The 57,671-nt window shown below is 68.6% G+C and carries 42 protein-coding genes, 2 tRNA genes and 1 pseudogene (2 of these 45 running past the window's edge); 12 read left to right on the forward strand and 33 right to left on the reverse strand.

Translation table 11 applies throughout. The annotated features are described in order from the left end of the window. The 6 genes from PcP3B5_RS27605 to PcP3B5_RS27630 form a co-directional block, all read right to left on the reverse strand. On the reverse strand, nt 1-413 hold the start of the coding sequence (locus tag PcP3B5_RS27605) for a transglutaminase family protein (protein ID WP_145923957.1). Its footprint begins 517 nt before the window's first position; 413 of the gene's 930 nt are visible here — the first part of the coding sequence; it begins with the start codon at nt 411-413; the stop codon falls past the left edge of the window. Then, entirely contained in the window at nt 413-2,911 is a 2,499-nt protein-coding gene (locus tag PcP3B5_RS27610) for a circularly permuted type 2 ATP-grasp protein (RefSeq protein WP_061563345.1), read from the reverse strand. The genes PcP3B5_RS27605 and PcP3B5_RS27610 overlap by 1 nt, the downstream gene beginning before the upstream one ends. Nucleotides 2,912-2,961: 50 nt before the next feature. Beyond that, nucleotides 2,962-6,246 (reverse strand): transglutaminase family protein, encoded by a 3,285-nt coding sequence (locus tag PcP3B5_RS27615; RefSeq protein ID WP_061562945.1) that lies wholly within the window; start codon nt 6,244-6,246, stop codon nt 2,962-2,964. A 488-nt stretch (nt 6,247-6,734) separates the two neighbouring features. After that, a complete protein-coding gene (locus tag PcP3B5_RS27620) occupies nt 6,735-7,862 on the reverse strand; it encodes an SO2930 family diheme c-type cytochrome (RefSeq protein ID WP_061562946.1) in 1,128 nt (375 codons plus the stop codon). Further along, nucleotides 7,859-9,106, reverse strand: coding sequence for a parallel beta-helix domain-containing protein (locus tag PcP3B5_RS27625; protein WP_061562947.1), 1,248 nt, complete (start codon nt 9,104-9,106; stop codon nt 7,859-7,861). The genes PcP3B5_RS27620 and PcP3B5_RS27625 overlap by 4 nt, the downstream gene beginning before the upstream one ends. Nucleotides 9,107-9,534: 428 nt before the next feature. Further along, entirely contained in the window at nt 9,535-11,790 is a 2,256-nt protein-coding gene (locus tag PcP3B5_RS27630; protein WP_061562948.1) for a YgiQ family radical SAM protein, read from the reverse strand. 223 nt (nt 11,791-12,013) lie between these two features. On the opposite strand from PcP3B5_RS27630, the gene PcP3B5_RS27635 reads away from it, so the two are divergent. Further along, on the forward strand, nt 12,014-13,894 hold the full coding sequence (locus PcP3B5_RS27635; protein ID WP_061562949.1) for a diguanylate cyclase: 1,881 nt from the start codon (nt 12,014-12,016) through the stop codon (nt 13,892-13,894). On the opposite strand, the gene alr is transcribed toward PcP3B5_RS27635, so the two are convergent. From alr to rnr, 8 genes are all read right to left on the reverse strand, one after another. Continuing rightward, nucleotides 13,891-14,967, reverse strand: coding sequence for an alanine racemase (alr, locus tag PcP3B5_RS27640; RefSeq protein WP_061562950.1), 1,077 nt, complete (start codon nt 14,965-14,967; stop codon nt 13,891-13,893). The two genes, PcP3B5_RS27635 and alr, sit on opposite strands and share 4 nt — an antisense overlap. 232 nt (nt 14,968-15,199) lie before the next feature. Beyond that, nucleotides 15,200-16,594: a replicative DNA helicase gene (gene dnaB, locus PcP3B5_RS27645; protein ID WP_009613453.1), complete on the reverse strand. Its 1,395-nt coding sequence runs from the start codon at nt 16,592-16,594 to the stop codon at nt 15,200-15,202. Between the two features lie 130 nt (nt 16,595-16,724). Next, entirely contained in the window at nt 16,725-17,171 is a 447-nt protein-coding gene (rplI, locus tag PcP3B5_RS27650; protein ID WP_009613455.1) for a 50S ribosomal protein L9, read from the reverse strand. Nucleotides 17,172-17,192: 21 nt separating this feature from the next. Then, nucleotides 17,193-18,062, reverse strand: a complete 870-nt coding sequence (locus tag PcP3B5_RS27655; RefSeq protein ID WP_058072195.1) for a hypothetical protein — start codon at nt 18,060-18,062, stop codon at nt 17,193-17,195. A gap of 35 nt (nt 18,063-18,097) precedes the next feature. Continuing rightward, entirely contained in the window at nt 18,098-18,328 is a 231-nt protein-coding gene (rpsR, locus tag PcP3B5_RS27660) for a 30S ribosomal protein S18 (RefSeq protein ID WP_009613459.1), read from the reverse strand. Between the two features lie 28 nt (nt 18,329-18,356). Then, nucleotides 18,357-18,773: a 30S ribosomal protein S6 gene (rpsF, locus tag PcP3B5_RS27665; RefSeq protein WP_009613460.1), complete on the reverse strand. Its 417-nt coding sequence runs from the start codon at nt 18,771-18,773 to the stop codon at nt 18,357-18,359. Nucleotides 18,774-19,175: 402 nt separating this feature from the next. Further along, a complete protein-coding gene (gene rlmB, locus PcP3B5_RS27670) occupies nt 19,176-19,925 on the reverse strand; it encodes a 23S rRNA (guanosine(2251)-2'-O)-methyltransferase RlmB (RefSeq protein ID WP_061562951.1) in 750 nt (249 codons plus the stop codon). Beyond that, nucleotides 19,922-22,642 carry a ribonuclease R gene (rnr, locus tag PcP3B5_RS27675; RefSeq protein WP_061562952.1) on the reverse strand — a complete coding sequence of 907 codons (2,721 nt, stop codon included), beginning with the start codon at nt 22,640-22,642 and terminating at the stop codon, nt 19,922-19,924. The genes rlmB and rnr overlap by 4 nt, the downstream gene beginning before the upstream one ends. A 207-nt stretch (nt 22,643-22,849) precedes the next feature. Between rnr and PcP3B5_RS27680 the strand changes: the two genes are divergently transcribed. Then, nucleotides 22,850-22,936, forward strand: a tRNA-Leu gene (locus tag PcP3B5_RS27680). A gap of 138 nt (nt 22,937-23,074) precedes the next feature. Beyond that, nucleotides 23,075-23,161, forward strand: a tRNA-Leu gene (locus PcP3B5_RS27685). A gap of 90 nt (nt 23,162-23,251) precedes the next feature. On the opposite strand, the gene PcP3B5_RS27690 is transcribed toward PcP3B5_RS27685, so the two are convergent. From PcP3B5_RS27690 to PcP3B5_RS27750, 13 genes are all read right to left on the reverse strand, one after another. Next, nucleotides 23,252-25,186 carry a methyl-accepting chemotaxis protein gene (locus tag PcP3B5_RS27690; protein ID WP_061562953.1) on the reverse strand — a complete coding sequence of 645 codons (1,935 nt, stop codon included), beginning with the start codon at nt 25,184-25,186 and terminating at the stop codon, nt 23,252-23,254. Between the two features lie 493 nt (nt 25,187-25,679). After that, nucleotides 25,680-26,975, reverse strand: a complete 1,296-nt coding sequence (locus tag PcP3B5_RS27695) for an adenylosuccinate synthase (protein ID WP_009613464.1) — start codon at nt 26,973-26,975, stop codon at nt 25,680-25,682. 74 nt (nt 26,976-27,049) lie between these two features. Beyond that, a complete protein-coding gene (locus tag PcP3B5_RS27700; protein WP_061562954.1) occupies nt 27,050-28,228 on the reverse strand; it encodes an ATP phosphoribosyltransferase regulatory subunit in 1,179 nt (392 codons plus the stop codon). A 35-nt stretch (nt 28,229-28,263) separates the two neighbouring features. Next, nucleotides 28,264-28,449, reverse strand: a complete 186-nt coding sequence (locus PcP3B5_RS27705) for a DUF2065 domain-containing protein (RefSeq protein WP_009613466.1) — start codon at nt 28,447-28,449, stop codon at nt 28,264-28,266. A 107-nt stretch (nt 28,450-28,556) separates the two neighbouring features. Then, complete coding sequence (gene hflC, locus PcP3B5_RS27710; protein WP_009613467.1) at nt 28,557-29,426, reverse strand: protease modulator HflC; 870 nt, start codon at nt 29,424-29,426, stop codon at nt 28,557-28,559. Further along, nucleotides 29,426-30,595: an FtsH protease activity modulator HflK gene (gene hflK / locus PcP3B5_RS27715; protein ID WP_009613468.1), complete on the reverse strand. Its 1,170-nt coding sequence runs from the start codon at nt 30,593-30,595 to the stop codon at nt 29,426-29,428. The genes hflC and hflK overlap by 1 nt, the downstream gene beginning before the upstream one ends. 94 nt (nt 30,596-30,689) lie before the next feature. Then, nucleotides 30,690-31,991: a ribosome rescue GTPase HflX gene (gene hflX / locus PcP3B5_RS27720; RefSeq protein ID WP_043316877.1), complete on the reverse strand. Its 1,302-nt coding sequence runs from the start codon at nt 31,989-31,991 to the stop codon at nt 30,690-30,692. 12 nt (nt 31,992-32,003) lie between these two features. Continuing rightward, complete coding sequence (gene hfq / locus PcP3B5_RS27725) at nt 32,004-32,252, reverse strand: RNA chaperone Hfq (RefSeq protein WP_003095657.1); 249 nt, start codon at nt 32,250-32,252, stop codon at nt 32,004-32,006. Between the two features lie 100 nt (nt 32,253-32,352). After that, nucleotides 32,353-33,318 (reverse strand): tRNA (adenosine(37)-N6)-dimethylallyltransferase MiaA, encoded by a 966-nt coding sequence (miaA, locus tag PcP3B5_RS27730; protein ID WP_058488202.1) that lies wholly within the window; start codon nt 33,316-33,318, stop codon nt 32,353-32,355. Between the two features lie 92 nt (nt 33,319-33,410). Next, nucleotides 33,411-35,318, reverse strand: a complete 1,908-nt coding sequence (mutL, locus tag PcP3B5_RS27735) for a DNA mismatch repair endonuclease MutL (RefSeq protein ID WP_061562955.1) — start codon at nt 35,316-35,318, stop codon at nt 33,411-33,413. Continuing rightward, nucleotides 35,315-36,751 carry an N-acetylmuramoyl-L-alanine amidase AmiB gene (amiB, locus tag PcP3B5_RS27740; RefSeq protein WP_043316880.1) on the reverse strand — a complete coding sequence of 479 codons (1,437 nt, stop codon included), beginning with the start codon at nt 36,749-36,751 and terminating at the stop codon, nt 35,315-35,317. Before amiB ends, mutL begins: the two co-directional genes overlap by 4 nt. An 8-nt stretch (nt 36,752-36,759) precedes the next feature. After that, on the reverse strand, nt 36,760-37,227 hold the full coding sequence (gene tsaE, locus PcP3B5_RS27745) for a tRNA (adenosine(37)-N6)-threonylcarbamoyltransferase complex ATPase subunit type 1 TsaE (RefSeq protein ID WP_043268590.1): 468 nt from the start codon (nt 37,225-37,227) through the stop codon (nt 36,760-36,762). Continuing rightward, nucleotides 37,215-38,717, reverse strand: coding sequence for a bifunctional ADP-dependent NAD(P)H-hydrate dehydratase/NAD(P)H-hydrate epimerase (locus tag PcP3B5_RS27750; RefSeq protein ID WP_061562956.1), 1,503 nt, complete (start codon nt 38,715-38,717; stop codon nt 37,215-37,217). Before PcP3B5_RS27750 ends, tsaE begins: the two co-directional genes overlap by 13 nt. A gap of 82 nt (nt 38,718-38,799) precedes the next feature. On the opposite strand from PcP3B5_RS27750, the gene queG reads away from it, so the two are divergent. After that, on the forward strand, nt 38,800-39,888 hold the full coding sequence (gene queG, locus PcP3B5_RS27755) for a tRNA epoxyqueuosine(34) reductase QueG (protein ID WP_061562957.1): 1,089 nt from the start codon (nt 38,800-38,802) through the stop codon (nt 39,886-39,888). A gap of 81 nt (nt 39,889-39,969) precedes the next feature. Beyond that, nucleotides 39,970-40,086, forward strand: a pseudogene (locus PcP3B5_RS31755) (tRNA epoxyqueuosine(34) reductase QueG); the annotation flags it as partial. Nucleotides 40,087-40,363: 277 nt separating this feature from the next. Here PcP3B5_RS31755 and orn read toward each other — a convergent pair. Further along, on the reverse strand, nt 40,364-40,906 hold the full coding sequence (gene orn, locus PcP3B5_RS27760) for an oligoribonuclease (protein WP_061562958.1): 543 nt from the start codon (nt 40,904-40,906) through the stop codon (nt 40,364-40,366). Between the two features lie 89 nt (nt 40,907-40,995). Between orn and rsgA the strand changes: the two genes are divergently transcribed. Beyond that, the gene (gene rsgA, locus PcP3B5_RS27765) at nt 40,996-42,027 is read left to right on the forward strand and encodes a small ribosomal subunit biogenesis GTPase RsgA (RefSeq protein WP_043268582.1); all 1,032 of its coding nucleotides are present in this window, start codon (nt 40,996-40,998) and stop codon (nt 42,025-42,027) included. 46 nt (nt 42,028-42,073) lie between these two features. Here rsgA and motB read toward each other — a convergent pair whose 3' ends face one another. Continuing rightward, nucleotides 42,074-43,135: a flagellar motor protein MotB gene (gene motB, locus PcP3B5_RS27770; protein ID WP_061562959.1), complete on the reverse strand. Its 1,062-nt coding sequence runs from the start codon at nt 43,133-43,135 to the stop codon at nt 42,074-42,076. A gap of 3 nt (nt 43,136-43,138) precedes the next feature. Next, nucleotides 43,139-43,990, reverse strand: coding sequence for a flagellar motor stator protein MotA (motA, locus tag PcP3B5_RS27775; RefSeq protein ID WP_009613496.1), 852 nt, complete (start codon nt 43,988-43,990; stop codon nt 43,139-43,141). Between the two features lie 122 nt (nt 43,991-44,112). Between motA and PcP3B5_RS27780 the strand changes: the two genes are divergently transcribed. The 5 genes from PcP3B5_RS27780 to PcP3B5_RS27800 all read left to right on the forward strand — a co-directional run bounded on the left by PcP3B5_RS27780 (nt 44,113) and on the right by PcP3B5_RS27800 (nt 51,607). Next, nucleotides 44,113-45,663, forward strand: a complete 1,551-nt coding sequence (locus PcP3B5_RS27780; RefSeq protein ID WP_043268574.1) for an HDOD domain-containing protein — start codon at nt 44,113-44,115, stop codon at nt 45,661-45,663. Nucleotides 45,664-45,790: 127 nt separating this feature from the next. Further along, nucleotides 45,791-46,606 (forward strand): thiosulfate sulfurtransferase, encoded by an 816-nt coding sequence (rhdA, locus tag PcP3B5_RS27785; RefSeq protein WP_061562960.1) that lies wholly within the window; start codon nt 45,791-45,793, stop codon nt 46,604-46,606. A gap of 3 nt (nt 46,607-46,609) precedes the next feature. Beyond that, nucleotides 46,610-47,479, forward strand: a complete 870-nt coding sequence (gene asd, locus PcP3B5_RS27790; protein ID WP_061562961.1) for an archaetidylserine decarboxylase — start codon at nt 46,610-46,612, stop codon at nt 47,477-47,479. Nucleotides 47,480-47,663: 184 nt separating this feature from the next. Continuing rightward, the gene (locus tag PcP3B5_RS27795; RefSeq protein ID WP_043316891.1) at nt 47,664-49,472 is read left to right on the forward strand and encodes a hypothetical protein; all 1,809 of its coding nucleotides are present in this window, start codon (nt 47,664-47,666) and stop codon (nt 49,470-49,472) included. Between the two features lie 62 nt (nt 49,473-49,534). Further along, on the forward strand, nt 49,535-51,607 hold the full coding sequence (locus tag PcP3B5_RS27800) for an EAL domain-containing response regulator (protein WP_058070700.1): 2,073 nt from the start codon (nt 49,535-49,537) through the stop codon (nt 51,605-51,607). Between the two features lie 843 nt (nt 51,608-52,450). On the opposite strand, the gene serB is transcribed toward PcP3B5_RS27800, so the two are convergent. Continuing rightward, nucleotides 52,451-53,671: a phosphoserine phosphatase SerB gene (gene serB, locus PcP3B5_RS27805; protein ID WP_009613510.1), complete on the reverse strand. Its 1,221-nt coding sequence runs from the start codon at nt 53,669-53,671 to the stop codon at nt 52,451-52,453. 188 nt (nt 53,672-53,859) lie between these two features. Here serB and PcP3B5_RS27810 point away from each other — a divergent pair, with 188 nt between their 5' ends. After that, nucleotides 53,860-55,434, forward strand: coding sequence for an AhpA/YtjB family protein (locus PcP3B5_RS27810; RefSeq protein ID WP_043316896.1), 1,575 nt, complete (start codon nt 53,860-53,862; stop codon nt 55,432-55,434). Between the two features lie 61 nt (nt 55,435-55,495). Here PcP3B5_RS27810 and PcP3B5_RS27815 read toward each other — a convergent pair whose 3' ends face one another. Next, on the reverse strand, nt 55,496-57,130 hold the full coding sequence (locus PcP3B5_RS27815; RefSeq protein WP_082816428.1) for a glycosyltransferase family 39 protein: 1,635 nt from the start codon (nt 57,128-57,130) through the stop codon (nt 55,496-55,498). Nucleotides 57,131-57,271: 141 nt separating this feature from the next. Further along, nucleotides 57,272-57,671, reverse strand: partial view of a PqiC family protein gene (locus tag PcP3B5_RS27820; protein WP_009613516.1) — the 3' portion only. 314 nt of this gene lie beyond the right edge of the window; the window shows 400 of its 714 coding nt (coding positions 315-714); its start codon lies beyond the right edge, outside the window — the gene reads right to left on this strand; the stop codon is at nt 57,272-57,274.

The raw sequence follows: 57,671 nt of genomic DNA on the forward strand, positions 1-57,671 counted from the left end.
TAGGGCGATTCCATGCGGAAGCGGCAGGCTTCCAGTTCCTGCGCCGACAGGGCGCGGCCGCTGAAGGCCAAGCCGGCGGCCACTTGTTCCCAGGCCGGCGAGGCGTGCAGCGGCGGGCGCGGCAGCACTTCGATTTGCAGGCGGGCGTTCACCTGCAGTTCGTCGTGGGGCCGTTCGAAGGCCAGGCGCGTCAGCGGGTTGCCGAACACGTCGAAGCCGTCGCTGCGCTGGGTGGGCACGGGTTCGATTTGCAGTTCGCGGCCCAGGCAGCGCTGCCGGGGACAGTCGCGCGGCCACAGGTGCAGCAGTTGCTGCGACAGCGACACCGGCGCGGCATAGCGGTAGCGGGTGTCGTGGAACACCTGGTAGCGCGCCACCGGCGCGGACGTTGGGGAAAGCTGGGCTTCGGCCATCAGGTGGACACCGTGCGCTGGCTGACGTCGTCGACGTGGGCGAAGTAGCGCAGGCCGAGGCGGTCGGATGCCTGGCCGGCGCCCTGCGCCAGTTCGCGCAGCAGGCGCGCCAGGCCGGCGAGCACTTCGTCCTGCCCGGCGCTGCCGAACAGCGGGTTCTCCAGGGTAGCGAAGTCGAAGGCCAGCAGGCGCGCGGTGAGCAGCGCCAGTTCCTGCTCGCGGGGCATGCCGAATTCCTGGTGCAGGCGTTCCAGGGAACGCTCCAGGGCCTGCAGCTGGAAGTACAGGGCGTGGGGATTCTGCTCGTGCAGCAACAGCAGGTCGAGCACCGGGATCAGCTGCGGCCCGGCGAGGTAGCGCGAGCGGTAGGTGATGGTGCTGTTGCCCAGCTCCAGCAGCCATTCCAGGGCGCCCGGGTCCCAGGCTGCGCCGCCGTCGAGGAAGCCGGCGATGGCGTCGGCGAAGAACTGGATGCGCTCGATGCGCCGGCCGATCATCAGGAAGCGCCAGCCGTCGTCGCGGGTCATGTCGTCGAGGGCGAAGCCGGACAGCGCGGCCAGGGACATCAGCAGGCGGTTGAGGAAGTCCAGGGCGTCGCCCAGTTCGGTGTCGCGCGCGTCCAGCGCCTGTAGGTCGCGCTGCAGCTCCATCAGCGCCAGCCAGTTCTCCCGCGACAGCCGCCCGCGCACCTGGGCGGCGGCCCAGTGCAGGCGGCGCAGGTTGGCGCAGAGGCTGTTGCTCCAGTGCTCGTCCAGCAGGGCCGCCAGCAGGCGCTGCTCCAGTGGCGCCTCGCCCCGGGGGATCAGGCCCATGGCGCCGGCCAGGTCCAGCGCGCTGCGCAGGGCCTGCTCGTCGCCGTCGGCATCGACGTAGCGCGACAGCACCACGCGCAGCAGCCGGGCGTTGTCGTCGCAGCGCTCGGCGTAGCGGCCGAACCAGTAGAGGTTTTCCACCACCCGCGAGGGCAGGTACGGGTCCTGCCGGATCAGGTCGCGCGCGCCTATGTTGCGCGGCCGCAGCGGCTCGCCGTGGACCGGGCGGTCGGCCAGCACCCAGGTGTCCTTGCTGGCCCCGCCGCGCTGCATGGAGACCACTTCGGCGTCCGCCGCCGAGGCCACCCGCGTCAGGCCGCCGGGCATCACCCAGTAGCGGCCGTCGCTGGCGGCCACGGCGAACACGCGCATGCCGATGGCGCGCGATTGCAGTTCGCCGCGCGCGCCGGCCTGCTGCCACACCGGCGCCTGGGACAGCTGCGCCTGGCGCTGCGCCACGTAGGCGTGGGGCTGCGCGCGCAGGCGCTGGCACAGCTCGGTGCGGGCCGCCGGGCCCAGGGTGTGGCCGAACAGCGGCTCGAAGCTCTGCGAGGGGAAGGCCGGCTTGATGACCAGGCGCTCCAGCTCGCCCAGCACCATGTCCAGGGCGCCCGGTTCGCCGCACCAGTGGGTCTGCACCGCCGGCAGCAGCAGGTCTTCGCCGAACAGCCGGCGGCTGGCCGCCGGCAGGAAGCCCAGCAGCCCCGGCGATTCCAGCACGCCGCTGCCCAGGGCGTTGGCCACCAGCACGCGGCCGCGGCGCACGGCGTCGAGCAGGCCGGGCACGCCGAGGGCGGAGTCGGTGCGCAGTTCCAGCGGGTCGCAGAAGTCGTCGTCCAGGCGCCGCAGCACCGCGTGCACGCGCTTCAGGCCGCCGAGGGTCTTGAGGTAGAGGGTGGCGTCGCGCACCGTCAGGTCGTGGCCTTCCACCAGCGGGAAGCCCAGCTGGCGCGCCAGGTACAGGTGCTCGAAGTAGGTTTCGTTGAAGCGCCCCGGGGTCAGCAGCACCACCAGCGGCGTCTCGCCGTCGGCCGGGGCGCAGTGGGCGAGGGTTTCCTGCAGGGTGCGGAAGTAGCCGGCCAGGTACTGCACGCGCAGTTCGCGGTACAGCTCCGGCAGGGCGCGGGAGATGATCTGCCGGTTCTCCAGGGCGTAGCCGGCGCCGGAGGGCGCCTGGGTGCGGTCGGCGAGCACGTGCCAGCGGCCGTCGGCGTCGCGCGCCAGGTCCACGGCATAGCTGTGCAGGTAGATGCCGCCGGGCACCGGCAAACCGCCGCAGGGCCAGAGGAAGTTGGGGTGGCCGTAGACCAGTTCGGTCGGCAGCACGCCCTCGGCGAGCAGGCGCTGCTCGCCGTAGAGGTCGGCCAGCACCGCGTTGAGCAGCCGCCCGCGCTGCGCCACGCCGGCGGCGATGCCGGCCCATTCCTCGGCGGACAGCAGGTTGGGCAGCAGGTCCAGCTCCCAGGGGCGGTCGGCGCCCTTGGGGTCGGCGTAGACGTTGTAGGTCACGCCGTTTTCCTGGATCTGCCGCGCCAGCAGGGCCTGGCGCTGCTCCAACTGCGCGGCGCTGGCGCGTTCCAGGCGCTGGACCAGGCGTTGCCAGTGCGGGCGCACGCCGCCCGCGGCGTCCAGCAGTTCGTGGTACGCCGTGGCGGACAGCGGGTAGTGGGCGAGCAACTCGGACATCAGGGACTCGGCGTGCAAGGCGGCCTGTTCACTTTAGCGGGCGGCGGCGCTCATGTCCGCCGCAGGTCGAGGGTCATCGGCAGTTCGGCGTCGGCGCGCGGCGCCTCCACGTTCAGCTTGCCGGGCGTGTGGCCGTGGCGGAAGAAGCGCGCCAGGCGCCGGCTCTCGGCCTCGTAGGCGTTCACCGGGAAGCTGTCGTAGCTGCGCCCGCCGGGGTGGCTGACGTGGTACTGGCAGCCGCCGAGGGAGCGCTGCATCCAGGTGTCGACGATGTCGAAGACCAGCGGCGCCTGTACGCCGATGGTCGGCTGCAGGCAGGACGCCGGCTGCCAGGCGCGGTAGCGCACCGCGGCGACGTATTCGCCGACCTGGCCGGTGGGCCGCAGCGGCACCGGGCGGCCGTTGCAGGTGACCACGTAGCGGTCCGGGGCCATGCCGCCCAGCTTCAGCTGCACGCGCTCCAGGGACGAGTCCACGTAGCGCACGGCGCCGCCGGGGGCGCCCTCCTCGCCCAGCACGTGCCAGGGCTCCAGGGCCTGGCGCAGTTCCAGATCGATGCCCTTCACCGCGTAGTCGCCGTATTTCGGGAAGCGGAATTCGAAGTGCGGGGCGAACCAGTCGCTGCGCAGCGGGTAGCCGAAGGCGTTGAGTTCGTGGACCACGTCGGCGAAGTCCTGCTCGACGAAGTGCGGCAGCAGGAAGCGGTCGTGCAGTTCGGTGCCCCAGCGCACCAGCTTCGGCGGCGTGTAGGGCTCGGCCCAGAAGCGCGCCACCAGGGCCCGCAGCAGCAGTTGCTGGGCCAGGCTCATGCGCGCGTGGGGCGGCATTTCGAAGGCGCGCAGTTCCAGCAGGCCGAGGCGACCGCTGGCGCTGTCCGGCGAGTACAGCTTGTCGATGCAGAATTCGGCGCGGTGGGTGTTGCCGCTGACGTCCACCAGCAGGTTGCGCAGCAGGCGGTCGACCAGCCAGGGCGGGCAGTCGGCGCCCGGCTCGGGCATCTGCGCGAAGGCGATCTCCAGTTCGTAGAGCGCGTCGTTGCGCGCCTCGTCCACCCGCGGCGCCTGGGAGGTCGGGCCGATGAACAGGCCGGAGAACAGGTAGGACAGCGAGGGGTGGTTGTGCCAGTAGCTGACCAGGCTGCGCAGCAGGTCCGGGCGGCGCAGGAAGGGCGAGTCCGCCGGGGTGGCGCCGCCGAGGACGAAGTGGTTGCCGCCGCCGGTGCCGACGTGGCGGCCGTCGACCATGAACTTCTCGCTGGACAGCCGCGACTGGCGCGCCGCCTCGTAGAGGAATTCGGTGCGCTCGACCAGTTCGTCCCAGTTCGCCGAGGGGTGGATGTTCACTTCGATCACGCCCGGGTCGGGGGTGACGCGGAAGTTGCTCAGGCGCGGGTCGGCCGGCGGCTCGTAGCCTTCCAGCAGCACCGGGCAGCCCAGTTCGCCGGCGGTGGCCTCGATGGCGGCGACCAGCTCCAGGTAGGCCTCCAGCTCCGCCAGCGGCGGCATGAACAGGTACAGCCGGCCTTCGCGCGGCTCGGCGCACAGCGCGGTGCGGGTGATCCAGCCGGCGGACTGGTGCAGCAGCGGCTGGCGCGTGGCGTCCGGGCCGCCGGGCATGCGCTCGCGTACCTGTTGCAGTTGCGCGGCGCGGCGCAGCGGTGGGCGCGGCTGGCTGGGGTCGGCCGGGTTGACGTAGGGGTAGTCGGCCTCGCTGGCCCAGGGCTGCGAGTCCAGCGGCAGGCGGTAGCCCAGCGCCGAGTCGCCGGGGACCAGCCGGCAGTGCTCGCCACGGAGGAACCAGCGGCTGCTTTCCCAGGTGTCGCCGGCGGCGCTGCGCGCCAGCGGCAGCACATGGCCGACCTCCTCGCCCAGGCCGCGCTCGAACACCCGGCACAGGCGTTCGCGCTCCAGCGGGTCGGCCAGGCGCGGATCTTCCGGGGTGACGTTGCTGGGTAGCCGGCGCTCGCGCCAGAGGTAGTAGAACCAGTCTTCGTAGGCGGCGAACAGGGTGTCGCCGGCCAGGCCCAGGCGCCCGGCGAGGCGGCGCAGGAAGCGCGCGGCCAGGGCGGCGTCGGCGCCGTAGCTGCGGCCCTCCTCGGCGTAGAGCATGGGGTTGTTCCACAGCGGCTCGCCGTCGCGCCGCCAGTAGCAGTTGAGCGACCAGCGCGGCAGTTGCTCGCCGGGGTACCACTTGCCCTGGCCGAAGTGCACCAGGCCCTTGGGCGCGTAGTGGCGGCGCAGGCGGTGGAACAGCTCGGCGGCCAGGCGGCGCTTGTTCGGGCCCAGGGCGGCGGTGTTCCACTCGGGGTCGTCGGGGTAGTCGATGGCGATGAAGGTCGGCTCGCCGCCCATGGTCAGGCGCACGTCCCGTTCGGCGAGGTCGGCGTCGATGCGCGAACCCAGCTCGCGGATCGCCTGCCACTGTTCCTCGCTGTAGGGCTTGGTCACCCTCGGCGCTTCCCAGACGCGCTCCACGCGCATCTGGTGGCTGAACTGCACCTCGCATTCCTCCAGCGCGCCAGTGATCGGCGCCGCCGAGGACGGCTCGGGGCTGCAGGCCAGGGGGATGTGGCCCTCGCCGGCGAACAGCCCGGAGGTCGGGTCCAGCCCCACCCAGCCGGCGCCGGGCAGGTAGACCTCGGCCCAGGCGTGCAGGTCGGTGAAGTCCACTTCGGTGCCGCTGGGGCCGTCCAGGGATTTCTGGTCGGCGGTGAGCTGGATCAGGTAGCCGGAGACGAAGCGCGCCGCCAGGCCCAGGTGGCGCGCCAGCTGCACCAGCAGCCAGGCCGAGTCGCGGCAGGAGCCGGAGGCCAGCTCCAGGGTCTGCTCGGGCGTCTGCACGCCGGGTTCCATGCGGATGAGGTAGCGCACGTCGCCGGCCAGGCGCTGGTTCAGCGCGACCAGGAAGTCCACGGTGGGGCTGGCGTCGCGCGGCACCGCGGCGAGGTATTCGGCGAACCGCGGGCTGGCCGGCTGGCGCGCGAGGTAGGGCGCCAGCTCGCGCTGCTCGTCGGCGCCGTAGGCGAAGGGGAACTGCTCGGCGTAGGACTCGAGGAAGAAGTCGAAGGGGTTGAACACCGCCATCTCGGCGACCAGGTCCACCTCCACCCGCAGTTCCTCGATCTTCTCCGGGAACACCAGGCGCGCCAGGTAGTTGCCCTGCGGGTCCTGCTGCCAGTTGATGAAGTGCTTGCCCGGGACGACCTTCAGCGAATAGCCGAGGATGCGCGTGCGGCTGTGCGGCGCCGGGCGCAGGCGCACCAGTTGCGGGCCGAGGTTCACGGCGCGGTCGTAGCGGTAGTGGGTGACGTGCTGCAAGGCGACATGGATCGACACGGCGGGCCTCCTGCGGGCCTGGGCGACACAGCTTCCGCGCAAGTCCCGTGCCAGCCGCCAGGGGCCGTGGAACGGGCTGCGCACGGGCGCCGGGCACCATCGCGGGGCCTGGGGGCGCATGCCGGGCATGGGGGCGCACGGAAATAGGGCGCCGGTGGGGGATAGCCTAGACGGTGGGGTGTGACAGGGGGAGAGGGTTGGGTGGTCTTTCGTTGGGTGTTGGTTGCTCGCTAAGGGAGGGTGGCTGGGGTTTTGGTGTTGGGTTCTAGAGCGCCCTCTCCCCAGCCCTCGGCTGCGCGCCCCGCCCTGAAGGGAGAGGGGGCTTGTCCGTGCCGAGAAAGGATTTGGTGTTAGCCGGGTAATCGGTACAAGCCGGCTAACGCCGAAACATCAGCACGCTCCGAACGGTCCCCTCTCCCTTCAGGGAGAGGGTTAGGGAGAGGGAATGGAGTCCCCCCACGCACCGACATCGCATGGAAGCTCCAGCGTCAACTACATCCCCCCGACAACCCCGCAATCCACCGCTCCAATACCTCCAACCCCTCCTTGTGTACCAACGCCCGCCCCAGCTCCGGCATCATCTCCCCAGGCTTGTCGCTCCCCACTCGGTAGGTCAGCACCGACAGCTCCGGATGCCCCGGATGGATATCCTCGCGACGCCCGCCGGTACCATTGCCCGCCGCCACCGGCTGCTTGCAGAACCCGTAGTTCACGCCCAACTCGGCACTGGCATCGATATACAGTCCCGACGTGCGCGCAGCTCCCTTCGGGTTATGGCAATGACCGCAGTTGGCGTCCAGATAGCTGCGCGCCTGCTTCTCCAGGCTCTCGCCTGCCCGCGGGTGGCCCCACAGGGCGTTCTGCGGCACCTGCGCCATTTCCGGCAGGCCTTGCAGGAAGCCGCGCGCCTGCCAGTGGCGCAGCTGGTTGTCGCTGCCCTCGGCGTAGCCGAAGTCCTTGTTCAGGTGCCGGGCCTTGGGGCCCAGCGGGGCGATGCCGGCGCCCTTGGTCTCGGCATGGCACTCGGAGCACTGGTTGGCGTCCGGCACCATGTAGGTGAAGGCCACCTTCTGCCCGGCCGCGTCCTGCAGTTCCAGGGCCTGGCTGTCGCCGGCCAGTTCCAGGTGCGCTTCCTTCTGCTCGGCGTCCCACACGTAGGGCAGCGCCGTCCAGCCGTCCTTCTGCTTCACCAGCACTCGGGTCTCGACCAGGCGCACCCTGGCCAGGTCCAGGCCCTGCTGCGGGTCGCGGTCATCCTGCGAGTTCTCCAGCAGTTGGCCCTTGCCGTCAGTGGGGTAGTAGAAGGTCTTGGTCAGTACCGTGCCCAGCGGGTAGTCGAAGTGGTCCTCGGCGTACTTCGCCGCCTGCCCTTCAGGCATCCACACCGTGCGCAGCTTGTGCGCGTAGTCGGTGAACAGCGGGGTGTTGAGGTCGTAGGGCAGCACCTCGGGCGCAGGCGTGAGGTGGCCGTCGCCCAGGCGCAGCATGCCCCAGCCGCTCAAGGTCTGCGGGTAGTCGTCGCCCTCGGGCTGGTAGCGCGGCTTCGCCTGCTGCCCGCACCCGGCCAGCGCCACGGCCAGGGCGAGCGACAACCAGGCGCAGGCGGCTCGCGTCATGCCTTGCCTCCCTTCTCGCCCAGGCCGGCCTGTTCGATCTTCGGCAGCGGCTTGAGCTTGCAGCGGTGGCTGCTCATGTCGGTGCTGATGTTCTTGTAGCCGTTGGGGCCGTCGACGTTGACGATGCCGGCCTCGCCGTTGTCGATGCAGATGGCCAGCTCCTCCGGCAGCTTGCCGTCGACCAGTTTCTTCTGGTTCACGTAGCCGTCCCAGAGGATGTCCGGCAGGCGCCCGTTGAGGCCGAACTTGGCGATCTTCAGCGCCTTCAGCTCCAGGTGGTCGGGGCTGTCGCCGCCGGGGCCGAAGGTGTTGCCGTGGATGTAGATGCCCTCGGGGTAGGGGTCGAAGTTCGGCTGCGTCGCCTTGTCCGAGTAGTTGGTGCTGTAGTAGCTGCTGATGATGACGTTGGCGGTCTTGTGGTCGCCGATCCTGTTGTCGAAGATTTCCACGTCGTCGTTGGAGTTCACCACCACCCCGGAACCGGCCGGGACGCTGGCCACCGGCGTGCCCTTGTGGCCGAAGTTGTCGTGGTTGTTGCCCTGCACCTCGTTGTTGTAGACGCGGGTGCCGCGCCCCGGCTGCTGCAGGTTGGGCATATTGAAGACGAGGATGCCGCCAGTATTGCCGGTGGCCACGTTGTCGTACACGTCGGCGCCGATGGTGTTCTCGATCTCGATGCCGGCGACGTTGCGCTCGGCGCGGTTGTTGCGCACCACCACGTTGCGCGACTGGCCGACGTAGATGCCCGCGTCGGAGGCGCCGATGGCCACGTTGCCCTCCAGCAGCACGTTCTCGGTCTGCACCGGGTACAGGCCGTAGGCGCCGTTCTCGGTGGCCGGGCCGTTGGTCCATTCGGTGCGCACGTTGCGGATCACGATGTTCTTGCCGCCCAGCACCTTGAGCGCGTCGCCCTTGCTGTCCTCGATGGCCAGGTTCTCGATGGTGAAGTCCGAGGCGTCCACCAGCAGGCCTTCGGCGCCGGCCTTCTGGTTCTTGAAGCTGAGGATGGTCTTGTCCATGCCGTCGCCGCGGAGGGTCACGCCATCGACCTTGAGGCTGAGGCCGCGGTCGAGGTGGTAGGTGCCGGCGGGGATCGCGATGACGTCACCGGGCTTGGCCTTGATCAGCCGTGCCTGCAGGTCTTTCTGGAAGTCCGCGCTGACCGCGGCGGTGGGTTTGTCCTGCTCGCCGCAGGCGGCCAGGAGCACGGCGAGGCTGAGAAGGGACAGGGCGGCGCGACGCATGGCGGGGTCTCCGGTCTTGTTTTTATGATTTTGGAACTATAGTACCAAAATGTTTCGGTGAATAGACCGGACGCAGTCGCCTCCCTGTAGGAGCGAGCTTGCTCGCGAACCGTGCCTCCCGGGGGCTTTGGGGATTGGGCTGTAGAGCGCCCTCTCCCTAACCCTCTCCCTGAAGGGAGAGGGGACCGTTCGGTGCGCGTTGGTATTCCTGAGTCAGCTGGCTAGCGCAGAGATTGCCAGCTGAAACCAGGCCATTTCTCGGCACGGACAAGCCCCCTCTCCCTTCAGGGAGAGGGCTGGGGAGAGGGTGCGGAGGTCGGTCTGATGCCGGCGTATCCGGGAAACTCTGTTCGCGAGCAAGCTCGCTCCTACAAAAGCAGCCCCGGAAACGAAAACGGGGCCTCACGGCCCCGTCGTCGGACATGCGCTCAGCGCGGTATGTTCGGCTGGCGCTTGGTGGTGCGCTTCTTGCCCTTGGCGTAGGCCGCGGCCTTGCCCTCCTCGCCCTTGTTCCACGGGCGCGAGCCGTCGCTGGCGCGCGGCGGCAGGCCGGTGTGCTGGGTCAGCAGCGGCTTGCCGGCCTTCTTGCTGCCCACCGGGGTGGAGTTCTTGCGCCGGGCGCTCTGGTAGCTGCCGTCGGCGTCGGGCTGGTGGGTGGGGATCAGTTGGTGCTTGCCGTTGCCGATCAGGTCGGCGCGGCCCATGTCCTTGAGCGCCTCGCGCAGCATCGGCCAGTTGTTCGGATCGTGCCAGCGCAGGAAGGCCTTGTGCAGGCGGCGATGGCGCTCGCCCTTGACGATGGTCACCGCGTCGCTCTTGTAGGTGACCTTGCGCAGCGGGTTCTTGCCCGAGTGGTACATGGCCGTGGCGGTGGCCATCGGCGAGGGGTAGAAGGCCTGTACCTGGTCGGCGCGGAAGCCGTTGCGCTTGAGCCACAGGGCGAGGTTCATCATGTCCTCGTCGGTGGTGCCCGGGTGCGCGGCGATGAAGTACGGGATCAGGTACTGCTCCTTGCCCGCCTCCTTGGTGAACTTCTCGAACATCTGCTTGAAGCGATCGTAGCTGCCGATGCCCGGCTTCATCATCTTCGACAGCGGGCCCTGCTCGGTGTGCTCCGGGGCGATCTTCAGGTAGCCGCCGACGTGGTGCGTCACCAGCTCGCGCACGTACTCCGGCGACTCCACCGCCAGGTCGTAGCGCAGGCCCGAGGCGATGAGGATCTTCTTCACCCCCGGCAGGTCGCGGGCGCGGCGGTACAGCTGGATCAGCGAGGAGTGGTCGGTGTTGAGGTTCTCGCAGATGCCGGGGAACACGCACGACGGCTTGCGGCAGTGCTTCTCGATCTCCGGGTCCTTGCAGGCGATGCGGTACATGTTGGCGGTCGGCCCGCCGAGGTCGGAGATCACCCCGGTGAAGCCCGGCACCTTGTCGCGGATTTCCTCGATCTCGCGGATGATCGAGTCTTCCGAGCGGTTCTGGATGATCCGCCCCTCGTGCTCGGTGATCGAGCAGAAGGTGCAGCCGCCGAAGCAGCCACGCATGATGTTCACCGAGAAACGGATCATCTCGTAGGCCGGGATCTTCTCGCCGCCGTAGGCCGGGTGCGGCACGCGGGCGTAGGGCAGGCCGAAGACGTAGTCCATCTCCTCGGTGCTCAGCGGGATGGGCGGCGGGTTGAACCACACGTCGGTCTCGCCGTGGCGCTGGACCATGGCCCGGGCGTTGCCGGGGTTGGTCTCCAGGTGCAACACGCGGTTGGCGTGGGCGTACAGCACCGGGTCGTTCTTCACCTTCTCGAAGGACGGCAGGCGGATGACGGTGCGCTCGCGGGTCAGCTTCGGGTTGGGCAGCAGCTGCACCACCTTGGCTTCGTTGGGGTCTTCCTGCGGGCCCTTGTCCTGCTCGATGGCGCAGGCGGCGGTGTCCTGGGTGTTGACGTAGGGGTTGATGATCTTGTCGATCCTGCCCGGGCGGTCGATGCGCGTGGAGTCCAGCTCGAACCAGCCCTCGGGGGTGTCGCGGCGGACGAAGGCGGTGCCGCGCACGTCGGTGATCGACTCGATCGGTTCACCGGCGGACAGGCGCTGGGCCACCTCGACCACGGCGCGCTCGGCGTTGCCGAACAGCAGGAGGTCGGCCTTGGCGTCCATCAGGATCGAGTGGCGGACCTTGTCCTGCCAGTAGTCGTAGTGGGCGATGCGGCGCAGCGAGGCCTCGATGCCGCCGAGCACGATCGGCACGCCCTTGTACGCCTCGCGGCAGCGCTGGCTGTAGACCATGCTGGCGCGGTCCGGGCGCTTGCCGGCGTTACCGCCGGGGGTGTAGGCGTCGTCGGAGCGGATCTTCCGGTCGGCGGTGTAGCGGTTGATCATCGAGTCCATGTTGCCGGCGGCCACGCCGAAGAACAGGTTCGGCTTGCCCAGCTTCATGAAGTCGTCTTTCGACTGCCAGTCCGGCTGGGCGATGATGCCCACGCGGAAGCCCTGGGCTTCCAGCAGGCGGCCGATGATGGCCATGCCGAAGGACGGATGGTCGACGTAGGCATCGCCGGTGACGATGATGATGTCGCAGGAATCCCAGCCCAGTCGGTCCATCTCTTCCCGGCTCATCGGCAGGAACGGCGCCGGGCCGAAACACTCGGCCCAGAACTTGGGATAGTCGAACAGCGGCTTGGCGGCTTGCATCACGGGCACCGGGGGCATCTCTAGGAATAGGGTCGCGAAATCGCGGGCGCGGAATATAGCACAAAAAGTGAACAATTCCGACCGGGATGCTGGGGTTTTTCCCGGCGCCGGGCGACCGCCGGACGGGGACGATTGGCGGCGCCGCCACAGTGGCAACTGGCTATACTCGCTCCACCGTCTCAACAGGCTTGGCCACAGCGGCCGGGAACAGGGAGTGTCAACCGTGCGTCATCTGTGGTGTCTGTTGTTCCTCCTGCTCGGTTGCGCCAGCGCCGCGGCCCAGCCCCTGGTGCTCGACGAACGGGCCAGCGGGCGCTGGCTGAACGACGGCCTGATGCTGCTGGAAGACCCGGGCGCACGCCTGGACCTGCAACAGGCACGCGAGCAGGACGCCGCCTTCGTGCCCGCCAAGGGCCGCACCAGCGTCGGCCAGAGCCCCAACCCCTGGTGGCTGCGCCTGGACCTGGAACGCCAGGCCACGCCGCCCGGCGGATGGTGGCTGGAGGTGGACGCGGTGAACCTGCTCGACCTGCGCCTGTACCTGCCCGACGGCCAGGGCGGCTACCGCGAGCTGCGTTCGGGCGAAGCGGTGCCCTTCGCCGAGGGCCGCGACCGCAGCTACCGCCGCCCGGTGTTCCACCTGCCCGCCGGCGAGGGCCCGCTGCGCCTGTACCTGCGCAGCCTGGACCCGGCCGGCAACTCCTTCCCGCTGCGCATCTGGTCGCAGGACGACCTGCAGGACCACCGCGCCGAGACCAACCTGTTCCTCGGCGGCGTCTACGGGCTGATCGCCGCGCTGCTGCTGTACAACCTGTTCATCCTGGTCAGCCTGCGCGACCGCGCCTACTTCTGGTACGTGCTCACCACCGGCTTCGCCCTGCTGTTCAGCATGGGCATGACCGGCCATGCCTTCGAGCTGCTCTGGCCCGGCGACGCGGTGCCCTGGTGGCTGAACCGCATCACCCTGCCCTCGCTGTGGGGCCTGTGCGTCACCCGCTTCACCCAGACGCTGCTGCAGACCCGCCGCAACGTGCCCTGGGCGCACCACATGCTGACGCTGAACTGCCTGCTGTACGTCGCCTCGGTGCTGCTCAACGTCTTCGTCGGCCGCTCCGAGGCCGGCTGGGTGCTGGCCACCACCACCTTCGTCGGCATCCCGGCGGCGCTCGGCGCGGCCATCACCCGATCGTTGCAGGGCTCGCTGCCGGCACGCCTGTACCTGGTGGGCTTCGGCCTGGTGCTGTCCAGCGTGAGCATCTCGGTGATGCGCGCCCTGGGCGTGGTGCAGCCGTCGCCCACCACCGCCTACCTGTTCCCGGTGTCGGTGGCCATGGAGTCCATCCTGTTCTCCTTCGCCCTGACCTCGCGCATCCAGGAACTCAAGCGCGAGAAGGCCCAGGCCCTGGAGCAGGCCAACCGCGAGAAGAGCGCGCGCATGACCCTGCTGCAGAGCGCGCAGAACGACCTGGCGCAGGCCGTGGCGGCGCGCACCGCCGAGCTGACGCAGAGCAACCGCCTGCTGCTCGAACGCGAGGCCCAGCTGCGCCATGCCGCGCACAACGACCCGCTCACCGGGCTGCCCAACCGCCGCTACCTGGTGGAGCACGCCGAGCAGGCGCTGCAGCAGGCCCAGCAGAACGGCGAGAGCCTGGCGCTGATGCTGATCGACCTCGACCACTTCAAGCCGATCAACGACACCCACGGCCACGACGCCGGCGACTTCATGCTCCAGCACGTCGGCCACCGCCTGCGCCAGTGCGTGCGCTCCAGCGACTGCGTGGCGCGCCTGGGCGGCGACGAATTCGCCGCGCTGGTGTCCGGCCCCGACGCCGAAGGCCACGCCCGGGAGATAGCGGTGCGCCTGCTCAGCGAACTGTCGCGGCCGGTGCACTTCGACCGCCTGGAACTGAGCGTCACCCCGAGCATCGGCGTGGCCATCTACCCGCGCCACGCACTGCAGTTCGCCAAGCTGTACAAGGCCGCCGACCAGGCGCTGTACCAGGTCAAGGGCAGCGGCCGGGCCAGCTACGCGCTGGCCGGGGAGGACGCTGGCAATGGCGACTTCTGGCTGGAGACGCTGAAGACTTCGGACCGGTTGGTCTAGGCGCTGTACTTGCGCGGCACCCGCGCGGTGACCTTGGTCAGCAGCTCGTAGCCGATGGTGCCGGCGTGGGCGGCCACTTCGTCCACCGCCAGCTGCGTGCCCCAGAGTTCCACCGGGGCGCCAACGGTGGCTTCGGGCAGGTCGGTGAGGTCCACCGCCAGCATGTCCATGGACACCCGGCCGGCCAGCGGCGCGCGCTGGCCGGCGACCAACACTGGCGTGCCGCTGGGCGCGTGGCGTGGGTAGCCGTCGGCGTAGCCACAACTGACGGTGCCGATGCGCGACGGCCGTTCGGCCACCCAGGTGGCGCCGTAGCCGACGCTCTCGCCCACCGCCACTTCGCGAATGGACATCACCTGCGCGTGCAGGCTCATGGCCGGGCGCAGGCCCATCTCGGCCGCGCCCAGGTCGGCGAAGGGCGAGGCGCCGTAGAGCATGATGCCGGGGCGGATCCAGTCCATGTGCGCCGCCGGGATGCTCAGCACGGCGGCGGAGTTGGCTAGCGAGCGCTGGTCGAAGTCCAGGTCGAGCAGGCCGAGGAAGCATTCCAGTTGGTCCTCGGTGAGCGTATGGCCGCGCTCGTCGGCGCAGGCGAAGTGGCTCATCAGGTTCAGCTCGGCGACCTGCGGGGCGCCGCGCAGGCTCGGGAAGACCGCGCGCAGGGCCTCGGCGGAGAAGCCCAGGCGGTGCATGCCCGAATCCAGCTTGAGCCAGACATTGAGCGGCTGCGGCAGGTTGCTGGCCAGCAGCGTCGCCAGTTGCTCCGGGCCTTGCACGGCGATGTCCAGGCGTAGTTGCGAGGCCACCAGGAACTCGCTCGGCTCGAAGCAGCCTTCCAGCAGCAGGATGCGCGCAGTGCCGTGCAGCGCGCGGACCTCGGCGGCCTCCTCCAGGCAAGCCACGGCGAAGCCATCGGCCTCGTCACGCAGCGCGGTCACTACCTCGCGCACGCCATGCCCGTAGGCATTGGCCTTGACCACGGCGAACGCCTCGCGGCCCGGCGCGCAGCGCTTGGCCAGGGCGTAGTTGTGCTGGATGGCGGAGAGGTCGATATGGGCGATAAGGGGGCGCATGGGGGTTCCGAGCTACAGGCTGAGCAGAGCGAGGAGCATAACCGCCCCGCCGCCGCGGCGGCAGGAAAAACATGGGCGTAGGAGCGGACCTTATCCGCGATGGCTGGAGGTTTCGGCGCGGATCGCGGATGAGATCCGCTCCTACGCTGCACCACCCACTCCATTCCATGTAGGAGCGCGCCCTGCGCGCGAATCGCGGGCAGGGCCCGCTCCTACAAAAAACACGGGGGCGTTATTCGTCTTCGAAGTTGTACATGCCCGGGGCGAGGTTCTCGAAGCGGGTGAAGCGGCCGAGGAAGGCCAGGCGCACGGTGCCGATGGGGCCGTTACGCTGCTTGCCGATGATGATTTCGGCCACGCCCTTGAACTCGGTTTCCGGGTGGTACACCTCGTCGCGGTAGACGAACATGATCACGTCGGCGTCCTGCTCGATCGCCCCGGATTCGCGAAGGTCGGAGTTCACCGGGCGCTTGTTCGGGCGCTGTTCCAGGGAGCGGTTGAGCTGCGACAGCGCCACCACCGGGCAGTTGAATTCCTTGGCCAGGGCCTTGAGCGAGCGGGAGATCTCGGAGATCTCGTTGGTGCGGTTGTCGCCGGAGGAACCGGGGATCTGCATCAGCTGCAGGTAGTCCACCATGATCAGGGCGATCTCGCCGTGCTCGCGGGCCAGGCGCCGGGTGCGCGCACGCATTTCCGAGGGCGAGATGCCGGCGGTGTCGTCGATGAACAGCTTGCGCTCGTTGAGCAGGTTGACCGCCGAGGTCAGGCGCGGCCAGTCGTCGTCCTCCAGCTTGCCCGAACGCACCTTGGTCTGGTCGATGCGGCCCAGGGACGAGAGCATACGCATCACGATCGAGTCCGAGGGCATCTCCAGGGAATACACCAGCACCACCTTGTCGGTGCGCAGCACGGCGTTCTCCACCAGGTTCATGGCGAAGGTGGTCTTACCCATGGACGGACGGCCGGCGACGATGATCAGGTCGGCCGGCTGCAGGCCGCTGGTCTTCTCGTCGAGGTCGGTGAAGCCGGTGGAGATGCCGGTGAAGGCGTCGTTGGTGTTGAACAGGTGGTCGATCCGGTCGATCGTCTTCACCAGGATGTCGCCGATGCCCACCGGGCCGCCGGTCTTCGGCCGCGCCTCGGCGATCTCGAAGATGCGCCGCTCGGCCTCGTCGAGCACCTCGTTGGCGCTGCGGCCCTCGGGGTTGAAGGCGCTGTCGGCTATGTCGCTGCTGATGCCGATCAGCTGGCGCAGGGTGGCGCGCTCGCGGATGATCTGCGCGTAGGCCTTGATGTTCGCCACCGAGGGGGTGTTCTTCGCCAGCTCGGCCAGGTAGGCCAGGCCGCCAACCTGCGACAGCTGGCCTTCGCGCTCCAGCAGCTCGGAGAGGGTCACCACGTCGATCGGCTGGTTGCCTTCGGCGAGCTTGTACACCGCGCGGAAGATCAGGCGGTGGTCATGGCGGTAGAAGTCGCCGTCGGACACCGCGTCCGACACGCGCTCCCAGGCGTTGTTGTCGAGCATCAGACCACCCAGCACCGCCTGTTCGGCTTCGATCGAATGCGGCGGCACCTTGAGGGTGGCCGTTTGCAGGTCGTATTGCTCGGGGACGGTGATGTCGTTCATGGGCTCGGCGCAGGAAACTCGGATGGATGCAGAAAAACAAAGGGCACGGACCGCTAGGCGGTACCGTGCCCGATGTTAGCGAACTGCCGCGTCCACGCAAGGTGTCCACGGCGTCGCAGCGACGGATCGCTTACTCGGCGACGACGACCACGTGCAGGGTCGCTTCGACGTCGGTGTGCAGCTGCACTTCGATGTCGTATTCGCCGACGGTGCGCAGGGCACCGTTGGGCAGGCGCACTTCGGCCTTTTCCAGCGGGTAGCCGGCAGCGGAGACCGCTTCGGCAATGTCGCGGGTGCCGATCGAACCGAACAGCTTGCCTTCGTCGCCGGCGTGGGCGCCGATGGTGACGATCAGTTCGGCCAGCTGGGCGGCGCGAGCTTCGGCATCAGCCTTCTTCGCGGCGGCAGCCTTTTCCAGCTCGGCGCGGCGCTCTTCGAAAGCAGCGACGTTGGCCGGGGTGGCAGCGGTGGCCTTGCCCTGCGGCAGCAGGTAGTTACGGGCGTAGCCGCCCTTGACGTTCAGTTTGTCGCCCAGGTTGCCCAGTTTGGCGATCTTTTCCAGCAGGATGACTTCCATTTGAGTCTTACCTCTTAACTTTTAACCTTCACCGTTCGTGGAGCCCTGGCGACGTACCAGGCGACCACGAAAATCAAACAGACTATCGACGACAGCAACCAGACAGATCACATTCCCCAGCATCAGCGCCAGGCCGTACAACAGCACCAGCCAGAACCCCGGCAGGCGTTTCAGCGCGACCAGCCCATGGCCGAGCGCGAGCCCGGCGAACAGCAGCGGCACGGCGCACAACGGCGCCACCACGGCGAACTGCGGGCCCAGCAGCGGCACCACCAGCACGCCCAGCAGCAGCGCGATGGCCACCGCCGGCGCCAGGCGCAGCGCGCGGAACTCGCGGCCGAACCCTTGCGGGTTGTACAGCGCCGCTTGCCAGTAGCGCGCCAGCATCAGGCACAGCAGGCTGATGACCTGCAGCGAGGCGGCCAGCAGGCCGGTAACGGCCGGCACCAGCCCCGCTTGCAGCTCGGCCTGCTGGTCCGCCGAAAGCTTCGCTTCCGACAGCACCTGCGGCAGCACCTTGCCAAACGCCTCCGCCAGACCTTGAACCAGCCCGGCGGATACCGTGCTCAACAGCAGCACGTAGAACACGCCCAACACCACGCTGGCCAGCATGACCCGATTCCAGGACATGCTGGAGCGCAACACCTGCGCCAGGACCGCCGAACCCAGCATCACCAGGGTGACCGTGGGGTCGCCCAGGTACCACCAGGCCAGGGCCGGGAGCAGCGCCCAGGCCAGGATGCCAATGGCATCGCCGGTTCCTCGGCGCAGCAGCACCAGGCTGCCGGCGGCGGCACCGAGCCAGAAGAACGGCTGCAGTACCGCGGCTGCGACGACCACCAGGGTCGCCTGCATGCGGCCTCGCATGACGAATTCAGCCAATGCGCGCATGCGATCTATCCATCAAGGCTACGTCGACTGCCCGATCAACGGCCGTGGCTGTCGGTGTAGGGAAGCAGGGCCAGGTAGCGAGCGCGCTTGATGGCGGTCGACAGCTGACGCTGGTACTTGGCCTTGGTGCCGGTGATGCGGCTCGGAACGATCTTGCCGGTTTCGGAAACGTAGGCCTTCAGGGTGTTGAGATCTTTGTAATCGATCTCCTTGACGCCTTCAGCGGTGAAACGGCAGAACTTACGACGACGGAAGAAACGTGCCATGTTATCGGCTCCTCAATACTGTCCGGGATTACTCGTCGGCGCTGTCGCGGCTGTCTTCGCCGTCAGCGGACTCGTTTTCGTTGGAGTCAGGACGCTCACGGCGCTCGCGGCGCTCGTTGCGGCTCTCTTCGGCCTTCAGCATTTCGGACTGGCCGGTAACGGCTTCGTCGCGACGGATCACCAGGTTACGGATGACGGCGTCGTTGTAGCGGAAGTTGTCTTCCAGTTCGGCCAGGGCCTTGGCGCTGCACTCGACGTTCAGCAGAACGTAGTGAGCCTTGTGCACGTTGTTGATGGCGTAAGCCAGCTGACGACGGCCCCAGTCTTCCAGGCGGTGAACCTTGCCGCCGTCTTCTTCGATGACCTTGGTGTAACGCTCGACCATGCCACCGACTTGTTCGCTCTGGTCCGGGTGAACCAGGAACACGATTTCGTAATGACGCATAAATGCTCCTTACGGGTTGCAGCCTGCCGACGATGCGGTCAGGCAAGGAGTGAATGTCTTTTTGACTTGCCGGCGGGTGGACGCGTGAGCGCCTGCCCGGACGGCAAGGGGCGACATTCTAGAGAAGGGGGGAAGGCGGCGCAAGGCAATTGATGAATATTTGAGCAATTGCAGGCGAGGGGCGGCAGAGGCTCTTCGCAGGATGGGTCGGGCTTGCGAAACCCATGCGGCCATGGCGATGGGTATCGCTTCGCTCAACCCATCCTACGACGGCACTTTTCCTATTGCTCCAACTGTCCTGCAGACCGCGCTGGGGGCTCTTCGCAGGAGCGAGCTTGCTCGCGAACCGGGCGGGCACGGTGCCGGGTTTGGTTCGCGAGCAAGCTCGCTCCTACGGGGTTCTTAGGTCTTTTTCGCCTGGCGCTGGCGGACGATCTCGAACAGGCACACGCCGGTGGCCACCGACACGTTCAGGCTGCTGACGCTGCCGCCCATGGGCAGCTTGGCCAGGTAGTCGCAGTGTTCGCGGGTCAGGCGGCGCATGCCCTTGCCTTCGGCGCCCATGACCAGCACGGTGGGCCCGGTGAGGTCCAGTTCGTAGAGGGTCTGGGTCGCCTCGCCAGCCGTGCCGACCACCCACAGGCCGCGCTGCTGGAGCTTTTCCAGGGTGCGCGCGAGGTTGGTCACGGCCACCAGCGGGATCACTTCGGCGGCGCCGCAGGCGACCTTGCGCACGGTGGCGTTGAGGGTCGCCGACTTGTCCTTCGGCACTATCACCGCCAGCGCGCCGGCGGCATCGGCGGTGCGCAGGCAGGCGCCGAGGTTGTGCGGGTCGGTGACGCCGTCCAGGGCCAGCAGCAACGCCGGCCCGGGGGTGCGCTCGAGCAGTTCCTCGAGCATGTTCTCGCCCCACACCTGGCTCGGGCTGACCTCGGCGACCACGCCCTGGTGCACGCCCTCGGCCCACTCGTCGAGTTCCTTGCGCTCACGGGTGCCCACCGGCACCCGCGTCTGCCCGGCCAGTTCCACCAGCGCCTGGACCCGCGGATCGTGCCGCCCCTCGGCCAGCCACAGTTGCTTGACGCGCTTGGGGTGATGGCGCAGCAGCGCCTCCACGGCGTGCACGCCGTAGACTCTTTCCCACTGGCTCATGGCTTGGCCTTGGGCTTGCCTGCCGCGGCGCCCTCCGCCTTGGGCTTGGAAGGCCCCTTGCGGTGCTTGCTCGGCTTGGCGGCCTTGGCTTTCTGCTTCGACGGCTTGCGCGGTTTCTCCGCAGCGGCCTTGGCGTTCTTCGCCGGCTTGCCCTGGGCCTTGGCCGGCGGCCGCTTGCCGCCCACCTTGGCTTCGTCGAGCAGCGCCTGCTTCAGCGCGCGGCTTCTGTTCACATCGGTGTTGCCGAGCATCTCGTCGGCCTTGGCGAGCATCTCCGGCGCCACCGAGGGCAACGCCTGGACCACACCGACCTTGCGCTTGCGCGGCGGCGCCACGGGCAGCGGCGGCTCCGGCACTTCCAGCTGCAGCTCGCGCGGCTGGCCCTTGGCCCTGGCCGGCTTGGCGGCCGCCTTGGCAGGCTTGCCGGGCTTGGCCGTCTCGGCCTTGTCGCCGCGCTTCTTGCGGCCGATGGGCGCGCTGAGCGCGTTTTCGGCCAGCTCGAAGTCGATCTTGCGCTCGTCCAGGTCGACCCGCGCCACCACCACCTGGGTGATGTCGCCGAGGCGGAAGCTGCGCCCGGTGCGCTCGCCGGCCAGGCGGTGGTGCACGGCGTCGAAGTGGTAGTAGTCGCCGGGCAGCGCGGTGACGTGCACCAGGCCCTCGACATAGATGTCGGTCAGCTCGACGAAGATGCCGAAGCCGGTGACCGCGGTGATCACGCCGTCGAAGGTCTCGCCGACGCGGTCGCGCATGTATTCGCACTTCAGCCAGTTGGTGACGTCGCGGGTGGCCTCGTCGGCGCGCCGCTCGGTCATCGAGCACTGCTCGCCGAGCTGCTCCAGGCGCGGCTCGTCATAGGGGTAGATGCGCGCCTTGGCCATCGCGGTGGCGCCGGCGCGCTGCACCAGGTCGGTTTCGCGCTTGGAGCGGATCACGCTGCGGATGGCGCGGTGCACCAGCAGGTCCGGGTAGCGGCGGATCGGCGAGGTGAAGTGGGTGTAGGCCTCGTAGTTCAGGCCGAAGTGGCCGTGGTTCTCCGGGCTGTACACCGCCTGGCTCAGCGAGCGCAGCATCACCGTCTGGATCAGTTGGAAGTCCGGGCGGCCCTGGATGGATTCGAGCAGCGCCTGGTAGTCGCCGGGGGTCGGCTCGCCCTTGCCGCGGTAGAGGGCCAGGCCCAGTTCGCCGAGGAACTGCCGCAGGTTGTTCAGCTTCTCCTGCGGCGGGCCGTCGTGGACGCGGTACAGCGCGGGGATTTCCAGCTTCTCGAGGAACCTGGCGGTGGCCACGTTGGCCGCCAGCATGCATTCCTCGATCAGCTTGTGCGCGTCGTTGCGCTGGGTCGGGCGGATCTCCGAGATCTTGCGGTCGGCGCCGAAGACGATGCGCGTCTCCTGGGTCTCGAAGTCGATGGCGCCACGCACGTGGCGCGCCGCCAGCAGCACCTTGTACAGGTCATACAGGGTGTTCAGGTGCGGCACCACGCCCGGCAGTTGCTCGGCCAGGCGCTTGGCTTCGGGGCTGTCGGGGGTCTCCAGGTACTGGCTGACCTTGGTGTAGGTGAGCCGCGCGTGGGAGTGGATGACTGCCTCGTAGAACTGGTAGCCGGTCATCTTGCCGGCCCTGGACAGGTTCATCTCACAGACCATGGCCAGGCGGTCGACCAGCGGGTTCAGCGAGCACAGGCCGTTGGAGAGGATTTCCGGCAGCATGGGGATGACACGCTCGGGGAAGTACACCGAGTTGCCGCGCTTGGCCGCCTCCTCGTCCAGCGCCGAGCCCACCTTCACGTAGTGGGAGACGTCGGCGATGGCGACGTACAGCTTCCAGCCGCCGCCCTTGCGCTTCTCGGCGTAGACGGCGTCGTCGAAGTCGCGGGCGTCCTCGCCGTCGATGGTCACGAACGGCAGGGCGCGCAGGTCGACGCGCTTCTCCTTGTCCTTGTCCGCCACCTCGGGCTTGAGCTTGGCCGCTTCCTTCTCAACGCCTTCGGGCCAGACGTGGGGGATGTCGTAGCTGCGCAGGGCGACTTCGATCTCCATGCCCGGCGCCATGTAGTCGCCGAGCACATCCACCACTTCGCCCTGGGCCTGGCGGTGCACGCTGGGCCACTGGTCGATGCGCACCTGGACGAACTGGTTGTGCCTGGCCGCGCCGTGCTTGCCCGGCGGGATCAGCACTTCCTGCTGGATCTTCGGGTTGTCGGCGACCACGGTGCCGATGCCGCTCTCTTCGAAGTAGCGGCCGACCAGGGTCTCATGGGCGCGTTCGATGACTTCGACGATGGCGCCTTCGCGGCGGCCACGGCGGTCGAAGCCGGAGACGCGCGCCAGGGCGCGGTCGCCGTCGAACACCAGGCGCATCTGCGTCGGGCTGAGGAACAGGTCGTCGCTGCCGTCGTCGGGAATCAGGAAGCCGAAGCCGTCGCGGTGGCCGGCGATGCGGCCGCGGATCAGGTCCAGCTTGTCCACCGGGGCGTAGGCGCCGCGGCGGGTATAGATGAGCTGGCCGTCACGTTCCATGGCGCGCAGGCGACGGCGCAGGGCTTCTTCCTGCTCCTCGCCGGACAGGCCGAGCTCTTCCAGTAGTTGCGCGCGGGTCGCCGGCGCGCCGCGTTCGGCGAGGTGCGCCAGGATCAGTTCGCGGCTGGGGATGGGGTTTTCGTATTTTTCCGCTTCGCGGGCGGCCTCGGGATCGAGGTTTTGCCAATCGGCCATCAGGGTGAGATCACCTTATCGTCTATATAAATGTAAGCGTCATGTGCTTATTGAAGCGCGAAATCCGCTCGTCGGTCAGCTTCGACCAAGAATAAATTTTTTATCGCATCAGGGGTTTACAAGCCAAAGCCTGCTCCGTATAGTTCGCGCCCACAGCGTCACTGCGACGTTGTAACACGGAAACGATGAGCAATCATCGCATCCAGTGCCCAGGTGGCGGAATTGGTAGACGCACTAGGTTCAGGTCCTAGCGGTGGCAACACCGTGGAAGTTCGAGTCTTCTCCTGGGCACCACTTATTTCACGATAGAGCCCCTGGCTGTATCGCGGCGGTTCGGAACCCTGATAACCGGACATTGAGACGCCGAAGCGACCGAAAGGTTGCATTACCGCAAGACGATGAGCGATCATCGCACCCCATGCTGAAAAGCATGCCCAGGTGGCGGAATTGGTAGACGCACTAGGTTCAGGTCCTAGCGGTGGCAACACCGTGGAAGTTCGAGTCTTCTCCTGGGCACCATCTTCAAGCGAAAAAGCCGAGCACTGCTCGGCTTTTTCGTTTCCGTCGTTCGCAGGAGCGGGCCGGACGAAACGCCCGGCCCTTCTCCCCTCATGCCTTGAACTGCCCCAGGCTGGCGCGCAGCTGCGCCGCCAGGCCGTCCAGCACGCGCCCGCTGCTGGCGGTGGCGGCGACGGCTTCCGCGGCGCGTCCCGCCTCGGCGTGGATCACCTCGACGCGCCCGCGCACCGCGACCGCACCGGCGGCCTGCTGCTCGGCGGCATGGGCCGCCGACTCGATGGCGCCATGCACTTCCTCCACGGCCCGCTGCACTTCACGCTGCAGGCGCTCGCTGTCGTGTAGCGCGGCCAACCCCTGCACTGCCTGCTCGCGGGCCTGGCCGATGGCTTCCACCGCTTCGCGCGCACCGCGCTGCAAAGCGTCAATATGGGTCTGGATGTCGCCGGTGGATTGCTGCGTCTTGCTCGCCAGCGCCCGCACCTCGTCGGCCACCACGGCAAAGCCACGGCCACTCTCGCCGGCTCGTGCCGCCTCGATGGCGGCATTGAGCGCCAGCAGGTTGGTTTGCTCAGCGATGCCGTGGATCACCGAGAGCACCACTTCGATCTGCTCGCTCTGCTGCGCCAGCTTCTCGATCACCCCGGCGCCGCTCTGCACACGGGACTCCAGGGTTTCGATGAGGCCACCGACGCGCCGGGCGATGGCTGCGTTATCGTCGGCCGCCTTGCGGATGGACGCCACGCGCTCCAGCGCCTCCTGCATGGCCTGGCTTTCCAGCTGAGCTTCGGCGGCCATGCCGGCGAGCGCCTCCAGGCTGCCGGCCACTTCGTTGCGCTGACGGTCGGCGGCCGCCTCGGCGCTGGCGCTGCGCGAGGCCAGGGCGGCGATCTCGCTGCCGGTGCGCTGCGCCACCTGCCCCGCCTCGCGGACGATGGGCTGCAGCTTGTCGACGAAGCGGTTCACCGCGGTCGCCATCTCGCCCACTTCATCATTGCTGTCCAGGCGCACGCGGCGGGTCAGGTCGCCCTCCCCGGCCGCCAGGTCGTCGAGTGCATCGATCAACAAACGCAGGCGGTTCACTACCCGCCGCCCAAGCACCAAAGCCAGCACCAGCAGTACGCCCAGGCCAACCAGCACCAACCCCAGACCGATGTGCCAACGCAGGCTACCGGCGGAAGCCTCCACCGCGCCCTGCGCGCCCCGGCTCATCTCGGCGGCCGCCTGCTGCGCCGCCTGCAGACGGGCGCTCAGCGCCTTGTTGCTGTCGGCGGCGGCGCCGGCCAGGCTGTCGGCCACCAGTTGGTCGCCACTGGCGATCAGGGCGGAGAAGCGCTTGTCCAGGGCCTGCACCTGCTTCTCCACTTCGGCCGTGGAAATACCCAGGCGCACAGTACCGATCACCACGCCATTGGGGCTGATGGGCACGCTGGAGAGGATCACCGAGTCGTCGTGGGCGGCCGCTTCCAGCACCTTGTCCAGGGCGCGCTCAGCCTGGCCCTTGGCGAGCAGCGCCTGGATGCGCGGGTCCTCGCGGTTGAGGTAGCGCGTCAGGTGCTGCCCCTGGGCATCGTCGTAGACCACGAAGAGCACGTTGGGGTTGGCCTGGGCGCGCCGGGCGTACTCGGAGAGCGTCGGTACGTCGTTGTCCCACATGGCCTTGGGCGCCACCGCGGCAAGCAGTTGGGCAAGCTGGTCGGCGGACTGCCGCAGGCTTTGTTCGAGGCTCTGGCGGGTTTCGCCGCGTTCCTCTTCCAGCCGCGCCGACAAGGCGGCGCCAAGGCGCTCGCGGGTTCGCGCGGACAGCTCGGTGAGCCCTGAACTGAGCTCGCCACCGGCGCGCTCCAACTCGCCGGCCAGGCGCTGCGACTGGCCGCCCAGGCGTTCGCCCAGGTCGGCCACCAGTTGGTCCACGGTACTGCGGGTGAGCCACAGGGCGATCAGCAACTGCACCAGCAGCGCCAGGCCCAGGGCGATGAACACGGGGCGCAGCAGGCGGCTGCGCAACAGCGAAAGGACGGCGGACACGGAGTGCCTCCTCGGGTAACGGAATACTGGCGCGGGATGCGCCGATGCCATTTGCCAGCAAGGGGCGTGCCGTTGAGGGTGGCCATTGGCCGGCTGATTGGGAGAGATTACTTTTTGTAGGAGCAAGGGGGACGCCTGGTTCTTGCTCGCGAACGGAATTTCCCGGCAGTTGCAGTGCGGCTGGCACGGTTCGCGAGCAAGCTCGCTCCTACAATTTCAGCCCCCCGGAGGGTATAACGCCAACGGTTCCCGGGAAGCACGGCCGTAGGAGCGGACTCCGTCCGCGATAACCGGACATACCGGCGCGAATCGCGGATAAGATCCGCTCCTACGCAACCCCACCCACGCCATTCCCCTGTAGGAGCGCGCCCTGCGCGCGAATCGCGGGCAGGGCCCGCTCCTACGAAGAGCCCCAGCCCCAAACGAAAAAGCCGCTTCCCCATCAGGAGAAGCGGCTTTTCACACCCTTCGCAGCGGCTAGCGCCGCGACGGATCAGCCGAACGGATGGCGCAGGACAATGGTCTCGTTGCGGTCCGGGCCGGTGGAGATGATGTCGATGGGCGCACCGACCAGCTCCTCGATGCGCTTGATGTAGGCGCGGGCGTTGGCCGGCAGGGCTTCCAGGGTCTTGGCGCCGACGGTGGATTCGCTCCAGCCCGGCAGGTCTTCGTACACCGGCTGCAGGCCGATGTAGCTGTCGGCGTCGGTCGGCGCGTCGGTCAGCAGTTCGCCGGCGGCGTTCTTGTAGCCGGTGCAGATGCGCACGGTCTGCAGGCCGTCGAGGACGTCCAGCTTGGTCAGGCACAGGCCGGACAGGCTGTTGATCTCGATGGCGCGACGCAGGATCACGGCGTCGAACCAGCCGCAACGGCGGGCACGGCCGGTGGTGGCGCCGAACTCGTGGCCTTTCTTCGCCAGGTAGGCGCCCACTTCGTCGAACAGCTCGGTCGGGAACGGGCCGGAACCGACGCGGGTGGTGTAGGCCTTGGTGATGCCGAGGATGTAGTCCAGGAACAGCGGGCCGAAACCGGAGCCGGTGGCGGTGCCGCCGGCAGTGGTGTTGGAGCTGGTGACGAACGGGTAGGTGCCGTGGTCGATGTCCAGCAGCGAGCCCTGGGCGCCTTCGAACATGATGTTCTGGCTGGCGCGACGCAGGTCGTGCAGGGTGCTGGTGACGTCGGCCAGCAGCGGCTTGAGCTGCTCGGCGTAGCCCATGCACTCGTCGAGGGTCTTCTGGAAGTCGACCGCCGGCTCCTTGTAGTAGTTCTGCAGGACGAAGTTGTGGTAGTCCAGCAGTTCGCCCAGCTTGGCGGCGAAGCGCTCGCGGTGGAACAGGTCGGCCACGCGCAGGCCGCGACGGGCGACCTTGTCTTCGTAGGCCGGGCCGATCCCACGGCCGGTGGTGCCGATCTTGGCGTCGCCGCGGGCCTTCTCGCGCGCCTGGTCGAGGGCGACGTGGAAGGACAGGATCAGCGGGCAGGACGGGCTGATGCGCAGGCGCTCGCGCACCGGTACGCCCTTCTCCTCCAGCTTGGCGATCTCGCGCATCAACGCGTCGGGCGCCAGCACCACGCCGTTGCCGATCAGGCACTGCACGCCTTCGCGCAGGATGCCCGACGGAATCAGGTGCAGCACGGTCTTCTCGCCGTCGATCACCAGGGTGTGGCCGGCGTTGTGGCCGCCCTGGTAACGAACCACGGCAGCAGCCTGGTCGGTGAGCAAGTCGACGATCTTGCCTTTGCCCTCATCACCCCATTGGGTGCCCAGGACTACGACATTCTTACCCATAACACTTGTCCCCATCGTGGATATTCGGTGCCGGCCTCGGCCGGCGGAAACTCGCGGTGCCCGTCGATCACGGGTCAGAAGGGCACCACCTGCCAATTGCCTTCGCGCAGCTGCAGTTGCGCATCGCAACCCGCCTCGCGCGCCGAAGCCGCATCCTGCCCGGGCAGCGCCTGAACCACGCGCCGCCCGTCGCGGCGCAGCTGCTGCACCGCCTGCCAGAGGCCGGCCCCTTCGGCCGGCGCCCAGATGCCTTGCACCGGCGCGTCCAGCTGCACCTGGCCCAGGGTCACCAGGGTCTTCAGGTCGGTGGAGAAGCCGGTGGCCGGCCGCGCACGGCCGAAGTCGGCGCCGATGTGGTCGTAGCGACCACCCTGGGCGATGGACTCGCCGACGCCGGGCACGAAGGCGGCGAACACCACCCCCGTGTGATAGTGGTAGCCGCGCAGCTCGCCGAGGTCGAAGTACAACGGCAGCTGCGGGAAGCGTTGCGCCAGGGAGTCGGCGATGGCGACCAGATCCGCCAGGGCGGCCTTCACCACCGCCGGCGCATCGGCCAGCACTGCGGCGGCCTGCTCCAGCACCTCACGGCTGCCGCACAGCTCGGCCAGGGCGCGAAGCATGCCGGCGAGCTCGGCCGGCAGGCCTTCGGTGAGCGCGGCAACTTCATCCACCGCCTTGCGCTGCAGGGCGTCGAACAGGGCCTGCTCGGCCTCGCCGGACAGGCCGGCGGCGCGGGCCAGGCCACGGTAGATGCCGACGTGGCCGAGGTCCATGTGCACGTCCGGCACCTCGGCCATGGCCAGCATGTCGAGCATCAGGCTGATGACTTCGACGTCGCTCGCCGGGCTGGCGTCGCCGTAGAGCTCGGCACCCAGCTGGATCGGGCTGCGCGAGGTGGCCAGGGCGCGCGGGCGGGCATGCAGCACGCTGCCGGCGTAGCACAGGCGGTTAGGGCCCTCGCGGCGCAGGCTGTGGGCGTCCATGCGCGCCACTTGCGGCGTGATGTCCGCGCGGAAGCCCATGAGCCGGCCCGAGGCCGGGTCGGTGACCTTGAAGGTACGCAGGTCCAGGTCCTGGCCGGCACCGGTCAGCAGGGACTCCAGGTATTCGATGTGCGGGGTGACGACGAATTCGTAACCCCAGCGCTGGAACAGGTCCAGCACCTGACGGCGGGCTGCTTCGACGCGCGCCGCCTCAGGTGGCAGCACTTCTTCGATCCCATCTGGCAGCAGCCAGCGGTCTACCGTTGCCATGTCGCCTCTCCCCTTTCAGCCGGGCGGCAATTCATCTAGTGAATCCAGTAAAGAAGGCCGGTGCCGAGCAGCATGCTGCCCAGCCCGATGAGCCGCAGGCGCCGGTCGTCCAAGCGACCGAGCCCGCTGACGGCCTCACGCCAGCCACGCGGATACAGGAAAGGGAGGATGCCCTCCAGCACCAGCAACAGACAGAACGCTTTGCCGAATTCCTGCCACATGGCTCTCTGTACATAAATCTCGCGGACGCAAAAAAGCCGGGATTTCCCGGCTGACCCATGATAACACGTTTTCTCCGGCGGGCGCTGCCGCCCGCCGGAGAACCCACTCAGGGCTTGGACTTCTCCAGATAACGGAAGAACTCGTTGTCCGGGCTCAGCACCAGGACGTCCTTCTTGTCGGCGAAGCTGTCGCGGTAGGCCTTGAGGCTGCGGGTGAAGGCATAGAACTCCGGGTCCTGGTTGTAGGCCTTGGCGTAGATCGCCGCCGCCTTGGCGTCGCCCTCACCGCGGGTTTCCTCGGACTGCCGATAGGCCTCGGCCAACAGCACGCGACGCTGGCGGTCGGCGTCGGCGCGGATACCCTCGGCCAGTTCGCGACCCTTGGCACGATGCTCGCGGGCCTCGCGCTCGCGCTCGGTGCTCATGCGCTCGAACACGCTGCGGTTGACTTCCTTCGGCAGATCGATGGCCTTGACGCGCACGTCGATGACCTCGATGCCCAGCTCCTTCTGCGCCATGCGATTGAGCGACGCGGTGATGTCGCCCATCAATGCGTCACGCTCGCCGGACACCACCTCGTGCAGGGTGCGCTTGCCGAACTGGTCGCGCAGGCCGGCTTCCAGGCGCCGCGACAGGCGCTCGTCGGCGATCTGCTTGAGGCCCGAGGTCGCGGTATAGAAGCGCTCGGCATCGGCCACACGCCACTTGGCGTAGGCGTCGACCATCACTGCCTTCTTCTCCAGGGTGAGGAAACGCTGGGTCGGCGAGTCCAGGGTCAGCAGGCGGCCGTCGAACTTGCGCACCTGGTTGACGTAGGGAATCTTGAAGTGCAGGCCAGGCTGCACGTCCGACTCGACCACGCGGCCGAAGCGCAGCAGCACCGCGCGCTCGGTCTGCTGCACCACGTAGATGCTGCTCCACAGCGCCACGGCAGCCACCACGGCGGCGATCAGGGCGATCAGGGACTTGTTACTCATCAGCGGCTCTCCCTGGTGCGCAGGTCACGTTGCTGCAGGTCGCTGGCGACCCGCGAGCCGATGTCCGGCGTGCTGCTCGTCGTACCCGCCGCGCCGCTGCCCGGCGTCGCCGAGCCACGGCCGTCGATCATCTTGTCCAGCGGCAGGTAGATCAGGTTGTTCTGCCCCTGCTGCCCGGTGACCAGCACCTTGCTGCTCTGCGACAGGACCTCCTGCATGGTGTCCAGGTACAGGCGCTCGCGGGTGACCTCCGGCGCCTTGCGGTATTCGCCGGCCAGCTTGCTGAAGCGGTCGGCCTCACCCTCGGCTCGGGCAACCACCTCGTCGCGGTAGCCGTTGGCTTCCTCGATGATGCGCTGGGCCTGGCCGCGGGCTTCGGGCACCACGCCGTTGGCGTAGGCTTCGGCCTGGTTCTTCTCGCGCTGCTCGTCTTCGCGGGCACGGATCACGTCGTCGAAGGCTTCCTGCACCTCGCGCGGGGCGGCGGCGCTCTGGATGTTCACCTGGGTCACGGTGATACCGGTCTTGTAGGTGTCCAGGAAGCGCTGCAGGCGATCGCGCACCTCGGTGGCCATCTGTTCGCGGCCCTCGGTGAGGATCTGGTCCATGGTGGTGGAGCCGGCCACGTGGCGCAGGGCGCTCTCGGTGGCGTGCTGCAGGCTGACCTCGGGCTGGTCGACGTTGAGCACGAAGTCCTTCAGGTTGCTGACCTTGTACTGCACGGTCAGCGGGACCTCGACGATGTTCTCGTCCTCGGTGAGCATCTGCCCCTGCTTGCTGTAGGCACGCTCGCGGGTGACGTTCTCCTGGAACTTCCTGTCGATCGGCGGGAAGTAGAAGTTCAGGCCCGGGCCCACGGTGTCGTAGTACTTGCCCATGCGCAGGATCACCGCCTGCTCCTGCTCGTCCACCACGTAGATGGCGTTGTACAGCCAGAGCACGGCGAGCACGGCCAGGCCGATGCCGAACAGGCCCAGGCCACCGCCCTTGCCGCCGACGGGGCTGCCGCCGCGCGGTTTCTTGCCGCCGAAGATGCGATTGAGGCTGTCCTGCAGCTTGCGGAAGGCCTCATCGAGATCCGGAGGGCCCTGGCGGCCGCCGCCACGGCGCCCACCCCAGGGGTCCTGATCGTTCTTGTTCGAGTTGTCACCCGGCTCATTCCAAGCCATAGCGCTCTCCATCTAGTAACGCGAAACGCGCCAGCGGCGCGACCACCCATGCTACCGAATGCCCCGCCCGGTGCCAAAAGCACCGTTCCGGGCTTTATTGCAAAGTGTGTTGCGCAATGAACTCCGCCGGCTGCCATCCCTCGCGGCTGACCAGGCGGTTCAACTCGACACGCGGCAGGCGAACCTGCAAAACGGCGCGTCCCTGCTCGTCATGGTCCTCGGACTGCACCGCGCCCAGTTCGAAGAACTGCGCGCGCAGGCGCCCCAGGCGCTGCGGCAGGCAGAGCGTGCCGACGAACAGGTCGTCGCCCAGCAGCTCGGCCACCGCCTTTTCCAGCAGTTCCAGCCCGCGCCCGTCACGGGCGGAGAGCCAGACCCGCACCGGCTTGCCGCTCTCGTCGCGCTGGATTCGCGCGTCCATGTCCGGCAGCAGGTCGATCTTGTTGTACACCTCGAGCATCGGCAGTTCGTTGGCGCCGATCTCGGTCAGCACCGCGTGCACCTGCTCCACCTGCGCGTCGCGCTCCGGCTCGTGGGCATCGATCACGTGCAGCAGCAGGTCGGCGTTGCTCGACTCTTCCAGCGTAGCGCGGAAGGCCTCGACCAGCTTGTGCGGCAGGTGGCGGATGAAACCCACGGTATCGGCCAGCACGACCGGGCCGACGTCCTCCAGCTCGAGCCGGCGCAGGGTCGGGTCGAGGGTGGCGAACAGCTGGTTGGCCGCGTAGACCTCGGAAGTGGTCAGGGCGTTGAACAGCGTGGACTTGCCGGCGTTGGTATAGCCGACCAGGGAAACCGAGGGGATTTCCGCCCGGCGCCGGCCACGGCGGGCCTGTTCGCGCTGGCTGCGGACCTTCTCCAGGCGCTGCTTGATCTGGCGGATGCGGGCGCGCAGCAGGCGGCGGTCGGTTTCCAGCTGGGTTTCACCGGGACCGCGCAGGCCGATACCGCCCTTCTGCCTTTCCAGGTGGGTCCAGCCGCGCACCAGGCGCGTGCTCATGTGTTCGAGCTGCGCCAGCTCCACCTGCAGCTTGCCCTCATGGGTGCGGGCGCGCTGGGCGAAGATGTCGAGAATCAGACCGGTACGGTCGAGCACCCGGCATTCGAGGACGCGTTCGAGGTTGCGTTCCTGGCTGGGCGTGAGGGTGTGGTTGAAGATGATCAGCTCGACGTCCTGGACTTGCACCAGGTCGCGCAGCTCATCGACCTTGCCACTGCCGATCAGGAACTTGGCCGACGGCTGATGGCGCGAAACGTTGACGAATGCCACCGACTCCGCGCCCGCCGAACGGGCCAGCTCCTGGAATTCCTGCGGGTCTTCGCGCGCCTCGGGGTCCTGACCTTCCAGATGAACCAGAATGGCCCGTTCCCCACCACCCGGGCGCTCAAAGAACAAGGCGGGCTACCGTCAAGCGTTGCCCGGCTCGGCCGGTTGATCGCCGCTGGGCAGACGCACCGGACGGCTGGGCACGACGGTGGAAATGGCGTGCTTGTAGACCATCTGGCTGACAGTGTTCTTCAGCAAAATCACGAACTGGTCGAAGGATTCGATCTGACCTTGCAGCTTGATACCGTTCACCAGGTAGATGGAGACCGGTACGCGTTCTTTTCGCAGGGTATTCAGGTAAGGGTCTTGTAGCGAATGCCCTTTTGACATATGCCGCACTCCTTTAGGGAATCAATAGATTTAGTAGTAGTCGAATGGCTTGTTGCCGTCGGTAACCCCAAGGATAGACGGCTGAATTATGGTCTCGAACCTATATGGAGACCGCCTCAAGATATTTCAAGGCACGCGGCAGATTGTCGCCTGCCAGACTGTCCAACCAGTGTAGATGGCCCCAGCTGCGCAGCCAGGTGAACTGGCGCTTGGCTAGTTGCCGGGTGGCAATCACGCCGCGCTCCTCCATCTCAGCGTAGGACAGTTTGCCCTCGAGGTATTCCCATACCTGTCGGTAGCCCACGGCACGAATGGATGGCAGAGCGGCGTGCAAGTCGTCTCTCGCGCGAAGTGCTTCGACCTCGGCGATGAAGCCCTGTTCCAGCATCTGACGAAAACGTTGCGCGATTCGCGCGTGCAGTACCTGGCGCTGCTGAGGTGCAATCGCCAGTTGCGCCACAGTATACGGTAATTGCGCCGCGCCTGGCGCGCTGGCACCGGCATTTTCAGCCGCCTGGCGGCGGCGGTGGTCGCTCATCGACAAGCCGCTGACGCGTTGCACTTCCAGCGCCCTGACCAGGCGTTGCGGGTCGTTGGGGTGGATGCGCGCCGCCGATTCCGGATCGACCCGCTGCAATTCGGCATGCAGCGCTGCCCAGCCCTCGGCCGCGGCCCAGGCTTCCAGCTCGGCGCGCACCGCCGGATCGGCGCTGGGCATGTCCGCCATACCTTCCAGCAATGCCTTGAAATACAACATGGTGCCGCCGACCAGCAGGGGGATGCGCCCCGCCGCGGTGATCTCGGCCATGGCCGCCAGGGCATCGGCGCGGAATTCCGCCGCCGAATAGCTTTCGGCCGGATCGCGGATGTCGATCAGGCGGTGCGGGAATTCGGCCAGGATTTCCTTCGAGGGCTTCGCCGTGCCGATGTCCATGCCACGGTAGACCAGCGCCGAGTCGACGCTGACCAGCTCGATGGGCAGCAGCCGCGCCAGCTCCAGCGCCAGGTCGGTCTTGCCGGCGGCGGTCGGGCCCATGAGGAAGATGGCGGGAGGCAGGGAGGACATCGGCAACTCTTCGGCAGAACGGGCGCGTGCATACCGCGCGCTGAATCGATTGGCGCGCAGTTTACTGCACTTGGCTTAACGCTGGCTTTATTTCAGCGCCCGCGCAGGAAGAGTTTGTCCAGCTCGTCCAGGCCCAGCTGTGTCCAGGTGGGCCGGCCATGGTTGCACTGGCCGCTGCGCTCGGTGATTTCCATGTCGCGCAGCAGGGCGTTCATCTCCGGCAGCGTCAGGCGCCGGTTGGCGCGCACCGCGCCGTGGCAGGCCATGGTCCCGAGCAGTTCGTTGAGATGCGCCTGGATGCGGTCGCTGGTGCCGTATTCCAGCAGGTCGGCAAGCACGTCGCGCACCAGCTGGGTCGCCTCGGCCTGCTTGAGCAGCGCGGGAACCTGGCGGATCGCCAGGCTTTCCGGGCCCAGGCGCTGCAGTTCGAAGCCGAGCCGGCTGAACCAGCCGCCGTGTTCCTCGGCGCAGTCGGCCTCGCGCTCGCTCACCGCCAGGGATTCGGGCACCAGCAGCGGTTGGCCGCGCAAGCCTTCGCTGTCCATGGCGATCTTCAGGCGCTCGTAGGTGATGCGCTCATGGGCCGCGTGCATGTCCACCAGCACCAGGCCGTGGGCGTTCTCGGCGAGGATGTAGATGCCCTTGAGCTGGGCCAGGGCGTAGCCCAGCGGCGGGACATCCTGGGCGCTTTCCGGCAGAGCCTGGGGCACGGCCGTCGCGGCCTGTTCCGGCAGCGGCGCGAAATAGGCGCGGTAGGCGCCCTGGGCCTCGGCGACCGGGGGTATTTCCTGACGCTGCGGCTGGTAGGAATAGCCGCCGCCGGAACCGGAACCACCGGAGCCGCTCCAGCTGCGCGCCGCGGCCGGGGCCTCCAGCACCTTGTCCGACAGGCTCATCTCGCCCTGCGGGCCGAATTCCCCGGCGGCCTGCCCGGTGGGGCGCGGGACGGTCAGGGAGGTGGCCCCCGGCGGCGCCAGCTGGTCGTCCGGGCGTACCTCGGCGAGCGCCCGGTGCAGGGTGCCGTAGAGGAAGTCGTGGACCATGCGGCTGTCACGGAAGCGCACTTCGTGCTTGGTCGGGTGCACGTTGACGTCCACCGTCGCCGGGTCGACCTCCAGGAACAGCACGAAGGTCGGGTGGCGGCCGTTGTAGAGCACGTCGCGGTAGGCCTGGCGCACCGCGTGGGCGACCAGCTTGTCGCGCACCATGCGGCCGTTGACGTAGAAGTACTGCAGGTCCGGCTGGCTGCGGGAGAAGGTCGGCAGGCCGACCCAGCCCCACAGGTGCAGGCCGTTGCGCTCGATCTCGATGGGCAGCGCCTGCTCGAGGAAGGCCGGGCCGCACACGGCGCCGACGCGGCGCGCGCGGGCAACCTCGTCCGCGGCCTCGTGCAGGCTGAAGATGGTCTTGCCATTGTGGCGCAGGTGGAAGGCCACGTCGAAGCGGGCCAGGGCCAGGCGCTTGATGACTTCCTGCAGGTGGTCGAACTCGGTCTTCTCGGCGCGCAGGAACTTGCGCCGCGCCGGGGTGTTGAAGAACAGGTCGCGGACCTCGACGCTGGTGCCCACCGGATGCGCCGCCGGCTGCACCCGCGGCTGCATGTCGCGGCCCTCGGTCTCCACCTGCCAGGCCTGCTCGGCGTCGGCGGTGCGCGAGGTCATGGTCAGCCGCGACACCGAGCTGATCGAGGCCAGGGCCTCGCCGCGGAAGCCCAGGCTCATCACCGCCTCGAGGTCTTCCAGCTCGCGGATCTTGCTGGTGGCGTGGCGCGCCAGGGCCAGCGGCAGGTCGTCGGCAGGAATGCCGCCGCCGTCGTCGCGTACCCGCAGCAGCTTGATGCCGCCCTGTTCCACCTCGACGTCGATGCGCCGGGCGCCGGCGTCCAGGCAGTTCTCCAGCAGTTCCTTGATCACCGAGGCCGGGCGCTCGACCACCTCGCCGGCGGCGATCTGGTTGGCCAGCCGCGGGCTGAGCAGCTGGATGCGGCGTGAATCGTTCATTGCTGCGCCGCCAGGGAGGTCGCGGGGATGTTCAGCACCTGGCCGATGCGCACGCTATCGGTCTTCAGGTTGTTGGTGCTGCGCAGGGTGGCCATGCTCACGTCGTAGCGCGCGGCGATCATCGACAGGCTCTCGCCGGCGCGCACCACATGCTGGCGCGGCCCGCTGGAAATCTGCCCGCCGTCGCGCAGCGAGGCGATGTAGGTGCCCGGCGGCGGCGTCTGCACGAAGTACTGGCGCACGCCGGCGGCGATGGAGCGGGCCAGGGCCTGCTGGTGCGAGGCGCTGTTGAGCTTCCGCGACTCGCCGGGGTTGGAGATGAAGCCGGTCTCCACCAGGATCGACGGGATGTCCGGCGACTTCAGCACCATGAAGCCGGCCTGCTCGACGCGGTTCTTGTGCAGCGAGGTGACGCGGCCGACGTTGGTCAGCACCTTGTGCCCGACGTCCAGGCTGGAGGACATGGTGGCGGTCATCGACAGGTCGAGCAGCACGCCGGCGAGCATGTGGTCCTTGTCGTCGAGGCTGACGCTGCCGTCGCCGCCGATCAGGTCGGAACGGTTTTCGCTGTCGGCCAGCCAGCGCGCGGTCTCGGAGGTGGCGCCGCGGTCGGAGAGGGCGAACACCGAGGCGCCGAAGGCACTGCGGCTGGGCGCGGCGTCGGCGTGGATGGAGACGAACAGGTCGGCGCCCTTCTTGCGCGCGATGGCGGTGCGCCCGCGCAGCGGGATGAAGTAGTCGCCGGTACGCGTCAGCTCGGCGCGGAAGCCCTTCATCTGGTTGATCTGCCGCTGCAACTCGCGGGCGATCGACAGGGTGATGTTCTTCTCGTGCAGGCCGTTCGGGCCGGAGGCGCCCGGGTCCTCGCCGCCGTGGCCGGCGTCGATGGCGATGATGATGTCGCGCTTGCCGCCGGCCGGCACCGGCGCCTTGGCCACCGGCTGCGTCGGCGTCACCGGGGTGGCCGGCTGGTTAGGCGTGGGCGTGGCGGGCACGTCGGGGGTGATGTCCGCGCCCTGGTCGTAGAGGTCCACCACCAGGCGGTTGCCGTACTGCTGGTTGGGCGGCAGGACGAAACTCTTGGGCGTCACCTGGGCCGAGAGGTCCAGCACCAGGCGCAGGTCGGTGGGCGAACGCTGCGCCGAGCGCACCGAGGTGATCGGGGTGTTCTTCAGCTTGAGCTGGTTCAGCGCGGTGCTCAGTTGCGCGCCATTGAGGTCGATGACGATGCGGTTCGGCGCGCTGAGGGTGAACAGGCTGTGCTGCACCGGGCCGGACAGGTCGAACACCAGGCGCGTGTTGTCCGGTGCGCGCCACAGGCGCACGCTCTTGATCTGCGTGATTTGCGCGGCGGCAAGAACCTCGCCGGCGCCCAGCGCCAGCAGGATGAACAACCCGGCCAACAGCGCCCGAAGGCGCAACCCCCAACCCATGTTTTTTCTCATGCTCCCGTAGCCAGGACGGCGCACCAGGCTTCGCCCCGCACTCCGTGCGGTTCCAGGCGCAGCATGCGGCCGCCCGCTTGCGGGGTAATGGTAATGTCCAGGTCGGCCTTTGGCAAAATGCCCGCGCCCCTTTCGGCCCACTCGATCAGGCACAGGGCGTCGCCTTCGAAGTAATCGCGGATGCCCAGATATTCCAGTTCCTCGGGGTCGGCCAGGCGGTACAGATCGAAATGGAAGGCGCGCACCTCGCCCAGCTCGTAGGGCTCGACCAGGGTGAAGGTCGGGCTCTTCACCGCCCCGGCATGGCCCAGGCCGCGCAGAATGCCGCGCGAGAGCGTGGTCTTGCCGGCGCCGAGGTCGCCGTGCAGGTAGATCACCCCGCGCCCGCCGGTGGCCCGGGCGATCCTCGCGCCCAGCGCGTACATGGCTTCCTCGCCGTCGGCGAACAGCTTCAGTTCAGGCATGGGGCGAACTCCTCGAGCAACTGACGAACGGCAGGGATCAGGTCGCTGGCCGCGAGCCCCCGCCCCTGCGCGCCGAGCATTTCGCCGGCGCGGGCGTGCAGCCAGACGGCCAGGCAGGCGGCATCGAAGGGTTCCAGTTTCTGCGCCAGCAACGCACCGACTATCCCGGACAGCACGTCCCCCAGGCCGGCGGTGGCCATGGCCGGATGACCATGGGAGCACAGCGCCAGGCGGCCGTCCGGCGCAGCGACCAGGCTGCCGACGCCCTTGAGCACGGCCACCGCCTGGTAGCGGCTGGCCAGTTCGCGCGCGGCGGCGGCCCGGTCGGCCTGCACCTCGGCGGTGGAGCGGCCCAGCAGGCGCGCCGCCTCGGCGGGATGCGGGGTGATCACCAGGCTGCCCGACGGGCGCTGCACCTGGCCCTCGGCCAGCAGGTTGAGCGCATCGGCGTCCCACACCTGGGGCAGGCCCAGGCTCGCCGCGGCGCTGGTCAGGCAGCGGCCCCAGGCGTTGCGGCCGATGCCGGGGCCGACCACCAGCACGCTGGCGCGCTCGGCGGCGCGCAGCACCTCGGCGGACGAGGACAGACCACGGGTCATCAGTTCCGGGCAGCGCGCCAGCGCCGCCGGCACGTGGGCGGCGCGGGTGGCGACCGAGACCAGGCCGGCGCCGCTGCGCAGGGCCGCTTCGCCGGCCAGCAGGGTGGCGCCGCCCATGCCGTGGTCGCCGCCGATCAGCAGCAGGTGGCCGAACAGGCCCTTGTGCGCCGCCTTCGGCCGCGGCGCCAGCTGTGCCAGGCTGCGGGGCGCCAGGCGCGTGGCCTGGGCCTCCTCGGGCAGTTGCGCGGGGTCGGCGGCCAGGTCGTCGAAGACCAGCTCGCCGCACTGGTCCGGGCCTTCGCCGGTGAACAGGCCGAACTTGAGGCCGATGAAGGTCACCGTCAGGTCGGCGCGCACCGCGCAGCCCAGCACCTGGCCGGTATCGGCGCTGAGGCCGGAGGGGATGTCGATGGCCAGGACCGGCAGGCCGCTGGCGTTGATCCGTGCGATGGCCGCCGCGTACGGGTCGCGCACCGCGCCACCGAGGCCGGTGCCGAGCAGCGCATCCACCAGCACGCCATGCAGTTCGGCGTGTTCGTGCCAGGGCAGGATGGTCACGCCGGCGGCCAGGGCCTCGGCGTGGGCGGATGCGGCATCGCCGGCCAGCCGCGCGGTGTCGCCCACCGCCAGCACGCGCACGTTCCAGCCGGCGCGCTGGGCCAGGGCGGCGACCAGATAGCCGTCGCCGGCGTTGTTGCCGTGCCCGGCCAGCACCGTCAGGCGCCCGGCGTCCGGCCAGCGCCGGCGCAGGGCGCGCCAGGCGGCGTGGGCGGCGCGCTGCATGAGTTCGAAGCCGGGTGTGCCGGCGGCGATCAGGCGCGCGTCGAGGTCGCGCACCTGCCGGGCGCTGTACAGCGCGGTCGGCAGACTGTCGTGAGGGTGCGAATTCATCGGGTTTCCGCGGGGAATCGGGCGCCGGTCGGCGCGGTCTGGCAGAATTATACCTACCCCGGTCCCGCTTTCCCGCCCCCGCATGCACGATTCCACACCCGATTACAGCGCCATCGCCGAGCGCATCAAGGCCTGGGGCCGCGAGCTGGGCTTCCAGCAGGTCGGCATCGGCGGCCTGGACCTGGCCAGCCACGGCGAGCACCTGCAACGCTGGCTGGCCGCCGGCTACCACGGCGAGATGGACTACATGGGCGCCCACGGCAGCAAGCGCTGGCGCCCGGACGAGCTGGTGCCCGGCACCCTGCGGGTGGTCTCGCTGCGCATGGACTACCTGCCCGGCGACACGCGCATGGCGCAGCGCCTGGCCGAGCCGGAGAAGGCCTACGTATCGCGCTACGCCCTGGGCCGCGACTACCACAAGCTGGTGCGCAAGCGCCTGCAGCAGCTGGCCGAGCGCATCCAGCAGGAGGTCGGCCCCTTCGGCTACCGCGCCTTCGTCGACAGCGCGCCGGTGCTGGAGAAGGCCATCGGCGAGCAGGCCGGGCTCGGCTGGATCGGCAAGAACACCCTGCTGCTCAACCGCAAGGCCGGCAGCTACTTCTTCCTCGGCGAACTCTTCACCGACCTGCCGCTGCCCCTGGACGAGCCCCACGGCAGCGAGCACTGCGGGCGCTGCAGCGCCTGCCTGGACATCTGCCCGACCAACGCCTTCGTCGGCCCCTACGTGCTGGACGCGCGGCGCTGCATCTCCTACCTGACCATCGAGCTGAAGGGCCCGATCCCCGAGGAGCTGCGCGCGCCCATGGGCAACCGGGTATTCGGCTGCGACGACTGCCAGATCGTCTGCCCCTGGAACCGCTTCGCCCGGCCCAGCGAACAGGGCGACTTCCAGCCGCGCCACGGGCTGGACAATGCCGAGTTGGCCGAGCTGTTCCTGTGGAGCGAGGACGAGTTCCTCAGCCGCACTGAAGGCTCGCCGCTACGCCGCGCGAGCTATGAAAGGTGGCTGCGCAACCTGGCGGTGGGGCTGGGCAATGCGCCGTCGAGCATTCCGGTGATAGAGGCGTTGAAGGCGCGGCGGGAGTTTCCGTCGGAGTTGGTGCGCGAGCACGTCGAGTGGGCGCTGCGGCGGCATGGGATCGCCCCTACACCTTCCGGCAATGCCCCGTAGGATGGCGTTGAGCGAAGCGATACCCATCGCCATGACCGCATGGGTATCGCAAGCTCAACCCATCCTACGAAAAGCACTTCAAATGCACCTTCGAGCACTCCAGTGATAGAGGCGCTGAAGGCGCGGCGGGAGTTTCCGTCGGAGTTGGTGCGCGAGCACATCGAGTGGGCGCTGCGGCGGCATGGGGTGGGACGGTAGGGGTTCTGCTGGCTGGGTTCGGAGCGCGTCCTGAAGAGCCCCTCTCCCCAGCCCTCTCCCTGAAGGGAGAGGGGGCTTGTCCGTGCCGAAAGAAGGAATGGTTTCAGCTGGAAACCATCGGAGTTGCCGGCTAACTCCAGAGCATCCAAGCACTCCGAACGGTCCCCTCTCCCTTCAGGGAGAGGGTTAGGGAGAGGGAGCGGAGCCAAGCCGACACACCTCAGCCACCTGGAAACCCCGTTCGCGAGCAAGCTCGCTCCTACGAAAAACCAGCGACTCAGACCTTGATGAAGGTCTCGCGGTAATAGCGCAGCTCGGCGATGGATTCGCGGATGTCGTCCAGCGCCAGGTGGGTATTGCCCTTCTTGAAGCCATCCCGCACCTGCGGGGCCCAGCGCGCCGCCAGTTCCTTGAGGGTGGAGACATCCAGGTTGCGGTAGTGGAACCAGGCCTCCAGCTTCGGCATGTACCTATAGAGGAAGCGGCGGTCCTGGCAGATGCTGTTGCCGCAGATCGGCGAGGCGCGCTTGGGCACCCACTTTTCCAGGAAGGCCAGGGTCATGGCCTCGGCCTGGGCGGCGTCGATGGTGCTTTCGCGCACGCGCTGGGTCAGGCCCGACTGGCCGTGCTGGCGGGTGTTCCACTCGTCCATGCCGGCGAGGGTCTCCTCGCTCTGGTGTACGGCGATCACCGGGCCTTCCGCGAGAATGTTCAGCTCGCTGTCGGTGACGATGGTGGCCATTTCGATGATCACGTCCCGGTCCGGGTCCAGGCCGGTCATCTCCAGGTCGATCCAGATCAGGTTCTGTGGGTTCTGCATGCTGCGCTCCTCGGCTCAAGCCCCCTAGTTTAGCGGGAAGCGCGCCGGGGCATGCTAAACTCGCCGGCGATTTTTCACTCGGGTTCCCTATGGCCAAGCGTCATCTCACCCGCCGGCAGAGCTGGCGCATCGAAAAGATCCAGGAAGAGCGCGCCGCGCGTGCCGCCAAGCGCGAGTCGCGGGCCCTGGAAGAGCTGGAAGGCGGCGACCTGGGGCCGGAGCAGAACGGCCTGGTGATCGCCCACTTCGGCGTCCAGGTGGAAGTCGAGGCGCTGGAGGGCGAGCACGCCGGCGAGGTGCTGCGCTGCCACCTGCGCGCCAACCTGCCGCCACTGGTGACCGGCGACCGCGTGGTCTGGCGCCCGGGCAACCAGGGCATCGGCGTGATAGTCGCGCAGCTGCCGCGCACCTCCGAGCTGTGCCGCCCGGACATGCGCGGCCTGCTCAAGCCGGTGGCGGCCAATGTCGACCGCATCGTCATCGTCTTCGCCCCGCGCCCGGAACCCCACGCCAACCTGATCGACCGCTACCTGATCGCCGCCGAGCACGCCGGCATCCAGCCGCTGCTGCTGCTGAACAAGGCCGACCTGATCGACGAGCAGAACGCCGGGCAGATCGACGCCCTGCTGGGCACCTACCGCGACCTGGGCTACCCGCTGCTGGAGGTCTCGGCTTTCAACGGCCTGGCCATGGACGCCCTGCGCGCGGCGCTGAACGATCACGTCAGCGTGTTCGTCGGCCAGTCCGGGGTGGGCAAGTCGTCGCTGGTCAACGCCCTGCTGCCGGGGGTGGACACCCGCGTCGGCGACCTCTCGGAGATCACCGGCAAGGGCACCCACACCACCACCACGGCGCGGCTGTTCCACTTCCCCGCCGGCGGCGACCTGATCGACTCCCCCGGCATCCGCGAATTCGGCCTGGGGCACGTCACCCGCGACGACGTCGAGGCCGGCTTCATCGAGTTCCGCGACCTGCTCGGGCACTGCCGCTTCCGCGACTGCAAGCACGACCGCGAGCCCGGCTGCGCGCTGCTCAAGGCGCTGGAGGAAGGCCGCATCAGCCCGCAGCGCATGGCCAGTTATCGGCACATTCTCGCCAGCCTGCCGGAAACGGATTACTGATCAGCGCCCGCGCTCCGACAACTTTGTCGGAGCGCCAGGCCCGCCTTCACTGCTTCTTCAGCTCGTCCAGCTTCAGCTTGCCGTCATCGAACAGGTTGAGCTTCTCGCGCACCTGTTCGGCGGGCAGCGGCTGGGACGCGGGCGTGGCGCCCTGGGGCGGCGTCGGCGCGGCCCCGGCTGGCGTTGCCGCCCCGGCAGGAGAAGTGGCCGGCTGGCTGGCCGCCGGCTCCTCGGCGGTGCCGTCCTGGCCCTCGATGGCGCGTTGCGCGCGCTTGGTCAGGACGATGATGTCGATGCGCCGGTTCACCGGGTTCAGCGGGTTCTTGCGGTCGAACAGCTGCGACGAGGCGTAGCCCACCACCCGGGCGATCTGCCCTTCCGGATAGCCGCCGGCCACCAGGGCGCGGCGCGCGGCGTTGGCGCGGTTGGCCGACAGCTCCCAGTTGCCGAACTCGTCGCCGGCGTAGGGCTTGGCGTCGGTGTGGCCGCTGATGCTGATCTTGTTCGGCACCTGCTTGATGGTCTCGGCCATGGCCAGCAGGATGTCCTCGAAGTACGGCTGCAGGCGCGCGCTGCCCAGGTCGAACATCGGCCGGTTCTCGGCGTCGACGATCTGGATGCGCAGGCCGTCGCGGGTGATCTCGAACAGGATCTGCTCCTTGAAGCGGCGCAGCGTGGGGTTCTCGTCGACCTTGTTCTGCAATTCCTGGAGCAGCAGCTCCAGGCGCTCGTGCTCGATCTGCTCGGCCTGGCGCTCGGCTTCGGCGGGGTTGACCTCCTTCTCCGACTCCGGGCTGATGCGCGTCTCGTCCGCCTCCGGCTGCGCCTGGATCTGCGGGTTGAGGGTCTTGTCCGGGGCCGGCGTCGGCGTGCCGCCGAGGTCGATCACGTAGGGGCTGGCGCTCTCGGTGAAGCCAATGGGGTCCTGGAAGTAGCCGGAAATCGCCTTCTTCTGCTCGGGGGTGGCCGAGGACAGCAGCCACAACACCAGGAAGAACGCCATCATCGCCGTGGCGAAGTCGGCGAAGGCGATCTTCCAGGAGCCGCCGTGGTGACCGGCGGCGTAGCGCTTGACGCGCTTGACGATGATCGGCTGGTTGTTATCCATCGCTTAGCGCCCGCGCACCGCCTGCTCGAGCTCGGAGAAGCTCGGACGGTGCGCCGGCAGCAGCACCTTGCGGCCGAACTCCACCGCCAGCGACGGCGGCATGCCCGAGGCCGAGGCCACCAGGCAGGCCTTGATCGCCTCGTAGAGGTTCAGCTCTTCCTTGGCGTCGTGCTCCAGGGCGTTGGACAGCGGACCGACGAAGCCGTAGGCGGCGAGGATACCGAGGAAGGTGCCGACCAGCGCCGCGGCGACGTGGTGGCCGATCTCCGCCTGGCTGCCCTGGCCGAGCAGGGCCATGGTGATCACGATGCCGAGCACCGCGGCGACGATACCGAAGCCGGGCAGCGCGTCGGCGACGCGGGTCACGGCGTGGGACGGGTGCTCCAGGTCTTCCTTGAGGCTGCCCAGCTCCATGTCGAACAGGCCTTCCAGCTCGTGGGGCGCCATGTTGCCGGAAGACATGATGCGCAGGTAGTCGCAGATGTAGGCGGTCATGCGCTCGTCCTTCAGCACCGCCGGGTACTTGCTGAAGATGGGGCTGGAAGCGGGTTCCTCGAGATCGGCCTCGATGGCCATCATGCCTTCGCGGCGGCTCTTGTTGAGGATTTCGTAGAGCATCCCCAGCACTTCCAGGTAGAAGACGTGGGTGAAGCGGTTGCTGAACATCTTCGGCGCCTTCTTCAGCACCGTCATGAAGGTGCTGCCGGGGTTCGCCTGGAGGAAGGCGCCCAGCGCGGCACCGCCGATGATCAGCACTTCGAAGGGCTGCACGATGGCCATGATCTTGCCGCCGGAGAGCAGGTAGCCGCCGAGGACGCTGCCCAGCAGGACAATGATGCCGATGATTTTTGCCATTGAAGAGTCGACTGGAACGGTGGACGGGACGGGAGCGCCAATATGCGCCACCCTCTTGTTATCGGAGAAACCGCGCAAGACTATAGGCTGCAAATTGTAAAAACCAGTTCGGCGGCCCCAGCATGCCCATCCAGACACCCGACCCGCAGCGCCTCGCCTCCTGGCTCCAGTTGCTGGAGGAGTTGCCGCTGCCGGTACCCGCCGAACAGCACGAGCGCGTGCGCCGCGCCCTGGCGGACAACCGCCGGTCCCTGCGCGACATCGTCGACCTGCTGCAGGACAGCCCGACCCTGGCCCTGGCCATCCTGCGCGAGGCCAACCGCGCGCGCATGGCCCGGGACAACCCGGCGGAAAGCCTGGAAGTGGCGCTCAGCCGCCTCGGCCTGGCGCGCGCCGCGGCCCTGCTGGAAGGCCTGCCCAGCGTGCCCGCCGCGCAGATGCCGCCGGCCCTGGGGCAGATGCTGCTGATCAGCCGCCACGCCATGCAACAGGCCAGCGGCCTGTTCGCCAGTCGCCTGGCGCGCCTGTGGCAGGAAATCCACTGGGGCAGCCTGTTCATCCTGGCGCCGGTCTGGGCCCTGGCCACGGCGCGCCCGGACCTGCTCGAAGAATGGCAGCAGCAGGTGCTCGGCGAAGGCCGCGCCAGCGCCGAGGTGGAGCAGGAGCTGCTGGGCATGCGCCTGCTGCCGCTGTGCGCGGCCCTGGCCGAGCGCTGGCGCCTGCCGGAGTGGATCGGCCAGGGCCTGCGCCTGCTCGGCGAGGACCACGAACTGCTGGTCCGCGCCCTGCACCTGGCCCACGCCGAAAGCGAGCCGCTGGCCCAGCAGCAGCGCCTGGACGCCGACCCCGAGCTGGCGCGCTGGCTGACGCGCCCGGCCAACACCATCCTCCTGGCCAACAGCCTGGCGATGGCCGCGCACCAGTCCTGGGGCGGGCCGCACATGCTGCGCTGGCAGCGGCTCACCGCGCTCTACCTGCAGGAGCCACTGGAGGCGCTGCAGCAACAGGTCCACGCCCTGGCCGTGGAAAGCGCCCGCAAGGACGCCGACGCCCGCTACTGGCATCCGGCCCAGGCGCTGCTCTGGCCCTGGGACAGCCAACGCTGGCTGCCGCGCCACGCGCCCACGTCCGAGCCCACGGCGACGAACGCGCCCGCCCCTGCCGCCGGCAACCCCGAGCAATGGCGCCGGCTGTGCGCCGAGCTGCTGCGCACGCCCAGCCCGTTCGGCAACCTGGTGCCGCTGCTGGAATGCGCCAGCGAAGCCCTGCACGCCTGCGGCCTGGCCCGCGCCGTTCTGCTGTTCGCCGACCGCCAGCAAAACCTGCTGCAGGCCCGCCGCAGCTTCGGCCTGGCCCCCGCGGAGCAGAACCTGCAACTGCCGGTGGCCGGCAGCCAGTTGCTGCGCCGCCTGCTGGAGCGCCCGGCGCGCCTGCACCTCACCCCGGCCAACATGGCCGAGTACTCCGCGCTGCTGCCCGGCCGCCTGAAGGCGGCGCTGCCCGGCAACCACCTGCTGCTGCGCTCCCTGGCCCGCGGCCCGCGCGTGGTGATGCTGGTGGTCGCCGACCGCAACGGCCACCCCATCGGCGAGGTCCAGGGCCAGGCCTTCGACAAGACCTGCCAGTGCATCGAGCGCGCCCTGCAGCAATTCGGCGCACCTGCGGCCCAGTGACACGCCCTGAAGCGATTGCCCGCCAGCGCCCCGCGCTTTTTCGTTAAACTGCGGGGTTTCGCGGGTAGCCCAGGGCGCCAGCTCACGCCATCCCGTCCCCCGTACCCGCCCTCAGGGAGATGCCGACATGTCCGCCTTTTCCGACCTGCCCCTGGTGATAGAACCGGCCGAGCTGGCCGCCCGCCTAGACGCTCCCGAGCTGATCCTGGTCGACCTGACCAGCCCGGCGCGCTACGCCGAGGGCCACCTGCCCGGCGCCCGCTTCGTCGCCCCCGCGCGCACCCAGTGGGGCCTGCCGCCGGCGCCCGGCCTGCTGCCGGCCAAGGCCGACCTGGAAGCGCTGTTCGGCGAACTGGGGCACAACCCGGACGCCGTGTACGTGGTCTACGACGACGAAGGCGGCGGCTGGGCCGGGCGCTTCATCTGGCTGCTGGACGTCATCGGCCACCAGCGTTACCACTACCTGGACGGCGGCTTGCACGCCTGGCTGGCCGAGGGCCGTGAGCTGAGCCAGGCGGTTCCGGCGGCGGCCGGCGGCCCGTTGCCGCTGACGCTGCACGACGAACCCACCGCCACCCGCGAATACCTGCAGAGCCGCCTGGGCGCCGCCGACCTGGCCGTCTGGGACGCGCGCAACCCCAGCGAATACAGCGGCCAGAAGGTGCTGGCGGCCAAGGCCGGACACATCCCCGGCGCGGTCAACTTCGAGTGGACCGCCGGCATGGACGCGGCCCGCGCCCTGCGCATCCGCACCGACATGGCGCAAATCCTTCGCGACCTGGGCATCACCCCGGACAAGGAAGTGATCACCCACTGCCAGACCCACCACCGTTCCGGCTTCACCTACCTGGTGGCCAAGGCCCTCGGCTACCCGCGGGTCAAGGGCTACGCCGGCTCCTGGTCGGAATGGGGCAACCACCCCGACACCCCCGTAGAGGTTTAAGGAATGTCGTTCAAAGATCGTCTGTTCATCCTCGGCCAGTACCTGCTGCCGCATCACCTGCTGTCGCGCCTGATCGGCTGCGCGGCCGAATGCCGCGCAGCCTGGTTCAAGAACCGCCTGATCGGCTGGTTCGCCCGCCGCTACCAGGTCGACATGCGCGAGGCGCTGGTGGAAGACCTGCAGGCCTACGAGCACTTCAACGCCTTCTTCACCCGCGCCCTGAAGGACGGCGCGCGGCCGCTGGACGAAACGCCCGGCGGCGTGCTCTGCCCGGCCGACGGCGCCATCAGCCAGCTCGGCCCGATCGAGCACGGGCGCATCTTCCAGGCCAAGGGCCACAGCTTCAGCCTGACCGCGCTGCTGGGCGGCGACGCCGAGCGCGCCGCGCCCTTCATGGGCGGCAGCTTCGCCACCGTCTACCTCTCACCCAAGGACTACCACCGCGTGCACATGCCGCTGGCCGGCACCCTGCGCGAGATGGTCTACGTGCCCGGCCGGCTGTTCTCGGTGAACCAGCTCACCGCCGAGCAGGTGCCGGAACTCTTCGCCCGCAACGAGCGGGTGGTCTGCCTGTTCGACACCGAACGCGGGCCCATGGCCGTGGTGCTGGTGGGCGCGATGATCGTCGCCTCGGTGGAAACCGTGTGGGCCGGCCTGGTCACGCCGCCGAAGCGCGAGCTGAAGGCCTTCGCCTACGACGAAGCGGCCCGCCAGCCCATCCACCTGGAAAAAGGCGCGGAACTGGGGCGCTTCAAACTGGGCTCCACCGCCATAGTGCTGTTCGGCCCCGAGCAGGTCGCCTGGGCCGAACGACTGGCCGCCGGCAGCCCGGTGCGCATGGGCCAGTTGCTGGGCAACGCCCGCCAGGCGTGAGCCGGCGCAGGCCGGGCAGCCTGTATCCGGCCTGTTACCCGAAAGCCAACGGCAGGCCCGCTCCCCAACCAGGGAACGGGCTGTCTTCTCAGGTGGATACTGCTAGAGTTTGGAAAAAACCGGCGCCCAAGACCGGCACAACGGTCCAGCGAACGGCCCAGATCGTGGAGCACCTCATCCGACCATGGACAATACGAGTCCCCAGCAATTGCTGCGCGTTCCCACCCCGACGCAGGAAAGCCTGAGCTTCTGCAACGTCACTGCGCGCGACATCAAATACTGGCTGGACCACCTGCCCAAGGCCAACCTCGGCGAGACCGCGCGCCAGCTCTACCAGGGCCTGATCGAGCTGAACCAGCTGAAGCTCCCGGTGGAGGCCCGCCTGCAGCTGCTGGAGCTGTTCCGCCCGGAAGTCCAGTCGGTCTGCCACAACCTCGAACGCCACTTCCTCAACCACTCCATCGTCCTCGACGAGCGCCCGCGCAAGGTCGCCAACCTCTGCCAGGCCCTGCAGAACCACCTGGCCGTCGGCTACAAGCTGGTGGTGGTGCGCGAGGCGCCGCGCTTCACCCGCGAACGCGCGCAAATCCTCACCCTCGCCCTGCAACGGGCGATCCGCAGCCTGTGCGGCCCGCTGATCCGCGCCCAGCAGCTCTACTGCCCGGTGCCGGAAAGCCTGTGGCTGGAGCTGCACCAGCTCTACCAACTGGCCCGCAGCAAGGGCGTGCAGGCCCTGGCGGTCCGCGACGACCTGGCCAAGCAGGGCAACACCCTGACCGTGGAGCAGGCCTACCTGGTGGCCCTGCTGCTGGGCTGCGCCCGCTGCAACCAGATGCGCCAGGCCGGCATCGCCCAATTGGCCGATGCCCTGGAGGCCTGGGGTTCATTGGTGCGCCTGCAGGAAGCCGACCTGCCGTCCAGCCTGTTCGTGGTCGCCCCGCAGGTGGACGGCCCGCCGCGCTACCGTTCGCTGTACAAGGCCGGCGACCTGCACAACGGCCTGGGCATGGACCCGCAGCGCCTGGTGGCGGCGATCAAGGAGTACATGAACGCCCCCGCCGAGCAACGCGACAAGCTGCCGCTCAAGGGGGGCGAGCGCATCAGCGTCGACCTGCTGCAGCACCTGGCCAGCGCCTGGGGCGACATCGCCGAGCGCAGCTTCCAGCGCACCTCCGGCCAGGGCCAGCTGACCCTCTGCATCGGCATGAGCGCGCTGCACTACTACCTGTCCGGCCGGCGCCCGTTCGCCGACCTGCTCAAGCTGCCCGAACCGGTGCAGGCGACCTTCCAGGCGGAAGTGAACGACGCCTGGGCCAATGCCTTCGACGCGCAGAAGGTCACCGACTGGCAACCGGGCATGCCGCTGGAGGAAATCGAATACCAGCCGCTGCGGACGGCGGAGCAAGGCTCGGCCGACGCCGCCGAATCGGCGACCTGCGACGAGTACCCGGTCTTCGCCCTGCCCATCGTCAACCACAGCCCAGGCGGCTATTGCCTGACCTGGCCGAAGGAAATCCCCAGCCAGCTGCAGGCCGGCGAGCTGCTCGGCATCCAGGACGCGCCGGGCCAGGGCTGGAGCATCGCGGTGGTGCGCTGGATCCGCCAGGTCCGCGGCGGCGGCACGCAGATGGGCATCGAGCTGATCGCCCCCATCGCCCAGCCCTGCGGCCTGCAACTGCTGCGCAAGTCGGAGCAGAGCAGCCACTACCTGCGCGCCCTGCTGCTGCCGGAAATCGCCGCCATCTCGCGGCCGGCGACGCTGATCTCGCCGCGGCTGCCGTTCCAGGAAGGCAGCCGCGTGCAGATCAACCTGCACGGCGAGGAACGCCGCGCCACCCTGACACGCAAGCTCACCGCCACCGGCAGTTTCAGCCAGTTCGAATACAGTACCCAGGAGCGTCCGAAGGGCGCCGACGATAAGCCCGTCACAGGAGCGAACGGCCACACGGGGCACGGGGAGGAAGACTTTGACTCACTCTGGAAGTCGCTGTAGATTCGGCCGCACTCCATTCGTCGCCTCCTGGCTGCCGTCCGGCGCGCCATAAGCAGCTCTTCATGGCCAATGAAAAGAAAACCGTCCGCCTGCTGATCCTGGAAGACTCGCAGAACGAGGCCGAACGTCTGGTCAGCCTGTTCCGCAACGCCGGGCGTGCGACCCGCGTCCACCGCGTGACCTCCAGCGAAGACCTCGGCGAGGCCCTGCAACAGACCTGGGACCTGCTGATCGCCGCCCCGCAAAGCAGCGCACTGGCGCCGGAGGAGGCCCTGGCCAGCCTGCGCCGCCAGGCCAAGGACATCCCCTTCATCCAGTTGGTCGAAGGCAACGATTCCGACAGCATCACCGAGGCCCTGGCCCTCGGCGCCCAGGACGCCCTGCCCCAGGGCGAGGACGAGCGCCTGGTGCTGGTGGCCAACCGCGAACTCGCCGCCCTGGAGGAACGCCGCGCCCGGCGCACCGCCGAGGTCGCCCTGCGCGAGGCGGAAAAGCGCTGCCAGCTGCTGCTGGACAGCTCGGTGGACGCCATCACCTACGTCCACGACGGCATGCACATCTACGCCAACCGCGCCTACGTCGCGATGTTCGGCTACGAGGACGCCGAGGAACTGGAAGGCCTGCCGATGATCGACCTGATCGCCGCCGCCGACCAGGCCACCTTCAAGGACTTCCTCAAGGGCTACCAGCACGGCGAGGGCGACAACGAACTGCTGTGCGACGGCGTGCGCGTCGACGGCCAGAGGTTCCGCGCGCGCATGGGTTTCTCGCCGGCCACCTACGACGGCGAACCGTGCATCCAGGTGGTGATCCGCGCCGAGCAGGACAACAGCGAACTGCAGGAGAAGCTGCGCGAGGTCAGCAGCCAGGACCTGGTCACCGGCCTGTTCAACCGCGCCCACTTCCTCGACCTGATGGATGCCGCCGTGGAGCGCGCCGTCACCGCCGGCCAGCCGGCCACCCTCGCCTACCTGCTGCTCGACCGCGCGCAGCACCTGCAGCTGAGCCTGGGCATCGCCAGCATCGACCTGCTGCTGGCCGACCTCGCCCACCTGCTGCGCGAGCACTTCCCCGAGAGCGTGCAGCTGGCCCGCTTCAGCGACGACGCCTTCAGCGTGCTGCTCGACGGCCAGACGCCGGAACAGAGCAAGGCCCTGTTCGCCGGCCTGCTGAAGAAGGTCGAGGGCCACCTGTTCGACATCCACGGGCGCACCGCCCAGGTCACCCTGTCGATCGGCTGCGCCGGGCTCGACGAAAAGACCAGCCGCGCCCAGGACGTCATCGACCGCGCCCATCGCTGCGCCGACGAAATCGCTCAGGCCGAGGGCAACGGCATCAAACTCTACGACCCGGCCGACGAACTGGCCGCCGCCGCCAGCCGCGGCGACCTGCTGGCGATCATCCAGCAGGCGCTGGAGAAGAATGCCTTCCGCCTGCTGTTCCAGCCGATCATCAGCCTGCGCGGCGACAGCCACGAGCTGTACGAAGTGCTGCTGCGCCTGCTCAACCCGCAGGGCGAGGAAGTGCCCGCCGCCGACTTCTTCGGTGCGGCCAAGGCCGGCGGCCTGGCCGAGCGCATCGACCGCTGGGTGCTGCTCAACTCCATCAAGCTGCTCGCCGAACACCGCGCCAAGGGCCACAACACCAAGCTCTTCGTGCACCTGTCCGGCCCCAGCCTGCAGGACGCCGGGCTGCTGCCCTGGCTGGCGGTGGCGCTGAAAGCCGCGCGCCTGCCGGCCGACTCGCTGATCCTGCAGGTCAGCGAAACCGACGCCGTGGCCCACCTCAAGCAGGCCAAGGCGCTGAGCCAGGGCCTGGCCGAGCTGCACTGCCAGGTCGCCCTCGGCCAGTTCGGCTGCGCGCTGAACCCGTTCAACACGCTCAAGCACATGAACGTCGACTTCGTGAAGATCGACGGCTCCTACGTGCAGGACCTCAGCCGTCCGGAGAACCAGGAAAACCTGCGCACCCTGATGGCCAGCCTGCACGCCCAGGCCAAGCTGACCATAGTGCCCATGGTGGAAAGCGCCACGGCCCTGGCCACCCTCTGGCAGGCCGGCGCCAACTACATCCAGGGCCGCTACCTGCAGGGCCCGAGCCAGGCGATGGATTACGACTTCTCTTCGGAGGAGTGATCCGCTCCCGCGCCTTCCGGCAAACGTAGGATGGGTTGAGCGAAGCGATACCCATCACCACGGCCGCATGGGTTTCGTAAACTCAACCCATCCTACGAAAGGCACCTCGGCGCACGGATTCATTTGTAGCGTGCCCTGCCCGCGAATCGCGCGCAGGGCGCGCTCCTACAGGTCGACACCAAGCTCCGTAGCGGGTGATCGGTAGGGCGCATAACCGTTCGCGGTTATCCGCCGATACTCCTGTGCCTTCCGGCAAACGTAGGATGGGTTGAACGAAGCGATACCCATCAATCACCACGGCCGCATGGGTTTCGTAAACTCAACCCATCCTACGAAAGACACGTCGGCGCACAGATTCACTTGTTGCGGGCCCTGCCCGCGAATCGCGCGCAGGGCGCGCTCCTACAGGTCGACACCAAGCTCCGTGGCGGGAGATCGGCAGGGCGCATAACGTTCGCGGTTATCCGCCGATACTCCCGCGCCTTCCGGCAAACGTAGGATGGGTTGAGCGAAGCGATACCCATCAATCACCACGGCCGCATGGGTTTCGTAAACTCAACCCATCCTACGAAAGGCACCTCGGCGCACGGATTCATTTGTAGCGGGCCTTGCCCGCAAATCGCGCGCAGGGCGCGCTCCTACAGGTCGACACCGAGCTCCGTGGTGGGTGATCGGTAGGGCGCATAACCGTTCGCGGTTATCCGCCGATACACCAAGGCCATGGCCAACACCCAGGTCAACCTGGAGCCGCCGGAAGCGGCGGACACCGCCATGGGCACGGCATTTCCCGTAGGAGCGGATTCATCCGCGATCCGGCCGACAGGCCGGTATTCCCACAGCGTCTCAGCGCCCGTCCACGCCCTCGCGGTCGCGGAAGCCCAGCAGGTAGAGGATGCCGTCCAGGCCCAGGGTGGAGATGGCCTGCTTGGCCGACTGCTTGACCAGCGGCTTGGCGCGGAAGGCCACGCCCAGGCCGGCCAGGCCGAGCATCGGCAGGTCGTTGGCGCCGTCGCCCACGGCGATGGTCTGCTCCAGTTGCAGGCCTTCCTTCGCCGCCAGTTCGCGCAGCAGGTCGGCCTTGCGCTGGGCGTCGACGATCGGCTCGATGGCCACACCGGTGACCTTGCCGTCGACGATCTCCAGCTCGTTGGCGAAAACGTAGTCGATGCCCAGCTTCGCCTGCAGCTGGCGGGCGAAATAGGTGAAGCCGCCGGAGAGGATCGCGGTCTTGTAGCCCAGGCGCTTGAGCTCGGCGAACAGCGTCTCGGCGCCCTCGGTCAGGCGCAGAGAGGCGCCGATTTCCTCGAGCACGTCCTCGGACAGGCCCTTGAGCAGCGCCAGGCGCTCCTTGAAGCTGGCGCGGAAGTCCAGCTCGCCGCGCATCGCCCGCTCGGTGATTTCCGACACCTGCTCGCCGACGCCGGCGGCCTTGGCCAGCTCGTCGATGACCTCGGCCTCGATCAGCGTCGAGTCCATGTCGAACACCGCCAGGCGGCGGTTGCGGCGGTACAGCGAGTCGCGCTGGAAGGCGATGTCGACGTTCAGCTCCTGGGCCACGCTGAGGAATTCGGCGCGCAGGGCCACCGGGTCGGCTGGCTCGCCGCGCACGGAGAACTCGATGCAGCCCTTGCCGCGCTCGGCCGGCATGTCCAGCGGCATGCGCCCGGACAGGCGGTCGATGTGGTCGATGTTCAGCCCGTACTTGGCGGTGATCGAGCTGACCCGCTGCAACTGCTCGGCGGTCACCCGGCGCGTCAGCAGGGTGACGATCTGGCGCGGCTTGCCCTGGCCGCCGACCCATTGCTGGTAGTCGGCCTCGGAAACGGGTGTGAAGCGCACCTGCTGGTCGAGCTCGTAGGCGGTGAAGAGCACGTCCTTGAGGACCGCGGAGGCCCGCTCGGTGTCGGGAATCTCCACCAGGATGCCGAAGGACAGGGTGTCGTGGATCACCGCCTGGCCGATGTCGAGGATGTTCACCCCGCCCTGGGCCAGCACGCCGGTGATGGCGGCGGTGAGACCGGGGCGGTCTTCCCCGGTGATGTTGATCAGGACGATTTCGCGCAAGGCGCAGTCTCCGCCATGGAAAAAGCGCACATTCTAGCGCCTTTCTCGGCCGCCGCCTCGCCCGCCGGCGGCACAACCGCCGATCGGATCGTCCGTGCCGTCCGGATCACGGACGGACCGGCGCTTTGCCCGCTTCCGGGGCGCCGTTATACTGCCGGGACTGTCCTTCATAGAAGACCGAGCCCGCTGTGACCCGGCCCACGTCCGTCAAGCCCGATAATTTCTTCCTGTTGCTGTACCACGCCCTGCGCCAGCGCCGGGTGCCCATCGCCCTGCGCATCGCCATCCACAGCCTGGTGCTGGTGGCGGCGGCGCTGCTGATCTACGCCTGGGTGATGGGCATGCAGTTCAAGCAGGCCATGCACCAGCAGGCCGACGCCGTGGGCCAGAGCCTGACCACCCAGACCGCGGCCTCGGCCACCGAGCTGCTGGTGTCCAACGACATCCTCAGCCTCAACGTGCTGCTGGGCAACCTGACCAAGAACCCGCTGGTGGCCCACGCCGCCATCTACAGCGCCGACGGCCGCACCCTGGCCGAGGCCGGCTCGCGGCCCAAGCAGGGCCTGCTGGGCGACAGCGAGGGCGTCTACTCGACGCAGATCACCTTCCAGGAGGTCATGGCCGGCCAGCTGCGCATCAGCCTGGACATGGAACAGTTCCAGCAGCCGATGATGGTCAGTCTGCAGAGCATGGGCCTGATCAGCCTGATCCTGCTGCTGCTCACCCTGACCCTCAGCCTGCGCCTGGGCCGCCACATCTCCACCCCGCTGCTGCAGCTGCGCGTGTGGCTGCGCGACCCGGACGACCCCGCCCCCGGCGCCGGCCTGCAGAACGAGATCGGCGACCTGGCCCGCCAGCTCCAGGCGCGCCTGGTGCCGGAGAAGCCGCCGGCCCCCGAGCCCGCTCCCGCGCCGCGCAAGCCCGCGCCCAAGGCGGCCGCGCCGACCCTGGCGAAAGCCGCGGAGAAGCCGGCCAGGCCCGTCGCCGACGACATCGCCAGCGAGCCGGAGGACGAACGCGAACCCCGCCTCGACCTGCCGCGCGACGAGCACGAGTTCGACGAGAACATCTTCGCCGAGGACGAACTGCACGACGAAACGCCCGTGGCCGCTGAGGCGTTCGCCGAGGACTTCTCCGAAGAAGCCGCCGAAATCGCCGAAGAGCCCGAGGAAGAACCCGAGCCACAGCTGCCCAACCCCTGCGCCGTGCTGGCCGTGCAACTGGGCAACCAGGAACAGCTGCGGCGCCTGCCGCGCAGCCGCCTGGTGGACCTGCTGGAGCGCTACCGCGACTGCCTGGAGCAGGCCGCACGGCTGTACAAGGGCCAGCTGTTCACCCTCAGCGACGGCGGCAGCCTGATCCTCTTCCACGCCCGCGACGACGACGACTACCTCACCCACGCCCTGTGCTGTGGCGAGCTGATGCGCGCCCTCGGCCACGCCCTGCAGATCGAAGTGGTGGACAGCGGCATTACCCTGCAACTGCAACTGGGCCTGACCCAGGGCGACGAGCTGGCGGAACTGGCCCAGGCCGAGCTGCTGCAGGAAGGCGCCGTGCAGAACGCCCTGAACCTCAGCCAGCACAGCCGCAACCTGCTGCTGATCGAGCGCGCCATCGCCGAGGACGAGCAGGTGCGCCAGCGCGCCCGCGTCCGCGCCATCGCCAACCCGGCCGAGGCCAGTTGCGTGGAATGGCTGAAGGAACCCTACCCGTCGATGCTGGAACGCCAGCTCACCCGCATGCGCGCCCTGCGCACTTCCTGACCGCGCTGCCGGCCGCACGACGGGCGGCCGGTCTCCTTCTGCAACCTGCTATCGAGCAACCTCAGGGCAGGTACAGCAGCACGTGGGGCTCATGGTCGAAGTCGGCGGTCACCAACGGCCTCAGGCCGGCCAGGGCCGCCGGCTGCACAGCGCGCAGGCGCGCCACCGACATCACCAGGTAGAGCGGGCCCCGCAGGCCCTGCAGTTGGCTGTCCTGATCGATGAAGCGCGGCGTCAGGTCGTGGTCGAGGTTGACCAGGTACTTGATCGCCTTGGCGTCCTTGCCCAGGCCGACGAAAGCCACCGGCGCCGGGTTGGCGGCCACGGCCGCGTCGGCAGCCAGGGTGAAGGCGCGGGTGCCGTACAGCCCGCGCTCCATGGGTTCGAAGGCGAGGATATAGGCCGCCCACAACGCCAGCACGGCGCAGCCGGCCAGTCCCAAAGCCCGCAGCCGTCGGTGGCGCAGCAGCCACAGGGCCGAGCCCTGCAGGAGCAGCAACAGCGCCAGGGTGACGTACAGGGCGAGCTGGTAAGCCTGCAAGGCTCCGCCCAGACGCCGCCAGGCGAGCACCAGTGCCAACGCCAGCAACCCGGGCAGAACCAACCAGACGCACTGCATCACCCAGCGCAACGCCGAAGCCAGGCGGCTGCCGGTCACGTGAAAGGGATAGGCGGCGATTATCGCCATGTAGGGCGCCGCCGCCAGGATGTAGCGGGCCTTCTTCGCCTGCGGTACGGAAAGCCCGAGCATCACCAGCAACGCCGCCAGAACGCAGGCCCAGAGCAGTATCCGCGTGCCCTCCGCCTCTCCCCTTCCGCGCGCACCGGGCAGCAGCAACAGCACCGGCAGCGCCAGGGGGAACGCCAGGGCGTAATTGCCGGGCGCACTGAGGAAGTAATAGAACGGCGAACTGGCCCCGGCGCTGCCGTCGATGCGACCGATGACCTGCATCTGCAGCACCTCCCGGACGAAACCGGGGCCGCCGCTCAGCTCGGCGGCGCCCAGCAGGGCCAGGCAGCAGAACACCAGCAGGGCCGCGGCGAACGGCCCGAAGACCAGCAGCCGGCGCCAGTCCCGCGCCGCCAGCCAGCAGGCGCAGACCGTTGCAGCGGGAATCACCAGGCCCAGCGGGCCACGGACCAGGAAACCGCCCAGCAGCAGCGCCCCCAGCTTTGCCAGCAGGGGCGGTAGCGGACGTTCACGATCGCGATAGGCGAGGTAGAAGGCGCCCAGGGCCAGCGCCGCGACCATCTGGTCCAGCGAGACCGCGCGGGTCTCGCTGACGAAGGTCGCGGTGAGCAGCAACAGGGCTACGGCGAGCAGCGCCCAACGCGGCGAGATCGGCTCCAGCAGGCGGTACACCAGGGCCACCAGCGCCGCCGCGGCCAGCGCCGAGGGCAGCCAGGCGGCCAGGCTGTCGACGCGGCCGAACGGCAGCGACAGCAGGTAGATGAGCAGCGTCGAGGTGCCCGGATAGTCCGGGTAGGGTTCGCCATAGGTGCTAGGAAACAGGCTCGGCCCGTGGCGCAGCATTTCCTGGGCGAACAGCACGAAGCGCGAGTCGAAGCCGATGATCGCCCGCCCCTTGGCCTGGGCGCAGAACAGCAACAGGGCGAGCGCGCCCAGCAGCCAGGCGCGGGCGGCCGGGCCCAGGCTGGCCAGCCTGGAGGGCGACAGGGAGAGGGACGACGGCAAGGGCTTACCCCCGCCGGGCGCCGATCGAAGGGATTCCGATCAACGGTGCCGGCAGAACCGCTGCCTTGTTAGCACCGTCGCGGTCAAGAAATCGTCAACGAAAACGGCCTGCGGAGGAGAATGCTCGCGGGCCGCGGCCGATCAGAAGCGGAAGACTTCGACGTTGTTGTGGATGGGCACCACCAGCGGCATCTTCGGCCCTTCTTCCTTGGGCTTGGCGGCCTGCTCGGTGTTCGCCGCCGGCTTGCGCGGAGCGGCCGGCTGCTCGGCGGCCACCGCCACCGGGCGCACATCCTGGGCCAGTTGCCCGGCGAGGCGGCGCAGCAGTTCGCTCTGCGCACGGACCTGGTCCTGCAGGCTGCCGTCGTGCTTTTCCTCTTCGTGGAACACGCGGCTGTCGCGCAGCGTGCCCTTCTGGTCGAGCAGGCGCCAGCGCGCATCCAGCACCGCCGGCTCCTTCGGGCCGGAATCCAGGCGGGTGATGGTCAGCATCACCTGCACCTGCGGGGTGAACCCCGGCTGTTCCGGGAACAGCGCCAGG

Source organism: Pseudomonas citronellolis (assembly GCF_001586155.1).
Classification (GTDB): Bacteria; Pseudomonadota; Gammaproteobacteria; order Pseudomonadales; family Pseudomonadaceae; genus Pseudomonas; species Pseudomonas citronellolis.

Coding starts and splice junctions, on each gene's coding strand:
- queG (WP_061562957.1), top strand. CDS start 38,800: ATGCACGATTCCACACCCGATTACAGCGCCATCGCCGAGCGCATCAAG.
- PcP3B5_RS27795 (WP_043316891.1), top strand. CDS start 47,664: ATGGACAATACGAGTCCCCAGCAATTGCTGCGCGTTCCCACCCCGACG.
- PcP3B5_RS27610 (WP_061563345.1), bottom strand. CDS start 2,911: ATGTCCGAGTTGCTCGCCCACTACCCGCTGTCCGCCACGGCGTACCAC.
- PcP3B5_RS27695 (WP_009613464.1), bottom strand. CDS start 26,975: ATGGGTAAGAATGTCGTAGTCCTGGGCACCCAATGGGGTGATGAGGGC.
- amiB (WP_043316880.1), bottom strand. CDS start 36,751: ATGGGTTGGGGGTTGCGCCTTCGGGCGCTGTTGGCCGGGTTGTTCATC.
- rhdA (WP_061562960.1), top strand. CDS start 45,791: ATGTCCGCCTTTTCCGACCTGCCCCTGGTGATAGAACCGGCCGAGCTG.
- dnaB (WP_009613453.1), bottom strand. CDS start 16,594: ATGAACGACATCACCGTCCCCGAGCAATACGACCTGCAAACGGCCACC.
- rplI (WP_009613455.1), bottom strand. CDS start 17,171: ATGGAAGTCATCCTGCTGGAAAAGATCGCCAAACTGGGCAACCTGGGC.
- rpsF (WP_009613460.1), bottom strand. CDS start 18,773: ATGCGTCATTACGAAATCGTGTTCCTGGTTCACCCGGACCAGAGCGAA.
- motB (WP_061562959.1), bottom strand. CDS start 43,135: ATGGATAACAACCAGCCGATCATCGTCAAGCGCGTCAAGCGCTACGCC.
- mutL (WP_061562955.1), bottom strand. CDS start 35,318: ATGAACGATTCACGCCGCATCCAGCTGCTCAGCCCGCGGCTGGCCAAC.
- motA (WP_009613496.1), bottom strand. CDS start 43,990: ATGGCAAAAATCATCGGCATCATTGTCCTGCTGGGCAGCGTCCTCGGC.
- miaA (WP_058488202.1), bottom strand. CDS start 33,318: ATGTCCTCCCTGCCTCCCGCCATCTTCCTCATGGGCCCGACCGCCGCC.
- hflK (WP_009613468.1), bottom strand. CDS start 30,595: ATGGCTTGGAATGAGCCGGGTGACAACTCGAACAAGAACGATCAGGAC.
- PcP3B5_RS27625 (WP_061562947.1), bottom strand. CDS start 9,106: ATGCGTCGCGCCGCCCTGTCCCTTCTCAGCCTCGCCGTGCTCCTGGCC.
- PcP3B5_RS27800 (WP_058070700.1), top strand. CDS start 49,535: ATGGCCAATGAAAAGAAAACCGTCCGCCTGCTGATCCTGGAAGACTCG.
- hflC (WP_009613467.1), bottom strand. CDS start 29,426: ATGAGTAACAAGTCCCTGATCGCCCTGATCGCCGCCGTGGTGGCTGCC.
- PcP3B5_RS27630 (WP_061562948.1), bottom strand. CDS start 11,790: ATGCAAGCCGCCAAGCCGCTGTTCGACTATCCCAAGTTCTGGGCCGAG.
- PcP3B5_RS27705 (WP_009613466.1), bottom strand. CDS start 28,449: ATGTGGCAGGAATTCGGCAAAGCGTTCTGTCTGTTGCTGGTGCTGGAG.
- PcP3B5_RS27620 (WP_061562946.1), bottom strand. CDS start 7,862: ATGACGCGAGCCGCCTGCGCCTGGTTGTCGCTCGCCCTGGCCGTGGCG.
- alr (WP_061562950.1), bottom strand. CDS start 14,967: ATGCGCCCCCTTATCGCCCATATCGACCTCTCCGCCATCCAGCACAAC.
- rpsR (WP_009613459.1), bottom strand. CDS start 18,328: ATGGCACGTTTCTTCCGTCGTCGTAAGTTCTGCCGTTTCACCGCTGAA.
- tsaE (WP_043268590.1), bottom strand. CDS start 37,227: ATGCCTGAACTGAAGCTGTTCGCCGACGGCGAGGAAGCCATGTACGCG.
- hfq (WP_003095657.1), bottom strand. CDS start 32,252: ATGTCAAAAGGGCATTCGCTACAAGACCCTTACCTGAATACCCTGCGA.
- PcP3B5_RS27655 (WP_058072195.1), bottom strand. CDS start 18,062: ATGCGCGCATTGGCTGAATTCGTCATGCGAGGCCGCATGCAGGCGACC.
- PcP3B5_RS27780 (WP_043268574.1), top strand. CDS start 44,113: ATGCCCATCCAGACACCCGACCCGCAGCGCCTCGCCTCCTGGCTCCAG.
- rlmB (WP_061562951.1), bottom strand. CDS start 19,925: ATGAGCCAGTGGGAAAGAGTCTACGGCGTGCACGCCGTGGAGGCGCTG.
- rnr (WP_061562952.1), bottom strand. CDS start 22,642: ATGGCCGATTGGCAAAACCTCGATCCCGAGGCCGCCCGCGAAGCGGAA.
- rsgA (WP_043268582.1), top strand. CDS start 40,996: ATGGCCAAGCGTCATCTCACCCGCCGGCAGAGCTGGCGCATCGAAAAG.
- asd (WP_061562961.1), top strand. CDS start 46,610: ATGTCGTTCAAAGATCGTCTGTTCATCCTCGGCCAGTACCTGCTGCCG.
- orn (WP_061562958.1), bottom strand. CDS start 40,906: ATGCAGAACCCACAGAACCTGATCTGGATCGACCTGGAGATGACCGGC.
- PcP3B5_RS27700 (WP_061562954.1), bottom strand. CDS start 28,228: ATGGCAACGGTAGACCGCTGGCTGCTGCCAGATGGGATCGAAGAAGTG.
- PcP3B5_RS27750 (WP_061562956.1), bottom strand. CDS start 38,717: ATGAATTCGCACCCTCACGACAGTCTGCCGACCGCGCTGTACAGCGCC.